45 protein-coding genes and 1 pseudogene (2 of these 46 only partly in view) are annotated in these 57,671 nt (G+C 60.3%); 16 read left to right on the forward strand and 30 right to left on the reverse strand.

Annotated elements, in window-relative coordinates:
* The 7 genes from clpX to BREU_RS12580 form a co-directional block, all read right to left on the reverse strand.
* Window positions 1-1,053, reverse strand: partial view of an ATP-dependent Clp protease ATP-binding subunit ClpX gene (gene clpX, locus BREU_RS03885; protein WP_044088422.1) — the 5' portion only. Its footprint begins 300 nt before the window's first position; the window shows 1,053 of its 1,353 coding nt (coding positions 1-1,053); it begins with the start codon at window positions 1,051-1,053; its stop codon lies beyond the left edge, outside the window.
* A gap of 187 nt (window positions 1,054-1,240) precedes the next feature.
* Window positions 1,241-1,960 carry an ATP-dependent Clp protease proteolytic subunit gene (locus BREU_RS03890; RefSeq protein WP_044088423.1) on the reverse strand — a complete coding sequence of 240 codons (720 nt, stop codon included), beginning with the start codon at window positions 1,958-1,960 and terminating at the stop codon, window positions 1,241-1,243.
* A gap of 5 nt (window positions 1,961-1,965) precedes the next feature.
* Window positions 1,966-2,583, reverse strand: a complete 618-nt coding sequence (locus BREU_RS03895; RefSeq protein ID WP_100494185.1) for an ATP-dependent Clp protease proteolytic subunit — start codon at window positions 2,581-2,583, stop codon at window positions 1,966-1,968.
* 207 nt (window positions 2,584-2,790) lie between these two features.
* Window positions 2,791-3,174, reverse strand: a complete 384-nt coding sequence (locus BREU_RS03900; protein WP_044088424.1) for a hypothetical protein — start codon at window positions 3,172-3,174, stop codon at window positions 2,791-2,793.
* A gap of 12 nt (window positions 3,175-3,186) precedes the next feature.
* The gene (locus BREU_RS03905) at window positions 3,187-6,618 is read right to left on the reverse strand and encodes a DEAD/DEAH box helicase family protein (protein ID WP_052382013.1); all 3,432 of its coding nucleotides are present in this window, start codon (window positions 6,616-6,618) and stop codon (window positions 3,187-3,189) included.
* Between the two features lie 74 nt (window positions 6,619-6,692).
* Window positions 6,693-6,944 (reverse strand): DUF2442 domain-containing protein, encoded by a 252-nt coding sequence (locus BREU_RS03910; protein WP_044088426.1) that lies wholly within the window; start codon window positions 6,942-6,944, stop codon window positions 6,693-6,695.
* Window positions 6,931-7,041 (reverse strand): DUF4160 domain-containing protein, encoded by a 111-nt coding sequence (locus tag BREU_RS12580; RefSeq protein ID WP_081886531.1) that lies wholly within the window; start codon window positions 7,039-7,041, stop codon window positions 6,931-6,933. The genes BREU_RS03910 and BREU_RS12580 overlap by 14 nt, the downstream gene beginning before the upstream one ends.
* Window positions 7,042-7,208: 167 nt before the next feature.
* On the opposite strand from BREU_RS12580, the gene BREU_RS11865 reads away from it, so the two are divergent.
* Window positions 7,209-7,445 (forward strand): hypothetical protein, encoded by a 237-nt coding sequence (locus tag BREU_RS11865; protein WP_152598561.1) that lies wholly within the window; start codon window positions 7,209-7,211, stop codon window positions 7,443-7,445.
* Between the two features lie 46 nt (window positions 7,446-7,491).
* Here the strand turns inward: BREU_RS11865 and BREU_RS11470 are convergent, their stop codons facing one another.
* The 15 genes from BREU_RS11470 to BREU_RS11475 form a co-directional block, all read right to left on the reverse strand.
* Window positions 7,492-8,646 (reverse strand): restriction endonuclease subunit S, encoded by a 1,155-nt coding sequence (locus BREU_RS11470; protein WP_081886532.1) that lies wholly within the window; start codon window positions 8,644-8,646, stop codon window positions 7,492-7,494.
* Window positions 8,646-10,130 (reverse strand): class I SAM-dependent DNA methyltransferase, encoded by a 1,485-nt coding sequence (locus BREU_RS03930; RefSeq protein WP_202962214.1) that lies wholly within the window; start codon window positions 10,128-10,130, stop codon window positions 8,646-8,648. The genes BREU_RS11470 and BREU_RS03930 overlap by 1 nt, the downstream gene beginning before the upstream one ends.
* A gap of 42 nt (window positions 10,131-10,172) precedes the next feature.
* On the reverse strand, window positions 10,173-11,720 hold the full coding sequence (locus tag BREU_RS03935; RefSeq protein WP_044088430.1) for a chloride channel protein: 1,548 nt from the start codon (window positions 11,718-11,720) through the stop codon (window positions 10,173-10,175).
* Between the two features lie 406 nt (window positions 11,721-12,126).
* Window positions 12,127-13,512: a trigger factor gene (gene tig / locus BREU_RS03940; RefSeq protein WP_044088431.1), complete on the reverse strand. Its 1,386-nt coding sequence runs from the start codon at window positions 13,510-13,512 to the stop codon at window positions 12,127-12,129.
* A gap of 55 nt (window positions 13,513-13,567) precedes the next feature.
* Window positions 13,568-14,869 carry an HRDC domain-containing protein gene (locus BREU_RS03945; RefSeq protein ID WP_044088433.1) on the reverse strand — a complete coding sequence of 434 codons (1,302 nt, stop codon included), beginning with the start codon at window positions 14,867-14,869 and terminating at the stop codon, window positions 13,568-13,570.
* Window positions 14,866-15,525 (reverse strand): DUF3000 family protein, encoded by a 660-nt coding sequence (locus BREU_RS03950; protein ID WP_044095814.1) that lies wholly within the window; start codon window positions 15,523-15,525, stop codon window positions 14,866-14,868. The genes BREU_RS03945 and BREU_RS03950 overlap by 4 nt, the downstream gene beginning before the upstream one ends.
* Window positions 15,526-15,606: 81 nt before the next feature.
* Complete coding sequence (gene pflA / locus BREU_RS03955; protein WP_044088435.1) at window positions 15,607-16,488, reverse strand: pyruvate formate-lyase-activating protein; 882 nt, start codon at window positions 16,486-16,488, stop codon at window positions 15,607-15,609.
* A gap of 248 nt (window positions 16,489-16,736) precedes the next feature.
* Window positions 16,737-19,112 (reverse strand): formate C-acetyltransferase, encoded by a 2,376-nt coding sequence (gene pflB / locus BREU_RS03960; RefSeq protein WP_044088436.1) that lies wholly within the window; start codon window positions 19,110-19,112, stop codon window positions 16,737-16,739.
* A gap of 411 nt (window positions 19,113-19,523) precedes the next feature.
* Window positions 19,524-19,724 carry a hypothetical protein gene (locus BREU_RS03965; protein ID WP_044088438.1) on the reverse strand — a complete coding sequence of 67 codons (201 nt, stop codon included), beginning with the start codon at window positions 19,722-19,724 and terminating at the stop codon, window positions 19,524-19,526.
* 49 nt (window positions 19,725-19,773) lie between these two features.
* On the reverse strand, window positions 19,774-21,471 hold the full coding sequence (locus BREU_RS03970) for an NAD+ synthase (RefSeq protein WP_044088440.1): 1,698 nt from the start codon (window positions 21,469-21,471) through the stop codon (window positions 19,774-19,776).
* A gap of 32 nt (window positions 21,472-21,503) precedes the next feature.
* Window positions 21,504-22,655 (reverse strand): M20 metallopeptidase family protein, encoded by a 1,152-nt coding sequence (locus BREU_RS03975; protein ID WP_044088441.1) that lies wholly within the window; start codon window positions 22,653-22,655, stop codon window positions 21,504-21,506.
* A 288-nt stretch (window positions 22,656-22,943) separates the two neighbouring features.
* Window positions 22,944-23,630 (reverse strand): methionine ABC transporter permease, encoded by a 687-nt coding sequence (locus BREU_RS03980; RefSeq protein WP_044088442.1) that lies wholly within the window; start codon window positions 23,628-23,630, stop codon window positions 22,944-22,946.
* Window positions 23,627-24,769, reverse strand: a complete 1,143-nt coding sequence (locus tag BREU_RS03985; RefSeq protein ID WP_044088444.1) for a methionine ABC transporter ATP-binding protein — start codon at window positions 24,767-24,769, stop codon at window positions 23,627-23,629. The genes BREU_RS03980 and BREU_RS03985 overlap by 4 nt, the downstream gene beginning before the upstream one ends.
* Window positions 24,770-24,960: 191 nt before the next feature.
* The gene (locus BREU_RS03990; RefSeq protein WP_044088445.1) at window positions 24,961-25,932 is read right to left on the reverse strand and encodes a MetQ/NlpA family ABC transporter substrate-binding protein; all 972 of its coding nucleotides are present in this window, start codon (window positions 25,930-25,932) and stop codon (window positions 24,961-24,963) included.
* 567 nt (window positions 25,933-26,499) lie between these two features.
* Complete coding sequence (locus BREU_RS11475) at window positions 26,500-27,756, reverse strand: ISL3 family transposase (protein ID WP_238566995.1); 1,257 nt, start codon at window positions 27,754-27,756, stop codon at window positions 26,500-26,502.
* A 154-nt stretch (window positions 27,757-27,910) separates the two neighbouring features.
* Between BREU_RS11475 and BREU_RS04000 the strand changes: the two genes are divergently transcribed.
* The gene (locus BREU_RS04000; RefSeq protein WP_052404689.1) at window positions 27,911-29,341 is read left to right on the forward strand and encodes an ABC transporter permease; all 1,431 of its coding nucleotides are present in this window, start codon (window positions 27,911-27,913) and stop codon (window positions 29,339-29,341) included.
* A gap of 627 nt (window positions 29,342-29,968) precedes the next feature.
* Here the strand turns inward: BREU_RS04000 and BREU_RS04005 are convergent.
* Window positions 29,969-30,562, reverse strand: coding sequence for a TetR/AcrR family transcriptional regulator (locus BREU_RS04005; protein ID WP_044090060.1), 594 nt, complete (start codon window positions 30,560-30,562; stop codon window positions 29,969-29,971).
* 197 nt (window positions 30,563-30,759) lie between these two features.
* Between BREU_RS04005 and BREU_RS04010 the strand changes: the two genes are divergently transcribed.
* A complete protein-coding gene (locus BREU_RS04010) occupies window positions 30,760-32,100 on the forward strand; it encodes a YhgE/Pip domain-containing protein (protein WP_052382016.1) in 1,341 nt (446 codons plus the stop codon).
* 49 nt (window positions 32,101-32,149) lie between these two features.
* Here BREU_RS04010 and BREU_RS04015 read toward each other — a convergent pair whose 3' ends face one another.
* The 4 genes from BREU_RS04015 to BREU_RS12300 all read right to left on the reverse strand — a co-directional run bounded on the left by BREU_RS04015 (window position 32,150) and on the right by BREU_RS12300 (window position 34,692).
* On the reverse strand, window positions 32,150-32,362 hold the full coding sequence (locus tag BREU_RS04015) for a helix-turn-helix domain-containing protein (protein WP_044090058.1): 213 nt from the start codon (window positions 32,360-32,362) through the stop codon (window positions 32,150-32,152).
* Complete coding sequence (locus BREU_RS04020; RefSeq protein ID WP_052382017.1) at window positions 32,363-33,010, reverse strand: DUF2975 domain-containing protein; 648 nt, start codon at window positions 33,008-33,010, stop codon at window positions 32,363-32,365.
* A 275-nt stretch (window positions 33,011-33,285) separates the two neighbouring features.
* On the reverse strand, window positions 33,286-33,897 hold the full coding sequence (locus BREU_RS04025; protein WP_202962215.1) for a sugar O-acetyltransferase: 612 nt from the start codon (window positions 33,895-33,897) through the stop codon (window positions 33,286-33,288).
* A gap of 333 nt (window positions 33,898-34,230) precedes the next feature.
* Window positions 34,231-34,692, reverse strand: a complete 462-nt coding sequence (locus BREU_RS12300; protein ID WP_238566996.1) for a hypothetical protein — start codon at window positions 34,690-34,692, stop codon at window positions 34,231-34,233.
* A 1,410-nt stretch (window positions 34,693-36,102) separates the two neighbouring features.
* Here BREU_RS12300 and efp point away from each other — a divergent pair.
* The 6 genes and pseudogenes from efp to gmk all read left to right on the forward strand — a co-directional run bounded on the left by efp (window position 36,103) and on the right by gmk (window position 43,678).
* A complete protein-coding gene (gene efp / locus BREU_RS04035; protein ID WP_044090080.1) occupies window positions 36,103-36,666 on the forward strand; it encodes an elongation factor P in 564 nt (187 codons plus the stop codon).
* 32 nt (window positions 36,667-36,698) lie between these two features.
* A complete protein-coding gene (gene nusB, locus BREU_RS04040) occupies window positions 36,699-37,271 on the forward strand; it encodes a transcription antitermination factor NusB (protein WP_044090056.1) in 573 nt (190 codons plus the stop codon).
* A 212-nt stretch (window positions 37,272-37,483) separates the two neighbouring features.
* On the forward strand, window positions 37,484-38,704 hold the full coding sequence (gene carA / locus BREU_RS04045) for a glutamine-hydrolyzing carbamoyl-phosphate synthase small subunit (RefSeq protein ID WP_044090079.1): 1,221 nt from the start codon (window positions 37,484-37,486) through the stop codon (window positions 38,702-38,704).
* A 1-nt stretch (window position 38,705) separates the two neighbouring features.
* Entirely contained in the window at window positions 38,706-42,089 is a 3,384-nt protein-coding gene (gene carB / locus BREU_RS04050) for a carbamoyl-phosphate synthase large subunit (protein ID WP_044090055.1), read from the forward strand.
* A pseudogene (pyrF, locus tag BREU_RS12305) lies at window positions 42,089-43,006 on the forward strand (orotidine-5'-phosphate decarboxylase); the annotation flags it as partial. The gene carB and the pseudogene pyrF, both read left to right, overlap by 1 nt.
* A 9-nt stretch (window positions 43,007-43,015) precedes the next feature.
* The gene (gene gmk, locus BREU_RS12310) at window positions 43,016-43,678 is read left to right on the forward strand and encodes a guanylate kinase (protein ID WP_238567000.1); all 663 of its coding nucleotides are present in this window, start codon (window positions 43,016-43,018) and stop codon (window positions 43,676-43,678) included.
* A 193-nt stretch (window positions 43,679-43,871) separates the two neighbouring features.
* On the opposite strand, the gene BREU_RS04060 is transcribed toward gmk, so the two are convergent.
* A complete protein-coding gene (locus BREU_RS04060) occupies window positions 43,872-44,585 on the reverse strand; it encodes a 3'-5' exonuclease (protein ID WP_044090054.1) in 714 nt (237 codons plus the stop codon).
* A 220-nt stretch (window positions 44,586-44,805) separates the two neighbouring features.
* Here BREU_RS04060 and BREU_RS04065 point away from each other — a divergent pair, with 220 nt between their 5' ends.
* Together BREU_RS04065 and BREU_RS04070 are read left to right on the forward strand one after the other, a co-directional pair.
* Window positions 44,806-47,139: a S8 family serine peptidase gene (locus BREU_RS04065; RefSeq protein ID WP_052382019.1), complete on the forward strand. Its 2,334-nt coding sequence runs from the start codon at window positions 44,806-44,808 to the stop codon at window positions 47,137-47,139.
* Window positions 47,140-47,487: 348 nt separating this feature from the next.
* Window positions 47,488-49,710: an elongation factor G gene (locus BREU_RS04070; RefSeq protein WP_044090053.1), complete on the forward strand. Its 2,223-nt coding sequence runs from the start codon at window positions 47,488-47,490 to the stop codon at window positions 49,708-49,710.
* 84 nt (window positions 49,711-49,794) lie between these two features.
* Here BREU_RS04070 and BREU_RS04075 read toward each other — a convergent pair whose 3' ends face one another.
* A complete protein-coding gene (locus BREU_RS04075) occupies window positions 49,795-50,445 on the reverse strand; it encodes an alpha/beta hydrolase (protein ID WP_044090052.1) in 651 nt (216 codons plus the stop codon).
* Window positions 50,446-50,768: 323 nt separating this feature from the next.
* On the opposite strand from BREU_RS04075, the gene BREU_RS04080 reads away from it, so the two are divergent.
* The 5 genes from BREU_RS04080 (at window position 50,769) to BREU_RS04100 (ending at window position 56,984) form a co-directional block, all read left to right on the forward strand.
* Window positions 50,769-52,001 carry a trans-sulfuration enzyme family protein gene (locus BREU_RS04080; RefSeq protein WP_044090051.1) on the forward strand — a complete coding sequence of 411 codons (1,233 nt, stop codon included), beginning with the start codon at window positions 50,769-50,771 and terminating at the stop codon, window positions 51,999-52,001.
* 111 nt (window positions 52,002-52,112) lie between these two features.
* The gene (locus tag BREU_RS04085; RefSeq protein WP_044090049.1) at window positions 52,113-53,345 is read left to right on the forward strand and encodes a trans-sulfuration enzyme family protein; all 1,233 of its coding nucleotides are present in this window, start codon (window positions 52,113-52,115) and stop codon (window positions 53,343-53,345) included.
* Between the two features lie 376 nt (window positions 53,346-53,721).
* A complete protein-coding gene (locus BREU_RS04090; RefSeq protein WP_044090048.1) occupies window positions 53,722-54,783 on the forward strand; it encodes an ABC transporter substrate-binding protein in 1,062 nt (353 codons plus the stop codon).
* 222 nt (window positions 54,784-55,005) lie between these two features.
* Window positions 55,006-56,154 carry an ABC transporter permease gene (locus tag BREU_RS04095; RefSeq protein ID WP_081886536.1) on the forward strand — a complete coding sequence of 383 codons (1,149 nt, stop codon included), beginning with the start codon at window positions 55,006-55,008 and terminating at the stop codon, window positions 56,152-56,154.
* Window positions 56,151-56,984, forward strand: coding sequence for an ABC transporter ATP-binding protein (locus tag BREU_RS04100; protein WP_081886537.1), 834 nt, complete (start codon window positions 56,151-56,153; stop codon window positions 56,982-56,984). Before BREU_RS04095 ends, BREU_RS04100 begins: the two co-directional genes overlap by 4 nt.
* 299 nt (window positions 56,985-57,283) lie before the next feature.
* Here BREU_RS04100 and BREU_RS04105 read toward each other — a convergent pair whose 3' ends face one another.
* On the reverse strand, window positions 57,284-57,671 hold the 3' portion of the coding sequence (locus BREU_RS04105; RefSeq protein ID WP_044090047.1) for an O-acetylhomoserine aminocarboxypropyltransferase/cysteine synthase family protein. 935 nt of this gene lie beyond the right edge of the window; the window shows 388 of its 1,323 coding nt (coding positions 936-1,323); its start codon lies beyond the right edge, outside the window; its stop codon occupies window positions 57,284-57,286.

Here is a 57,671-nt window from a genome sequence, read left to right on the forward strand (position 1 = left end):
GGTCGTCAGCACTGCGACAAGATCGTCCGCATCCAGTTCCCGCAGCACACTGGTCACCGGAAGGCGACCGATGAATTCCGGAAGCAAACCGAATTCGGCAAGATCATCCGCATTGACCTGTTCCAGCAATTGCGCATCGTCCAGATCGGCATTATGCCAATTCGTGCCGAATCCGGTTTCACGCCGCCCCAGCCGCTTGCGAATGATGTCCGTCAGGCCGATGAACGCCCCACCGCAGATGAACAGGATGCCGCGCGTGTCCATCTGCACGGTGTCCTGTTCCTTGTGCTTGCGACTGCCTTCCAGTGGCACGGACGCTATGGTGCCCTCCAGAATCTTGAGCAGAGCTTGCTGCACGCCTTCGCCTGACACATCACGGGTGATGGATGTGTTCTCCCCCGATTTACGGGCGATCTTGTCGATCTCGTCGATATAGATGATGCCATGCTGCGCCCTGCCGACGTCTCCGTCAGCGGCCTGCAGCAGTCGCTGGAGAATGGTCTCCACGTCATCGCCGACGTATCCGGCTTCGGTCAACGTGGTGGCATCGGTGATCACGAACGGCACGTTCATCACCCTCGCCAATGATTGCGCCAGATAGGTCTTGCCCACGCCGGTGGGACCGAGCAGCAGGATGTTGGATTTCGCCACTTCGACATCCGCCAACGGATCGCGGGCATCGTTGACGCCTTTCCGCCGTACGCCCGCATGAGCGCGCTCCGAACCGTCCAGACGGAGGGCATCGTCCTCAAGTTCCATATTGACGCGTTTGTAATGGTTGTAGACAGCCACGGACAGTGTTCGTTTCGCGTCATTCTGCCCCACCACATACCTGTTCAGATATTCGAAGATCTGAGCCGGTTTGGGCAGTTGCAACGCATTGACTTCGGCGTCCTTGACACGCTCCTCCGCGATGATATCCACACACAGCGCGATGCATTCATCGCAGATGGAGGCATTCGGGCCGGCCACGAGTTTCTTGACCTGGCGCTCGGTCTTACCGCAGAACGTGCAACGCGGTACGTCGTCGTTATAGCTCACTACACGCCCCATAATGCTCCTTCGCCGTCTGTACACGCTGTTCGACGTCGTATGACCACGACGACACCGGAACCATCGCATGGCACAGGCGTCGTTCTCGCCGTTTTCTAACACAATACCCCCGGCCGACACAGGCCGAGGGTATTGCAATGCCCATATTCGAAAGGCACGAAGTGCGCCTTCTCTGGTTCACGCCCGATTACCGGCGGTGTTCCAGCACCTCGTCCACGATGCCGTATTCCTTGGCTTCCGAAGCGGTCAGGAAAGTATCCACCTCGATGTCGCGGCGAATCTTCTCCACATCCTGACCGGTGTGCTTGGCGAGGGTCTCCTCCAGCCATTCGCGCATGCGCAGCATCTCCTTGGCCTGGATCTCGATCTCCGTGGCCTTGCCGAATCCCTGATCGATGGCCGGCTGGTGGATGAGCACGCGGGCGTTCGGCAGCATCAGGCGCTTGCCCTTGGTTCCGGAGGCCAGCAGGATGGCGGCGGAGGAGGCGGCCTGACCAAGGCAGACGGTCTGCACGTCGGGCTTGATGTACTGCATCGTATCGTAGATGGCGGTCATGGCGGTCATCGAACCGCCGGGAGAATTGATGTACATCATCACATCGCGGTTCGGGTCCTGGGATTCCAGAACCAGCAGCTGGGCCATCACGTCGTCGGCGGAGGCGTCGTCCACCTGCACGCCGAGGAAGATGATGCGGTCCTCGAACAGGCGGGAGTAAGCATCCTGGGTCTTCATGCCGTACGGGGTCTTCTCCACGAACTGCGGCATGATGTAACGGTTCGACGGCATCTGGGCGGGCGCGGCGGCAAAAGCCTGGGCGCGGACGGCAGCGGGCATGAAACCGGCCACACCGGAGCGCCCGGCCAGACGGTCGGCACGGGCCGCGAACTTCGCTTCTTCACTTGCCATGAGTCTCACTCCCCCTTGTTTCCGATGGTGTCCGGCGTGGTCACGAGCTTGTCCACGAAACCGTATTCGAGGGCTTCCTGCGCGGTGAACCAGTGATCGTACTCGTTGTCTCGGTAGATCTCCTCGACGGTGTGGCCGGTCTGCTCGGCCGTCAGCTCGCTCATGGTCTTCTTCATGTCCATGATGAGTTCGGCGTTGATGCGCACATCGGTGGCGGTGCCGCCGATGCCGCCGGAAGGCTGGTGCATGAGCACGCGGGCGTGCGAGGTCAGGTAACGCTTGCCCTTGGTGCCGGAGCTCAGCAGGAACTGGCCCATGGAGGCGCACATGCCGAGGCCCACGGTCGCCACATCCGGCTCGATGAGCTGCATGGTGTCATAGATGGCCATGCCGGCGGTGATGGATCCGCCCGGAGAGTTGATGTACAGCCAGATGTCCTTCTTCGGATCCTCCGCCGCCAGCATCAGCAGCTGGGCGCAGATGCGGTTGGCCATATCGTCCTTGACCTCTTCGCCCATCCAGATGATGCGGTCCTTGAGCAGACGGTTGAAAATCGGGTCGACGGGGCCGGCCGGGACGTCCTCGCCCGCCATGACCGGCAAGGTCGCAAAGGTATTGCTCACCTTGGTACTCCTTCTAATAACTCGAACATTGTTCAGACTACCGCCTTGAAGCGACTGCCGACGGAATTTCGCCTGCATTTCGGCGGCAAGCGTAGGCGCAGGGGCACTCGATTCCGCAATCCTCGCGTCGGCAATCCGATTCCGTGCCCTCAGTCGCCCCGGCATCCGTGCATCGCGTCGTCCGCGAGGGAGCTGCCTTGCGATCGGCTATTCCAACGTGTCGAGCACATCGTCGATGAGGAGCCGCTCCTGCGTTCGGGCGCCATCGTCTTTCAGTCTCGGGAACCGGCGTTCCGCGTTTGCCGGGCTCGCCCCCGCCGCCCGCGCCACGTTCGACTTGCTCGCCCCACGCGCCACGGCCTTCTCGGCGAGCCGATCGACCAGCGAGTCCGACACCTGCCGCATCTGTTCGGCTACCCATAGCTGGGCCATGTCCTGGCTGAGGCCGTAGTCCTCGACCAGTTCGCTGGACGCCTCCTGGATGGCCGCCCACAGCACCATGAACGGCTTGCGGTAGTAGCCGATCCGCTCGGCGAGCGGCTCGCCGGCAAGCTCCTCCAACGCCCTGCGGTCCTCCGTGTTCGCGGACATGCGCCCCCTCCCCTACATCCGCATGGTATCGGCGTCGCCCGGCAGCATGGCGTTCTGCTTGACCTTGCGGATGCACAACACGAGATCGCCCATTTGCTTGGCATCGAACAGTTTCATCATCGGCCGTGGCCTGTCGAACGGCGGCTTGGTCAGTTGCTCGGGTTCGAGATAGCCGTTGCGCTCGACGTAATCCACCACCGTGTGCAGGAAATTGATCTGCGCCTGATTCAACGTATGGGTGTTGATGAAGTCGGCGAACGCATCCATCGCCGCCTGATGGTCGAGCTTGGCGATGCGCCGCACCAGCAGGCCGAACGGCATCGAGCCGTATGAGGTCTCGTATTCAATTCGCGAACCGAGTTGGCGGACCAGTATGCGCTCGAGCTCGCTGTAATCGTCGACATCCAGCGGCTCGTTATGCCGCAGCTTGCGGATTACGCCATCTTCCCTGTGCTCGTTGACATATCGATTGACCTTGAGCTTGTAATCCTCAAAATGCTCGGTGATGTCGAACGGCAGGTTTTCCGTGCGCTCGATGAGCGGATCGGTCAGGTCGGTGACGATGATTCTGCGCGCGCCGGAATCCGCGATAAAGCGGACGAGGCCACGCAACTGAAGTCGCACCTGTTCCAGTTCGGCCACGGACATTCCAGACAGGTGCTCTTCATCGTGAGCGAGCGAGGCGATCAGCTCCTTATGACTGTTCACCTGCGGTATGGTCATTCGATCATAGAGACGTGCGGCGAGCGCCCTGACTTTCGTCGCGTATGTCGCACTGGCCGCACCCGTTGCACGGGCCACCATGAACCCGTACATGAGCGCATCGAATCGCAGCGCGTATATGTCGTCTTCGTCATAATGGGCCAGCGGGGCAAGTTCCGTGGCGAGTTCTCGCACGTTGAGATCGTCCAATGACGTGAACACGTCGCGGTTGCGGTACCGTTCGACGTATTCGCGCTTGAGTCGTACCGCGACCTTGTTCACATCCCAGCCGTTGATTTGGCCGCACACATCGTCTACCAGCGTTTCGCGCCACTGGGCTATCTGCTGGTCGTCAAGGTATGTGCCTGATTGGAAGGCGTGGATGAGTTCGGCTTTACGCGCGAAGATGCGCTCGCTCACCGAGGCGGCCGGCTTGTCTTCTACGACGTTTGTCTGTTCGCGGAAGAACGCGAAGTTGCCGCAGTAGTCGAAGATCTTGAAATATCGTTTGCCGAAGTGTTCCTCGCCACCGTCCACGCAGTCGAGTTCCGGGCACAGTCTGGTGCCTCGGCCGATCATCTGCCAGAACTTGATCTTGGACCGCACCTTCTTGAAGAACACGAGATTGACGACTTCGGGCACGTCGACGCCGGTGTCCATCATGTCGACGGATACGGTGATGACCGGATTCGGTTTGTGTTTGAATTCGGCGATGATGCTGTGCGCATAGTCCTCACTGTGCAGCACGGCTTTGATGAATCCGTTGGATGATTCCTTCGGATAGAGCCGTGCATACCGTTCGACGATAAAGCGGGCATGCAGTTGGTTTGCCGCGAAGATGATGGTTTTGCCGAGCCGCTCGCCGCCGTCGGTTCGGATGCCGTGATCGTGCAGGTCCTGCAATACGATATCGACGGTCTTCGGATTCATCACATACTTGTTGAGCGCGTCCGCATCGATATGATCGGGAATATCGGCCTTGCCGTCGTCTTCGTCCGCGCTGTCGCCGAAGTCCTCCTCGTAACGGACCCTGTCTTCTTCGGACAGCTCGTCGTAGGTGATGCCTTCGTCCATGAACTTCGTTTTGGCTTCGATGTTCTGATACGGCACAAGCACATGGTCTTTGAGCGCGGTCGCGTATTCGTACACGTACGTAGGCACGCCATGTTCGACGTGGAAGAAATCGTAGGTATTGCGATCCACTTCGTTGCGCGGCGTGGCGGTGAGCCCGACCATGATCGCGTCGAAATGCTCGAAAATCACCCGGTATTTCTTGAAGATCGAACGGTGGGCCTCATCCACGATGATCAGGTCGAAATGTCCGGCCGAGAACGCAGGTTTGCCGTCCGCTCCGGCTTCCGTGTCTATGGCGTTGATCATGGTCTGGTAGGTGGAGAAGACCACGCGCGCGTCCGCATCATGTTTGTTGTCGCATAGATTGCACAGCGACCAGTCGGGATAGTATTCGCCATATGCGCTATTCGCCTGCGAGACGAGTTCGACGCGGTCGGCGAGGAACAGTACGTTCTTGACGAGTCCGGCGCGCATGAGTACGTCGGCGAGCGCTGCGGAGACTCGCGTCTTGCCGGTGCCGGTGGCCATGACGAGCAGGCTGCGGCGTTGCCTTTGGTTGAGGTTCTCGCACACGGCTTGGATGGCTTCGAGCTGATAGTAGCGGCCGTCACCGCCCGCGACAGAACGGTTGACGGGGACGGTGGACGGGTCGATGGCGTTGCGGCGCCGGTCGATGATGCGTTGCAGGTCGTCCTGGGCGAACACTTCGCCGACTTCACGGTATGAGCCGTTGTCGTCGTCCACAAAATACGTGCGGTAGCCGTTGGAGATGAAGATAAGCGGACGGTAGCCGAATTGTCGTTCGAGACAATTGGCATAGAGGCGTGCTTGTTGCAATCCTTTTGCCGGCTCGTATGAGGTGCGTTTGGCTTCGATGATGGCGAGTGGTTTGCCGTCGCGTCCATTGAGCAGGTAATCGATGCGACCTTGTTGTCCCGGATTTCCTTCCATACCGGTGACCGGATACTCTTCTATGACGTCGCGCTGCATGTTCCAGCCGACCAATTGCAGGTCAAGGTCGATGAACCGTTTGCGCGTCTCGTATTCGCTGTACTCGTCGGCGGGAAGCTTCGGCATGGCCGGCTGTTCGGCCTTGCGGGCGGCAAGCTGGTCGCTTAACGCGCGAATCCGCTCTTCGAGTTGTGCGATGCGCACAGTCTGCTCACCAAGCTGCGCCTCGTATTCCTTACGCGCGGCGTCTTCCTGGGCTTTGCGTTGCTTGGCCGCGAGTGCATGGCTGACTGCCGGAACCTGTTTGGGATCGAAGACACGTTTGGTATAACGGCTACCGTAGCTGTAGTCGATCCATTGGATGAACAGGAAGAGAATCTTCAGGGAAAACAACGCATCTTCGGGCTTGAGCTGCGCATTGCGATGGGCGGCCATATTGCCGGCCGTGATGATGTATTGCAAGGATTCCCACAGGCGGTTGTCTGCGAGAGCGTCGCGGAAGGTGGGTTCGTGGACGAGAGACTGCAGGTTGTCTTTGTATGGTGGTTTAACGGTCTCGTCGGCGGCATACACCCATTTGACGGCGAGCTCGAACGCGCGGCGAGCCGCCAATGCGCTGATGGTGGGCGACAGCGACATCGCCCGTTCCGCCTCCAGACACGCATCGGCGAACATCTCATAATTGCTCTGCCCGATGAGGAACGAGAAGTTTGCCATCACCTGACTCCTTTGCCTGTGTAATCCGTGGCACATTGTTTTCCCGCACGATGATGCAGATCGAAAAGATTGTTCTAGGCGACCGTCATATCCGAGCGAATCCGTTCGGGAGCTATGTCCATGCCGTTTGACCAGGTCGGAGCACCGGCGACAAGCCGCACGCTGCGGAACATGCTAGGATCTCGCAATGCTTGGAACGCACCTTGATCAAGGTATTTCGTCATATCGAAGATTCCTGAAGCACCATCCGAACATGTCACATGGAGCTTGTAGCCATCCAATGGCCGCACTTCAGTTACCTCACACAGATAATCAAGAAATGACATGACTCCGCCCTTGGAATTCCACATGCATGTGTGGCGGATTGTGATCATCGGCATACATACGCACGACGATGCCGAAGAACATGCTTACAATCGGCATGTCACCCTCCTCTTGGCTTGATGCGAGACTCCCTTGTACTAGATCATCATATTATCGGATTCGTACGGGCAAGTACGAAAGGATAGACAAGGTACAGCCTCAACCAATATTGGAAAGATCTTTCCGATGCACTGCTCGAAGACGTAAACGGGTATATATCGTTCCTTATGAATAGCTGCACCAGTCAGGAGTTGGTTCTGCTGAGTGAAGTCAATGACGAGCTTATCGACGCAACACAAAATGAGCTCTTGATACATGCTCTGAAAACAGCACAGTCGCGTTTCCCCGAGGCCACTCGGAAATATCAACTTGATGCAGATCTGGACTATACCATTTCGCGTCATATCAGCGACAAAGACAAAGCCAAACAGCTGCTTGCATGGAAGCCATCAGCACTCGGATGATGATTCCTGGGGCGACAATCATCATCGGCCGTCGCCCCAGGAATTGTTATTCGGCGAAGTAGCTTTGGGCAAGGCTGTCGTAGAGGGTGTTGAGACGGTCAAGCTGCTGGCGGATGCAGGCCTTAAGGGATTCGACCTGCGTGACGAACTCGGCGAACTCGTTTTGGAGGGCGAGGGGCACCAACACAACTGGCAATTGCATCAAATTCGGTTTGGTGATGTTGGCCATGCTGCTATTCGCACCAGTCGCCATCGCGCTAATCCGACGATGCACAGAACGATTCACAAGCAACTGCCAAAGGAAGATAGGATTACACGTAGTCTCATCGAGATTGGCTTTCCATAGCAAATCTGATAGATACATATTCTTCGGATATTGCCACACGTATCCAGTAGATCCCACCAATTGAACTGTGTTCTTTCGATTGATGATCACATCACCATGTTTGATCTCATGGTCAGGATTCGGAACATAATCGAAAGGCAAATATTTGATCTGCGTTTCATCGAAAGTATTCGATGCCACGGCACTGGTTTTCAAGACAAGATTGATGCAACGCTCTTTACTTGCGAGACTTTTCCCAGATGAAAAACTCTTCACGTAATGCGACACTGTTGTTCGCTCTTGAATATCGCCAAACATTTCGACGAAGCGGGATTGGATGAGTTCGTCGGCTTTGTCGAGCATCTGCTTGGCGACATCAGTTAATCTCGATGCTGCTTCCAGTGTAGAAACAATCTCATGCTGCACATCCAAAGAAGGAACAGGAATCATCATGTCCGAAAGAGTCTTCTTAGATAACTCTTTAAACGTTGCACCATGACCCATATGTTGCAATCGCTTGTTCTGCGATTTCAAGAAACAATACAAGTATTCATTGAATATAGCATCAGAACAAATAAGATTCTTAAATCCCTGATTACAGTACATATCGCGTCCAGCGATCGCTACTTTGCCAATGGGAGCACGGGAGGAAAGTAAAACAGTACCTTTTGGTAATAGTGGCAACTTCTTGCTTAATACCCCAGCCTCAGTCAGAGTTCTTTGCGTATCCGTAATTATGTGGCTGTCATTAGATATTTCCGCAGGAGTTACCCACGGCAACCCACCATCCCAGTATTCCGGTTTAGTACTATTTGGAGTAGTACCAGAAACGATGTGGCAAACGTCTCCAAGTCGTACAACAGTTCTCTCCCCCATCACTCACCATCCTTGGCGAGCATGGCGTCGAGGGCGCTGAGACCGCTCACGAACTTGGCATTGAGTTCGCGTAGTTCGGCCATGAGCTGGCTGGTTGGCGGGTATTCCTTCTTCTCGTATTCGACTTTCACATACTTGTTGAAGCTGAAGTCATAATCCTGCTCGACGATGTCGTCGCGGGTCACGAAGAAGCTCTGCTCGGTGCGTTCGCGCGCGTCCTCGGCATCCAAGTGCGCCCAACGTTCGAGAATATCCGGAATATCGTTATGGCTCACGTCCTCGTCGCGCTTGTCGTCCAGCGTGAAGCCGTCATGCTCCATGTTGTACAGCCACACCTTGTCGGTGCTGTTCGGCGCGTCGGTTTTCGTGAACACGAGAATCGCGGTGCTCACGCCCGAATACGGCTTGAACACGCCGGAAGGCATGTAGATGATAGCCTCCAGACGCTGATGGTCCACCAGTTCACGGCGCAGTTCACGGTACGCCTTCGCATTGGAGCGGAACAGCACGCCATTCGGTACGATGCACGCGCACCGGCCGCCGAGCTTCAGCATGCGCAGGAACAGGGCCACGAACAGGAGCTCCGTCTGCTTGGTCTGGACGATCGACTTCAGCGAATCGTCAATGTCCTCCACGTCCAGAGAACCGGTGAACGGCGGATTCGCGAGGATTACATCAAACCGGCTGCGAATCGTGTTGAGTCTCGACAGACTGTCCTGATTGCGCACATCCGGATTCTCCACGCCGTGCAGCAGTAAGTTCATCGCGGAAATGCGCACCATCGTCTGATCGGTGTCGAATCCGGTGAACTGTTCGCCCTCGAACAGGTTCCAATCCTCAGCGCTCATCGCATCGCCGTGATGGGCGCGAATCCATTCGGCGGCGGAGATCAGGAATCCTGCCGTGCCACAGGCCGGGTCTCCTATGAGCTGACCGGGTTTCGGATCGAGCAGGCCGACCATCAGGTCACGAATGTGCTTGGGTGTACGGAACTGGCCGTTCGCGCCGGCAGTGTTGAGCTTGCTCAGCATGTATTCATACAGGTCGCCGAGATCATCCTGGTCCCTGACCACGTTCGTCAGCAGATCATCGATGCCGGAGACCGCACGCTCCAATGTCTTCGGCTTATTGAATCCGAATGACGCATCCTCCATGCTTTCGGCGAATGCGTTGCCGGTGTGCAGGGTCTTCAGGGGAACGGAACACCTGCTGGGAGACCACGGCGAACATCTGCTCTGCCGGCAGGTTCTTGAACCGGCTCCAGCGCAATGCCTGACCTCCGGGGTCTGCGGGAAGGTGAGTTTGGTGGCCGGTACGCCGGTCAACTGCGCCATCTGCTCGGCTTCCAGCTCCTTGTCGTCCAGCGACTTCATGAACATGAGATACGTGAGCTGGCTGATCACCTCAAGCGGATTGGTGATGCCGCCCTCCCACATGCGTTGCCAGATGTCATCGACCTTGCTTTTCGTGGCCCCGGTGATCATGAGCACCTTTCCATTCGTTCCGTCACAATTGAATATTCCTCATTACTGTACCGGATGTCCGGCGGTCTCCCGGCGTTTCATGCCATCCAGCACCCACTTGGAGACCAACGCGGAGGCGGCTACTGCCAATCCGACCGGCACGAAGAACGTGATCGGCGCTTCGGTCAGCTCCATTACGAGGCACATGGCCATGAGCGGGGCCTGCTGGGATGCGGCCAACAACGCAGCCGCGCCGATCAGCGCGCAAGCGGTGACCGAATCGGCGGGGAAGGCGAACATCCAGACAAGTCCCAGCATCGCGCCGAGCGTGGAACCCAACGCGATGCCCGGCTGGAGCACGCCGCCGGACGCGCCGGAGCGTATGGTCATCAGCGTGATCAGCGCCTTGGCAGCGAACGTCAAGGCCAGCACGCCCAGAATCATCCCGACGTGGGAGAGCGTCAGCACCGTGCCGGCGTTGGGCGCAACGCCGGAGCCGAAATCGAGCCACGAATCGGCGACTGAGCCAGTGACGGATGCACCCGAAGACGCAACGGTACCGGACGCACCGGCGGATGATCCAGTACCATCGACCGCGCCACCGACGACGCCGCTCCCTCCGCTCAGCAGCGTCCACGGCGACGCAGCAGCGGAATCCGACGACTGAGCGGCACCGGAAGGTCCGGCGACCTCGGGAATGAACGTGCTGAAGCCAAGCTGTGCGGCGGCACGGCCGTTGCCCATCACCTGCGGCACGAACACCGCCACCAGACCGGTCACCAGACCAGCAAGCGGCATCTGCCACAGGATAGCGCGTCCGGCCGGCTGATGCGCCTGTGCCCATGAGGATCCTTTGCGGAACCAAGCTCCTACCACGCCGCATGCCGCGCCGCACAACAGAGCGAACAGCATCAGTGTCGGCGTGGAAGTGGGCTGCATGGCGGTAATGTCGTAGAACGTGTGATGGCCCTTGATGGCGGCCGCCACGAACGCAGCCACCGCAGACATGCCCAGACCGAATGCCACCTTCTCGAGCGTCACGTCCACCAGCAGAATCTCCACGGCGAAGAACATGCCGGCCAACGGCGCGTTGTAGACGCCACCCAGACCAGCGCCGGCCGCCACTGCCACTACCATGCGGCGGTCGATGCCACTATCGCCCTCGATATGCAGCAAATCGCAGAACCGCTGGGCGAGCATCGCACCAAGTTCGCGCGGTGCGACCTCCCGGCCGATCGACGCGCCGGAACCAACAATGAAGATCTGCAGCACGACATGCAGCACGGTCTGCCAGACCGGCATCCGCTCCCCCGCCACAGCCTTCTTGACCGACGGCACTTTCGTGGTCTTGTGCCTCAGCAAATACCAGACCACACCGGCGACCGTCATGCCGAGCGTCACCGAAATCAGCCGGCGCATCGCAGGCACACCGAACGGACCGGGCAGTCCCGAGCCCTCGATGTAGCCGAGCATCACATGTTCGACACCGTAGAGCAACAGTGTCAACAGTCCTGCGCCCGCACCAATGACCGAGCCAAGCGTGAGTACGGCGAGGATGATCCAGCCGAGGCGTTTTCCATCGAGTTGTGCGTTCGTCTGCGTGTGTGTCATTGCGCCAACTCCTCATGTTCTGTCTTGTTTGTCGTCCGCCTCTGTGGCTCTCGTTCCGGAAGCGACCCGTGAAGGGTAGGAGCGTACAGGGGCTTCCGCGGAAACGGAATCGTCATGTGCTCCATCGCAAGACTACCCCTCAGTCGCTCCGCCGACAGCTCTCATGATAAGGGAGCCGAGAAATGGGGGCGAACACTGCCAACAGCTCGCATGACAAGAGAACCGAGATGTGGCCGACCATCGCCGACAGCTCTTGTGGCAGGGGAACCGGTTGCGTACCGCATTGGGGCAACTCACACCTACCAACCCGATGCGGGGAGCCAAATATAACAGAGCCCGGAACCGTATGGGTTCCGGGCTCGAACAGTCACGCTCCAGCGATCACGCTATTGCGAGACGGTCATGCTCACTCGGCGTCGGCAGCCTTGTCCTCGTCGGACTTGGACAGCTCGTCGGCCACGGCAGCGGCTGCGGAAGCGGCCTCGACGGACTCGGCTTCCTCATCCTCGGCAGCTTCGCCCAGGAAGCCGGAGAGGTCGACGACCTCGCCGTCGGCGGTGAACTTGACGGCGCGCATACCGGCGAGCAGGCCCTTGGAGCGGCCGACTTCCTGCACGGCGGAGCCAAGCTGGCCATTCTTGATGATGGCCTGGATGAAGGCGTTCGGATCCATGCCGTACTGCTGGGCAATGGAGGCGAGGAAGTTGAACACGTCGGCCTGGGAGACCTTGACGTCCAGCTTCTGGGCCAGAGCGTCGAGAACCATCTGGTCGCGCAGATCCTTCTCCACGTTCTTCTCAGCCTCGGCCTTCTGCTCGTCGGTGGCCTTCTCCGGATCCGGGGTCATGCCCTTGAGCTGCTCTTCAACCATCTTGGCCTTGACGCCCTTCGGCACCGGGATCTCGAGGCCTTCCTGCAGCTTGGCGATGAAGGCGTCGCGGGCCTCAGTGGCCTGACGGCCTTCGGCGTCCTGACCGGCAGCCTTGCGAATGTCGGCCTTGAGCTCGTCCAGAGTATCGAACTCGGAAGCCTCGGAAGCGAACTCGTCGTTCAGCTCCGGCAGCTCCTCGGCCTTGACGGAGTTGACCTTGACCTTGACCTGAGCCTTCTGGCCTTCGTGCTCGCCGGCTTCCAGCGTGCCTTCGAAGGTGGTCTCTTCGCCGGCGGACAGGCCGTCCAGAGCCTCATCCAGACCGTCGAGCATGGTGTTGGAGCCGAGCTCGTAGCTCACGCCTTCCTGGGAGTCCACGACCTCGCCGTCGATCTCGGCGCTCAGGTCGATGTTGGCGAAATCACCCTTGCCGGCCGGACGGTCCACGCCGACCAGGGTGCCGAAGCGCTGGCGCAGGGCCTCAAGACGCTTGTCGACGTCCTCATCCTTGACTTCCGGCTTGGAGATGGCGATCTCCATGCCCTCGACCTCAGGCAGCTCGATGTCGGGGCGACGTTCCACGGTGGCGGTGAACTTCAGCTTGGTCTCATCCTTGGCGGACTGCGGAACATCCTGCACATCGAACTCCGGCTGATCCATCGGGTGGATCTGCTTCTCCTCGAGAGCCTTGGAGTACAGCTCCGGCACGGCGTCGTTCACGGCCTCGCCGGCGACGGCGGCGAAACCGATGCGCTGGTCGATGATCTTGCCGGGCACGTGGCCCTTACGGAAGCCGGGAACGTTCACCTGCTTGGCGATTTCCTTGCGAGCCTTGTCCAGGAACGGGTCAAGCTCTTCCGGGTCGACGGTGATGGTGAGCTTCACCTTGGTGGGCTCGAGGTTACGAACGCTGATCTTCACGCTAATGACTCCTCAAAAGTCGTTGAATCTTATACATCTGCCGTTAAGGCAACCTCTACATGATAGCGCCACTTACGGACGGTGCAATAAGACGAACCTGCCAGTCCCGTGCGCCCTGTTCGCGCAGGAATGCTTCGACATCCAAATTCGCAGCATCCTCCGCCCAGCATAGGTTGCGCACGATCTGAGGTTTGATGACGATCTCAGCCGGGGTACGTGTATCCACTGCGATCTGATTGATGACCTTGCGCACCCGCTGCAACCGTTCATAACGATCAGGATGCCGTTGCTTCCACAGGCGCATGGATCGTGGCGCATTGATCAGGCCACTCTCATCCTGATCCGGCACGGGCATCTGCGGCCATTGACCGGGTTTGAGCGCCAAGGCCCTGTCAATGGCGGTCTTCCATGTCTTGGGTTTGACGGCACGCTGGATCGGGGCGTACCGTTCGAACATTTTGTCCTGTTCGGTCCCGGTGTGAATACGTACACGCTCGTTGAGCGAGCGAATCATACGGAATTGCGCAGCGTTATGCGGTTTTTTCTGTGCGGCCTCGATGATGGACGAATCGGCCAGCAGAAGGCTGGGGGCGATGTCATAGTGCCGCGCGAGCCGGTCACGCTCCTCCCATAGCGATTTCGCTATGGCCAGGGCCTGCCGGTCACGGCTCAGCTCCGTTATGCGGGAGATGCGCATCCACGGCACGGGGTGCGGTTTCTTGGGCTCCATGCCCTTGCGCAACGCGTAATCGAATTCCTCGTTCGCCCATTCCTCTTTGCCTGATGCCTTGAGGTCACGGCGCATGAGGGTTTCCAATTCGATGAGCACTTCGACGTCGAGCGCCGCATAGTTGCGCCAATCACGGGGCAACGGACGGTATGACCAATCAGCGGCGGAATGCTCCTTGGCCAACGTGATGCCCAGATACCGTTCGGTGACCGCGGCCAGGCCGAAGCGATGCATGCCCAGCAACCGTGCGGCGATCTCCGTGTCGAACAATCCTTGGGGCTTGAGACCGATATCGGCGAATCCCGGCAGGTCCATCAGGGAGTCGTGCAGAATCCATGTCGATTGTCCGACAGCCTGATTGAATGCGGCCCAATCCGCCCCGGCCTGGGTCAGGGCGATAGGGTCAAGCAGGATGATGCCCGCGCCTTCGCGCTTGAACTGGATCAGCCAATCCTCATGGCCATAGCGGAATCCGGAGGCGCGTTCGGCGTCGGCTGCCAACGAGCCGGAGGCATTGGCCAATGACTCGCAGGCCTGGTGGTATTGATCAAGTGTCGCAATGACATCGGGCACTCCCCCACGGGGTTCTTTCAATAGCCGTGGCTGAGTGTCGTAGACGTCGCTCACCTGTCGTCATCCTCCTCGCTCCGAACAACGGATGCCATGAATGCGGCCCACGCATTCACTTGTGCGCCGGCGTCCATAGTACCGTCAGCACCGACGACGTCAAGCGGCGTCCATGAAACCCGTATCTCGCATCCGGCGCTGGCACGGGCGGCAATGCCTCCGAACGAGGTGTTCTGGTTGACGGTCACCGTGCCGGAGAGGGGAATCAGGTCCATGTTCACCAGATGATCGCACATGCCGTCCCAATACATTTCGGGAGCCAGCGAATCGTTCTCGGCAGGGGCGAGCGGAAGCCGTGCGAAGGCCACACACCTCCACCGCGAGCCCCATTCCGCACGGGGCTCATGGCAGTAGAGCACCATCACCCATCCGGTGCCCGCGTCCTGCGGGAAGCCGGACATGTCGTCGGCTGCATGGGCAGCAGCAGCATCGGCAGCAGCACCGCCGAAACGGGCATGCCCTGCTTCCAGCTCCACGCCGATGCCGTAGTCGGCCAACGTGGAAGGCACAGGAATCTCCCGATATCGGACGCCGGGAAGATGAGGCATGGCGTTCACCGATTCGACCGCCGCCCACAGCTCATCAGGCACACCTTGAGGCCGAAGGAGCCGCCCATCATTGGGCGAGCCCGCAGGAAACACGTAGATGCTGGCCATACCTACCAGACTACGGTTGATTCGCCGGGAATTCGGTATTGAAGCACATTTCCCTCGGCCATGTCGCCGGCATCGGCGTCGTCAGTAGACGGTGAAGCCGTGGTCCTTGAACTGGTTGGCCACACGTTCACGAGTCGCTGCATTCGGGCCCTTCTGATTCTCCAGCGGATATGGAATGCGCAGCTCGTGCCACTTCGGACGGCCGAGCTGATGGAAGCCGAGCACGTCGATGTGTTCCACGGCGTCGCCGAAGGTCTCGCAGATCCGGGCCACTTTCTCGACGTTCTCCTCGGAGTCGGTCAGACCTGGAACCAGCACAAACCGCACCCAGATCTTCTTGCCCGCCTTGGCGAGTCGCTGGCCGAAGTCGATGGTGGGTTGCAATGTACCGCCGGTGACCTTGTGATAGGTCTCCTCATCGCCGGATTTCACGTCGAGCAGGCACAGGTCGATGTCTTCGAGCATCTCATCGGTGTAGTTGGTGTTCAGGAACCCGGAGGTGTCAAGACAGGTGTGCACGCCCATCTCCTTGGCTGCATGGAAGACGCGCGAGACGAACGCCGGCTGCATCATCGACTCGCCACCGGAGAAGGTGATGCCGCCATGGGTCGCTTTGAACAGGTCCTTGTACCGATCCACTTTTTTGATCATGGCATCCAGATAGACAGGCTTGCCGTCACGCATCTTCCAAGTATCCGGGTTCTGGCAGTACTGACAGCGCAGTGGGCAGCCGGACATGAACACGGTCATGCGGGTTCCCGGTCCATCCACGGAGGTGTTGATGTCCCACGAATGAACGAAACCGATATCCCCTGATTTAAGCGCCTTGATACGGTCACGCCGGTCGAGTCCGATCGGTGATTCAAAGCCGGATAGGCCTCCCATCAGCGTCTGGGAGGCATAGGTCTTGGATTCACGCAGCATGTGGCGCGTGGTGGTGCGGAACTGGTCTCCGGGCATCATTGTCCTCCTGTTCCTTGAAAAAGATGCGAGAGTCTATTGCGAGAGCCTATTGAGTTCTTACAGGTTGGGGGTTCTTGTTCATCGAGTTGGCATCGGGAAACCCCATCCGCATGCCGACGTTTCTTCCCTTCACTGTTGTCGTGACGCCCTCGCCCCTGAGGGAAGTGCAGGGGCGGGCCATAAAGAAGGGGTGGGACTTCGCCCACCCCTTCATTGCTCTACCGTGTTACCGGTGGTGTCACCTCGAATCAGTCGGTGACGGCACCCTGGTGGAAGGTGCGGGAGATCACGTCGAGCTGCTGCTCCTTGGTGAGCTTGACGAAGTTCACCGCGTAGCCGGAGACGCGCACGGTCAGGTGCGGGTACTTCTCCGGGTGCTCGACGGCGTCCTCCATGGTCTCCTTGCGCAGCACGTTGATGTTGGCGTGGTAGAGACCGTGGCCGTTGCCGGCGTCGAGGATGCCGACCAGGTTGCCGATGCGCTCGTCCTCGTCGCGGCCGAGGCCATCGGGGGTGATGGTGTTGGTCAGCGAGATGCCGTCAAGGGCGTCGTTGTAGTCGATCTTGCCGACGGAGAACATGGACGGCAGCATGCCGTGGGAGTCCATGCCGTTCTCCGGGTTGGCGCCCGGAGCGTACGGGGTGCCCTTCTTGTGGCCGGACGGGAAGGAACCGGTGTTCTTGCCGTACTCCACGTTGGAGGTGATGGTCAGAATGGACTGGGTCGGGACGGCGCCACGGTAGACGGGCAGGCGCTTGACCTGGCCCATCACAGTGGAGACGACCCACTTGGCGATGTCATCGGCGCGATCATCGTCGTTGCCGTAGATCGGGAACTCGCCGTCGGTGCGGTAGCCCACGACCAGATCGTCATCGGCGCCTTCGACGTACTCGTACTCGTGGCCTTCGAGGTTCTTGGCCTCGGCGTTGGTGATCGGGTAGACCTTGGCGTACTTGATGGCGGCCAGGGAGTCGGCGGCGATGGACAGACCGGACATGCCGCAACCGAGGGTGCGGTACACCTCCTTGTCGTGCAGGGCCATCTCGATGGACTCGTAGGCGTACTTATCGTGCATGTAGTGGATGATGTTCAGCGCCATGACGTAGGTCTCGGACAGCCATTCGAGGGCCTTCTCGTAGTTGTTCTTGACCTTCTCGTAATCCAAGGAGCCGTCGGCCTCGGGCTTGATCGGGTCGATGACGCCCTTGTCGATGACCTGCATGCCTGTCATCTCGTCGCGGCCGCCGTTGATGGCGTACAGCAGGGCCTTGGCGGAGTTCACGCGGGCGGCGAAGAACTGCATCTGCTTGCCCACACGCATCGGGGAGACGCAGCATGCGATGGCGGCGTCGTCGCCCCAGTGGGAGCGAATCTCCTTGTCGGACTCGTACTGGATGGCCGAGGTGTCGATGGAGATCTTGGCACAGAAGCGCTTGTAGCCTTCCGGCAGCTTCGGATCCCAGAAGATGGTGATGTTCGGCTCCGGGCCAGGTCCAAGGTGCTCGAGGGTCAGGGTGTTGAGCAGACGGAAGGACGTCTTGGTGACCAGTGGGCGTCCGTCATCGCCGAAACCGGCATCGGACCAGGTCGCCCAGTACGGGTCACCGGAGAAGATGTTGTCGTAGTCCTTGGTACGCAGGAAGCGCACGATGCGCAGCTTCATGACGATGTTGTCGATGAGCTCCTGGGCGTCGGTCTCGGTGATCTTGCCGGCCTTGAGGTCGCGCTCGATGAAGCAGTCGAGGAAGGCGGAGTTGCGGCCGAAGGACATGGCGGCGCCATCCTGGGACTTGATGGAGGCCAGGTAGCCCATGTAGGTCCACTGCACGGCTTCCTGAGCGTTCTGAGCCGGACGGGACAGGTCGAGGCCGTACTCGTTGCCGAGGTTGATGAGCTTCTTCAGGGCCTTGATCTGCTCGTCGTGCTCCTCGCGGAAGCGGATCCAGTGCTCGATCTCCGGCTCGGTGAAGTCGTTGCGGTACGGCACGGAGTCCTTGTCACGCTTCTTGAAGGCGATCAGCTTGTTGACGCCGTACAGGGCCACACGACGGTAGTCGCCGATGATGCGGCCACGGCCGTAGGCATCCGGCAGGCCGGTGAGGATCTTGTTGTGGCGGGCGACCTTGATCTGCTTGGTGTAGACGCCGAAGACGCCGTCGTTGTGGGTCTTGCGGTACTTGGTGAAGATCTTCTTGATCTCCGGGTCCGGCTCCTTGCCGGCTTCCTTGATGGCCTGCTCGACCATGCGCCAACCGCCGTTCGGCATCATGGCGCGCTTGCACGGGACGTCGGTCTGCAGACCGACGATCACATTGTCGATCTCCGGGGACTCGATGTAGCCGGCCGGGAAGGCGTCGATGTCGGCCGGGGTGTGGGTATCCACGTCGTAGACGCGCTGCTTGCGCTCCACGGCCAGATAGTTGTCATCAAGGTACTTCCACAGATGCTTGGTCTTCTCGGTGGCGGGGGCCAGGAACGATTCGTCGCCCTCGTACGGGGTGTAGTTCTTCTGGATGAAGTCGCGGACGTCAATGTCCTTCTGCCAATTGCCTTCGGCGAAGCCATCCCACGCCTTGGCCTCGAGCTCCTCCTGGAAGACAGCGGCATTCTCTACTGCGGTCATGTCACTCCTTTAATGGGGTTGCGGTTTCGCATCTTCACGGAACCATTAATGCTCAGTGTAGTTTGCACATTCTTATGAAAGGCTGAATTCATGCGTGAGCTATCTCACATTCACTTGTGAGCGTTATCATTCCAACGCCTTTGGGCCGGTCCAACATGTCCGCGAGATGCCAACACCTACGAAAAACGCTCATGGCGGTATGTATCCATGAGCGTTTATTCACTATGCGGACATGTTGCGGCCACTGGCGTCCTATGCTGATAGTTCGTGGATGAAACACCTAGCCCATCATCCTGCTCTGCTGGAAAACTCGTCCTGCAATTGCCACATAAATGCGCCGGAGCAGCCACAGGCGGACCGAATCCGCCCCAGCCCCTCCGGCGCCTCTCACAGCCTCGCGCCCCCGTGGAATCAGCGATGATATCCTTCACCGCGCCAACGGCGATCCTGTTCCTCCCACTTGGCATTGCGGTCGGTCACGATATCCCAGGCGTGCTCGGCATCCTCCTTGGTCTTGTACGGGCCCATGCGCTGCTCGATCGGCGATATGGGACCGAGCTCGGCCTTGCCTTTGACCATGTTGAAATACCATTGCTTGTCGTTGTCACTCATGGCGTCCCCTTTCTACCCGCATATCGAAATACCGCATATCCACGGTACATCACTCGCGGAAGGCGTTGGTGACAGGCAGACGCCGGTCGCGTCCGAAGGCGAGAGCGGTGACCTTGGGACCAAGCGGATACTGACGCCGCTTCCATTCGGCGCGGTCCACCAGACGCATCACGGTGTCGACCGTGGTCTCATCGAACCCGTCCGCCAGCAGGTCGGCACGGCCATGCGCATGTTCGATGTACGCGGCGAGCACCTTGTCGAGCAGAGCGTATTCGGGCAGGGAATCGGAATCCTTCTGGCCGGGGCGCAACTCGGCCGATGGGGCCTTCTCGATGGACGCGACCGGAATCATCACGCCGTTCTTCAGCGGCACTCCCGCGTTGCCCTCCTCGTTGCCCACGATCTTCAGCCCGCCGATGCCCACGCCGGCCGCCGCGGCGCGATTGCGCCAACGGCTGACTTCCCAGACACGCGTCTTCAGCAGATCCTTGATGGGCGCATAGCCGCCCACGGCGTCGCCATAGATGGTCGAGTACCCGCAGGCGAGCTCCGACTTGTTGCCAGTCGCCACTGCGAGCAGTCCACGTGAATTGGAACTGGCCATCACAATGACACCGCGGATGCGAGCCTGGAGGTTCTCGGCGGACACGCCATCGAGATGCAATTGCTGCTGGTATGCGTTGAACAATGGCTCGATGGGCTGCACCTCATAATGGGCGCCGATGTTCTTCGCCAGTTCGGCGGCGTCGTCCTTGGATCCGTCTGAGGAGTACATCGATGGCATGGAGATGCCCCACACGTTCTCCCCGCCGCAGGCGTCGGCGGCCATCGCGGCCACCAGCGCGGAATCGATGCCGCCGGACAGGCCCAGCGTGACGCCGGTGAAATGGTTCTTGGCCATGTAGTCCTTGAGACCGAGCACACAAGCGGTGTAGATCTCCTCGTCCGGATCGGGAAGGTCGGCGATGGACGCCTTCGTCTGATGGCTCGCTTGCGAGTCGAAATCCCAGAAGGTCAGATTCTCCATGAACATCGGGCTGCGCTCGATCAGGGTGCCGTCGGCATCCACCACAAAGCTGCCGCCGTCGAACACGAGGTCGTCCTGACCGCCGACCTGGTTGAGGTAGATGACCGGCGCCTTGACCTCCGCGGCACGACGCTGCGCGAGTTCGAGACGGGTGTGGGTTTTGCCCTCCTCATACGGCGAGCCATTGATGGTGAGCAGCAGATCGATACCCTTGCCTGCCAGATCGGCCACCGGTCCGCCATCCTGCCAGATGTCCTCGCAGATGGCCACGCCGATGGTGGCGCCGTTCACGTCCAGAGTGAGGGAGCGATCGCCCGACGAGAAGATGCGGAATTCGTCGAAGACGCCGTAGTTGGGCAGGAAATGCTTGTCATAGCCGGCCCAGACCACGCCCTCATGCAGTACGACCAGTCGATTGCGCGGCTTGCTCGTGGCATGGTCAGTGCCGACGGTGCCCACGACCACGAACAGGCCGCCCAGACCTTCCTGGGCGAGCTGTTCGGCAAGTTCATTGGCCTTGACCCATGCGGCCTGTCGGAACGTGCGGCGCAGTGCCAAGTCCTCAATCGGGTAGCCGGTAAGAGTCATCTCCGGGAATACGACCACTTGGGCGTCGCCTGCGGCGGCCTTACGGGAGTAGTCGAGCACCTTGGCGGCATTGGCGTCAAGCGCGCCGACGCAGGTGTCAATCTGGGCGAGTGCAAAACGAAGCTGTGTCATGGTTCTCCAGTGTAGCGCCGGCACCGCTCAGCTCAGCGCAGCTTTTCGATCACGCGCAAGGCGGCGTTGACGTAGAAGTTCACAAAGGTCGGGATCGCTTCATCCAAGCCGATGAAGTGCGGGCTGTGCCAGTCGGCGCAGCCTTCCTGACCATTCGAACCCACGAACGCGAACACCAGACGGGTGACTTTGCCGAATTCGCAGAAGTCCTCCCCCGCCATGGATTGACGAATCGGCTCAAGCTGGGCGTACTCGTGCACATCGGCTGCCACGGCCTTGGCCAGGTCGGGGTCGGAGACGAGCGGATCCTGGAAATCGTCCCAATCCACATCGGCTTTGATATCGTACGCCTCGGCGGTGTGATGGACGATCTCCTTGAATCGACGTCCCACCAGCTCGCCATCCTCCTTGTGGAAGTACCGGACCGTGCCTTGGAACCCGGCCTCGGCAGGCACCACGTTCCACACATCGCCTCCGTGCACTGCGGTCACCGAAAGCACCAGCGGATGGAATGGCGTCACATTGCGGCTCACGATGGTCTGCAGGCTCAGGATCATGCTGGCCAATGCCTCGAGCGGACCGGTGCCCTTGTATGGGTATCCGGCGTGGGTGCCCTGTGCGTGCAGATTCACATGGAACTTCACGCAACCGGCCATCATGGGCTCGGTGCCGATGGCCAGCTGGCCGGGCGCATAGTTCGGATTGTTATGCGTGCCGATGATGGCGTCCACATCATCCACGAGACCGGCATCGATCACCGCGCGGGCTCCCCGACCGGTCTCCTCGCTGGGCTGGAAGACGATCTTGATCGAACCGGCGAACCGGTCGCGATGCTCGGCGAGCCAGAAGGCTGCGCCGAGCAGGCCGGTCATATGCAGATCATGGCCGCACGCATGCATCACGCCTGCATTGACCGAGGCGAAGTCCAGTCCTGAGGCTTCGGCGACCGGCAATCCGTCGATGTCGGCCCTCAGCGCGATACGCGGTCCCGGACCGGCTTCACCTTGGATTAGTCCCACGACACCGGTCTCCATCGGATTCTCGAGGACCTCGATGCCATGGCTCTTGAGCTGATCAGCCAGATAGATGGAAGTGTCGTATTCCTTGAATCCGAGCTCGGGATGGGCGTGCAGATAGTGACGGATGGTGACGAGTTCGGGATCGATCTCAATGTGTTCACTCATAGTTGCCGATTCTAGTGGTCCGTCTCACACAATTAATTGAGGGATTCAGCTTGTTCTCTCCCCCAGTCAGCTTCGCTGACAGCCCCCTCGTCAGAGGGGGCCAACACCACTCAACCAATTACGAGACGGACCACTAATGATGTCATATGTTCTGTAATGTCTCATAGTTGTTGGTGAAACAGCGGGCGAATCGTCAATCAAACGCCCGCCGTCTCACAACAGCGCGCCGCGGGTTATCCGCCCACAGCATTGCTGCACGCCGTTTCAGCCGAAATTCGCCGACTACGGTCATTGCTGGCGCTTGAGCAGTCGCTTGGCGATGGCGTTGGCGATGCCCTGCACCACCTGAACCAGCACGATCATGATGACCACGGCGGTCCAGGTCACGGTCTGATCGAACTTCTGGTAGCCATAGGCGATGGCGAAGTTACCCAGACCGCCGCCGCCGATGTATCCGGCCATCGCGGACATGTCGAGGACGCCGATGAACAGGAAGGCGTAGGCCAGGATGAGCGGGGCCAAAGCCTCGGGAATGAGCACCGTGCGGATGATGGTGAGCTTGCTGGCACCCATCGAACGCGCGGCTTCGATCATGCCCGGATCGACCGGCACCAGGTTCTGCTCCACCAGACGCGAGGTGGCGAAAGTGCACATCACCACCATCGGGAAGATGGCCGCCACGGTGCCTATCGACGTGCCGACCACCACGATGGTGAGCGGCTGCATGGCCGCGAGGAAGATGATGAACGGAATGGGACGCACGATGTTGACGATGACGTCCAGGATGCGGTAGACCACAGCGTTCTCGAACAGGTTGCCGGGGCGGGTGCCGTAGAGCACCACGCCGAGGATGAGTCCGAGGAATCCGCCCACCACCAGGGTGATGAGCACCATGGTGAGCGTCTGGCCGATGGACTGGAACAGCAGTGGCTTGAGAACGTTCCAGTCGCTGTTGGAATTGGCGAGGGTGATCATGCCTGTGCTCCTTCCGATGATTCGGGCGCGTATCCGGCTACGGCATCGGCGTAAGCCACGGGCCGGGCCGCGGTGCCAAAATCGATGACGTCGCTGTTGAGGGCGAGTTCGGCGAGGAAGTCTCCCACCTCACGCTCCCCTCCCTTGAATTCGTAGGTGATGGCGCCGATGGCGGAGCCACGCACGGTGTCGATGCCACCGTAGAGCAGGCTCGACTCGATGCCGTGCTTGGCGATGAGTCCGGAGATGTTCTGTCCAGAGGCTGCGATCGTACGGCCGCTGCCCTCGTCGGACACGTCCTTCTGGCGGATGAGCACGGTGACGATGCGGCCGGACCATTCGGCATGCAGCCGCTCCACACGGCTCTCCTCAGGCAACCCGGACAGTGCAGTTGCGATGAATCGCTTGGTGACCGGTTGCTGGGGCGCGGCGAACACGTCGTAGACATCTCCGGATTCGACCACGCGTCCCGAGCTCATCACCGCAACGCGGTCCGCGATCTGCTGGACCACGTTCATCTGGTGTGTGATGAGCACGATGGTGATGCCGAACTCCGCATTCACGCGCTTCAGCAAAGCGAGCACCTCGGTGGTGGTTTCCGGGTCGAGCGCGCTGGTGGCCTCGTCGGCGAGCAGGATCTCCGGATTGGTGGCGAGTGCACGGGCGATGCCGACACGTTGTTTCTGGCCGCCGGAAAGCTGCGAAGGATATTTGTCGGCATGCTCGGACAGTCCGACGAATTCCAGCAATTCCGCCACACGGCGATCCTGGTAATCCTTACGCCAATGGTCAAGCTGGAGCGGATACGCGATGTTCTGCGCCACGGTTTTCGTGGAGAACAGGTTGAACTGCTGGAAGATCATACCGATTTTCTGGCGGATGGGCCGCAGCTTCGATTCGCTCATCCCCGTGATATCCGTACCGAGCACGGTCACCGTGCCGCTGGTGGGCCGTTCGAGCGCGTTGATCAGACGGACCAGCGTGGATTTGCCTGCGCCGGAATAGCCGATGATGCCGAAGATGTCGCCCCGGTTGATGGTCAAACTCACATCATCAACCGCGCGGGCCACGCCGGCATTGCGCCCGCGGACCTTGAATTCCTTGACCACGTGATCGAACGTGATGATGGGGTCGCTCATGGTGCTCCCTGGTTGTTGTATCAATTGCAAATGCCGTATGGCATGATGACGGGCGGGCGGGATCCATGTTCCGTCCCGCCCGTGGAATCTGCCGCCGGTAACGGCAAACCATCGTACCCGGACGGCGGATAATCGCAATGGATGACGCACAAGTTCGATCACCCATGACGCCACCGCCCGTGTAGCGGCGCTTACTTGGCCTTGGCGTCCTTCTCGATGTCGGCGAGGAAGCCCTGAAGCTCCTGAGCGCTGAACTTATCGGCGAAGACCGCGGTGCCACCGGACTTCTCCTGCAGCGCGTCAAGCACGTCCTGCTCGTGGAAGATGTCGACGAGCTTCTTGTAGGTCTCGTTGTTCACGTCAGCCTTGCGGGCGACCCACACGTTGATGTACGGACGGGCCTCCTCGGATTCGGCGTCATCCTGGTAGATGGCATCCTTCGGGTCGAGGCCCGCATCAGCGACGTAGTCGTTGTTGATCACACCGGCTGCGATGGTCGGGTCCTTCAGCGTGGTGGCCACCTGTTCGGCCTTGAGCGGGGTCACCTTGACCTTGCTCTTGGCCTCGTCGATGTCGGCCGGCGTGGAGAACGCGGTCCAGTCGCCCTTGAGGGTCACGAGGCCGGCGGCCTTGAGCACGCCGATGGCGCGGGCCTGGTTGGTCTCATCGTTTGGGATGGTGACGGTGGCGCCCTGCTGGATGTCCTTGATGTCCTTGACCTTGGTGGAGTAGACGCCCAGCGGGTAGATGGCGGTGCCGCCGATGGGCTGGAGGTCCTTGTTGTTGCTCACGTTGTAGTTGGCCAGGTAGAGCAGGTGCTGGAACTCGTTCAGGTCAAGTTCGCCGGAATCGAGCGCCGGGTTCTCGGAGGTGTAATCCTGGAAGTCCACGATGTCCACGTAGATGCCGGCCTTCTCGGCCTTCTGCTTGAAGAGGACCCATTCGGGATCGGTGGCGCCGACCACGCCGATCTTGACCGGGTTGTCCTTGCTGCCCTTGGCTGCGGACTCGTTGGCACCGGCGAAGGCGCGGTAGCCGAAGAACGCGGCCACCGCGATGATGGCCACGACCACGATGGTGATGATGATGTTGCGGGCGGTGTGGTTCACACGCACCGGTTCGTTGTTGTTGGCCGGGGTTGCCGGCTGGGTTGCTGCTGTCATTGTTTCCCTCTCTTGTCTTCGTGTGTCCCGGGATATTCATGCATTTCCCCGGAGGAGCTTGCCGCTCAAGTGCGGTCAGCTGCGATGACGATTCATAACAATAACGTGTCGGAATACGAAAAATGGCGGAATACAGCCAATTACCGTATAGACGTTAGTTATGACAGGCATGCAAGCGCCGTCAGCACAGGTCTTGATAACGGGTCATAACGGTTCAGCCATATGGTTTTCAAGCACTTTTGTCCACAATGCGAACGGAATTATGGGACACACTCGGCTCATCTATGGGCATCGGAAGCCTGTCTAATGAAACCTCGACGTGGAACCTCCCCAGCCTTCTTCTCCCCAAACGTACGCTGAGCGACGGTCAGTGTACGCTTGCTGAGAAAGAAAGGCGTGAAGCCTCACCAAACGTACGCTGAGCGGGATCTCGCGAGATAGGCTGGGCATGACACCCGAACTCACCGCCAACACGACAACGATACGCGAGGATTAGGAACCAATGTTTCGACAATGAAACAAAAGACGGAGAATGGCTTTATTAGAGGCTTCTGCTGTTTTCGTGGGTTAGTTGGTGGGTTGGGGTAGTCGGATGTCGAGGCCGCCGCATCGGAGCATGATCAGGCTGATGAGGTTGTCGACGTGGTGGAAGCCGTAGGCCATGCGGATGGTGACCTTGATCCTGTTGTTGAACGCCTCGAGCCTGGCGTTGGAGTAGCCGAGTTCGATGGTGCGCAGGATGTCGGGGCGGCGTCTCCTGATCTTTTTGGAGAGTTCGACGATTTCGGGGATGCGGCTGTGGGACGCCCAGAACACCCAGCGTTTGAGTTCCGCGGTGGCCTGTCCGATGGGGTGTTTGAGCAGGTTGCGCAGGAGCTCCTTGAGCTGCCAGGCGCGGTAGAGCTGTCCCTTGGGATCCGTGTTTCCCAATGCGGTGAGGGATTCGTCCTGACGGTCGGTCAATTGGTCGGGGTTCTTCAGGACCGCGTATTTGACGCCGCGCATGCGCTTGACGCCCTCCTGGTCGCCGCCGCGCCTCGCGTCGTTCCACAGGCGCTTCCTCACCTTGTCGAGCGCGTCGGTCATCCAGCTGACGATGTGGAACCCGTCGAGCACGCGCTCGGCGTTCGGGCACCACTGGCTAACGCATGAGTCGATCCACTTCGCGCCGTCGCCGGTGACGACCCGGATGGAGGCGCGCTGCTCGTCGGTGAGCTGTTGGAAGAACAGGTCGAACACGTCCCTGCCGTACCCGTCGTGCGCCCAGATCACGCGCCCGCGCTCGTGGTCGACGACGACGGTCAGATACGTGTGGCCCTTCCTGTAGCTGGTCTCGTCCACGCCGATCGACGTGAGATGGTCGAACGGCGAGGGCATCGCGGCCTTCAGCCGGCCTGCGACCCTATGGGCGATGTCTCCGGCGGTCCTCCATGCGACGTGCAGGAACCCGCTCACGGTCTTCTGATTCGCGACCGTCATCAGCCACGCGCACTCCGCCTCGAAATCACGCGTGAACCGGCTTCCCGGCTCCGCCCACGGCACCTGGGCGACGACCACGCCGCACTCCGGGCACTCCACGCGCGGCATGTCGGCGACCAGCTCCACCCGCCAGCAGCCGAAATCCTGATGACGCCACCGGCGCACCCCGCCGCCACGGTCATAGCCCGGGCGCTTCCGCCCGCATCTCGAGCATCTGAGCTTGCCCGCGCGCGGGCGCACCCGCACCTCGAGCACGGGTTCGGGGCGCATGGGCCCGTCGACGATGCGGACGTTCTCGACGACCATGCCTTTGACGTTGAGGAGCTGTTTGAATATGCTGTTCATCAGGCGCTTTTCGGTTGTGTTTTTCTTGGTCGATGAACATCCTAACCAAAAAGCGCTCTTCTCTTACCGGTTCAACGCCTCACCGGCAAACAACCACCCACGAAAACAGCAATAGCGCCTCATTTACTCGTCTGCGGCGGTGCTCGCGGGAGGTGTGGTCGGCGACCTCATCGGCCTGGCCGGTCTGCCGTTCGTGTTCACCAAGCGCATGCTGCACATCCTTTATGTGATCCCGACATATCCGCTCATCATCGACTGGCGTATCGGCATCGGTGGCATCCTGCTGTTCCTCGTGCTCATCACCGGCAGTGCGATGGCCGTGTGCGCGGGCTCGCTGCGCTTGCAGCCGGCAGAACTGCTGCGCCCGAAGGCGCCGAAGGCCGGCAAGACCATCGTGCTGCAGCGCATCGGATTCATCTGGAACCATCTGAGCTTCCTCGGCAAGGTGACCGCGCGCAACCTGTTCCGCTACAAGTCCCGTGCGCTCATGGTCATCGTCGGCGTACTCGGATGCACTGCGCTGATGACCGCCGGTTTCGGCATGGCGTCCTCCGCGATGACGATGATGCCCCGACAGTTCGGTGAAATCGCCACCTATGACGTGATGGCCGTGACCAAGCCAGCCGACCACGAGAAGGCGCAGAAGGCGCTGGACGGCGACAATGCGGTGGAGTCATCGGTCCCGTTGCATCTGGAGAGCGCGACGCTGTCCGCGGGCGGTGCCGAGGACGGCAAGCTGACCGTGCAGCTCATGGTCATCCCGGACGGCGAGTCGCTCGACGGCTACCTTGACCTGCATACGACGGACGGCCAGGCCATCGCGCTGGACGAGGGGAGCGAGGCGGCTGCGGTCATCACGGCCAACGCCGCGAAGACCTTCGGTCTTGACGCCGGCGGCACGGTCGAAATCGCCGATGCGATGATGGACACCGCCCAAGTGAAGGTCACTGGCGTGGCCCAGTACTACACCGGCAACATCGTGGTCATGTCCGAAGCCGCCTACCGGGCCGCGTTCGACGTGGACGATGATGCGGACCTCGCGCTCAACGCCGACCTCATCAAGGTGAAGGGCGACGACGACGCGCAGATCGCGTTCGCCGACGACCTGGCCGAGCAGGACGAATACCTGACGGTGGTGAGCACCGCGAAGCAGACGCGCGACTTCACCAAGAGCTTCCTCATCTTCTTCGTGATGATCGGCTTCATCGTGGTCATGGCGGCGATCCTCGCGGTGGTGGTGCTCTACACGCTCGCCTCCACGAACATCTCCGAGCGCGAACGTGAGCTCGCCACCATCAAGGTGCTCGGCTTCCGCAAGAAGGAGGTGCATGGCTACGTCAACAAGGAGATGCTGTTGCTGGCCGTCATCGGTATCGCCATTGGCCTGCCATGTGGTCGCGGTCTGCTTGGATTCCTGCTGGGCCAGCTCGACCTGCCCGGCATGAATATCGTGCCGCATGTGGCCTGGTACTGCTACGCGCTCGCCGCGCTGCTGGCGTTCGGTTTCACGGTGATCGTGGAGAAGGCCACGAACAAGTCGCTCGACCGCATCGACATGGTCGGCGCCCTGAAAAGCCCCGAGTGATGTTGTTGCGGTGAGATGCTGCATGGCTGTAAGCGCTGGGCAGCTCGGCTGCGCGGTCGTGTGACTGTGTGTGACTGGCGGCTGCTCTAATAAGCGGTTGCTTGGATGAGCAGCGCATCTGGAGGCTCTCCTGTGATGGACCGCATCTGGCAATTGGCTGAACTGAAGTACTTCAGGTTCGCAATTGTCAGGTGCGGTTTCATGTTTGCTTGTGTGCAGTACCGCTGTTCGTGATGTTGTGATGAGTCCGTCTCGAGTGCGATGTTGCCGCCTCGGATGCGGCGCGGTGGCTTGAATTGAGGTCCGGCGGCTTGCGGAGTGGTTTTGGCGGGTGTTGTGTGGTCCGGTGTGGAACATGCGCAGTGGAACATGCGTGGGACGATGCGCGCAATAGGGCGTTTTTGCAGTTCCGTCCCACTCGGTTCCGAAAGGGTGGATTATAGGGGTAGGTAAAAACGGCCTGTTCTGTGGTTTTTATGGTTGCCGTTGTGAGATAAGTATCCTCGCAGGTTCCGCATGGTCAAGGGGTGGGTGAACGAGGCTAACGTTCTGTCATGGTAACAGTCGAATGCTCGCTGCACGCCGATGCCCCTATCCGTGCGCTCTGCATCTCGTCCCTGCCGTTCCTTACTGCTCCTTCAGCGAGTGCACGAGCTGGGAGACGGTCCGGGGAACAGGGGATTGACTAATCCAATCGGGGTCAAAGGTCTTGGATTCAAGCATCCCCTGCACCGAACTGAGCATACCCAGGATGCCGCTGGCGGCGAATTCCGCTGTGATGCGTTGCACGGGGCTCAGCGATTCCGGCGGGACGCCGATCGAGGATAGCCAGATGTCTATGACGAAACTCTTGAGCTGCCGTACCAGCCCGGCCGAACCATGTGGCCCGGCGATCAGTATGAGCTTGTGAATGCAGTCGAGATACTCGGGGTCGGTGAGGCGCTTGCCATAGTCGCTGATGGCATCCACATCATCCGGTTGGCGAATGAGATGGACGATGAATGCGGCGACGTTCGATTTCGCATACAGTGCGGCGATGGCGTCGTCGGCCAGCTCCGGGATTGACGTGTAATGGTAGTAGAAGGCGCTGCGATTCAGTCCGCTCTCTCGAGTGATGTCGCTGACGGTGATCTGTGCATATGATTTCACCTCCATCAATCGCCAGAACGTCTGCTGCATCTTCTCGGGCGCGCCTTGCTCGTCCGCTTTCGGTCGTCCCATATTCAATCTCCTCGTCTTATTCATCGATGGACGCCACCTTCGCCGGCCATAATCGGCGCTGTGTCGCCGTCATCAATGACCTGTCCTCTATAACCCAACATCATATCGAGTTATGGGGATTTATATTCCACAGCGTGTTGGGTATTCTCGTCGTTCGGTTGGGTTCGTTGTGAATCCGCGAACGAGAGGAACCTATGATGGAATCGTTGCAAAAGCGAGCGAAATACGGTCTGCCGCTGATAGTGATCATCGCCGTCTCCTGCCTGATGGCGCTGATGTTCTACCCGATGATGAACGCGCAGATCAGGGAGCTGCCGGTCGCCATCCTGTCGCTGGACGAAGGTGCGACCACCGCCCAAGGGGAGGTCAATGTGGGCGATGCGATGGTCAAGAAGCTGACCGGAGCCTCGGATGGTGCCTCATCGTCCGACAGTGCCGACGAACAGCCGATGGTCTGGACCGAGGTCGATTCTCAGGGCGATCTCGACAAGGCCTTCGCCGATCATGACTACTACGCCGCAATCGTGATTCCGAAGGACTTCACTGCCAAGCAGATGGCCGTAAAGCAGGCGGCGGCCAAGGCTCAGATCGAGTCCGCCACGGCGCTTGCGCAGACCATGACCAAGGCGCAGGCCGAAGCGGCGGGGCAGGGGCTGACCGGAGCCGCCGCACAGCAGTATGTGCAGGCGGCGATGCAGAAGGCCATCGCCGCTCAGTCCGGCGATACGGCCGGTGCCGCCGGTTCCGCGTCCGCCGGTACCACCGCTTCCAATGCATCCGGCACATCCGCTTCGGCCGACGACGAGAACGCCCCGTCCGTCACCCTTACCATCGACAACTCGAAGAGCCCGCTCGTCGCCAGCCTGCTCAAGCAGAGCGTGCCGGCTATGCTTTCCCAGAGCGGCGCGAAGGTGGAGGTCAAGACGATCAACGCCGGCGACGTCAAGTCCAACAGCAGTCTGCCCACCGCGGCGATGATGGGGCAGAACGTGCTCATCATGCCCACGTATATGATGTCGCTGATCGTCGCCGTGCTCACCGTGATGCAGCTCGGCCGCAAGCGTTATGATTCCAAGCCGCAACGTTGGGTGTCCTTCGGCGTGCAGTTGTGCGCCGCGCTCGTCTGGTCGCTGTGCATCGCGCTTGGTGCGTGCTGCATCTTCGCCATGTTGGGCTCCGGTTGGCCGCCGGCCTCGATGATTGGGTTCCTGTGGCTCGCCAGCTTCGCCGTCATGTCGGTGATGCTCGCGCTGATGAACATCGCGATACCGCTCGGCGTGCTCTGCGGCGTCCTTGGTCTCGGCCTCGGCATGACCAGCGGTCTGTTCCCATACGAGCTGCTGCCCGGTTTCTGGCATGACTGGGTCTACGGCTGGGTACCGCAGCGCTATATCGGCGACGGTGTGCGCGCGGTGCTCTACAGTGGCGACGGCTGGTGGAACGCCGCATCCGAACCGCTGATGGTCGTGGTGTGCGTCGGTCTGGTGGTGTTCATCGTTGCCGGACTGCTGCCGCTCGGCAAGCGCGGGCGCGACTGATGCGGGGCGCTCCCTGTCCGTGGCGTGCCGTGTGTCGGTTACTCGTTGGCTATCGTCCTTCATCCACGAACTCGAGGATGTCGCCGGGCTGGCAATCCAGCACCTTGCAGATCTGATCGAGCGTGGAGAACCGAATCGCCTTGGCGCGGCCGTTCTTCAGAATCGATACGTTGGCCGGCGTGATATTGATGCGGTCGGCCAGCTCACCCACGCCCATCTTGCGCTTGGCCAGCATCACGTCGAGATTGATGCGGATCGCCATTCAGATCACCGCCTCAAGCTCGCTGCGCTGTGCGATGGCGGCGCTGAGCAGCGAGCGCATCACCAGCATCAGCAGGATGAACGCGGCGATGAGCAGCAGCGCCACCAGACATGCCAGGCCGACCGCCGGCATGGTCATCGAGGCGTTGAAGCAGTCGCCGCTGGTTGGGTCGCAGTACTGGAAGTCGGCGAACAGGCCGAACAGCAGCACGAACAGCACGAGGGCTCCTTCGGCCGCCGCGCAGACGATGGTCGCATTCGTCCACCATACCGCCTTGCCGGAGAACACGTCGCGGCGCTTGACCAGATCCAGGAGCCTCCATAGGGGGATCAATGCCACTTCGAAGCATGCGACCCCTAGGATTCCGGCGATGGTGTACGGCCAGCGGGCCGGCGCGGTCTCGGGATACAGCGCGACCACGTCGCCGGCCATCATATAGATGACGTACTGCCCCCACAGGCATATCAGCTCGAAGAGCACGATGAACCCCTTGAGCACCGCGATCGCCGTGGGGTGGTACTCCTGCCACATCGCGGCGTCCTCGGGGGTGTTCTCGACGTCGTCGCCCGGGACTGCCGGGGTCCCGGGCGGCGACCCGGTTGGATGGTCCGAATTGTTGGGATGGTTGGGATGACTCAGCGCGCCCATGATGACCGCCCTTTCCTGATGGCGTTTGTGTTGCCGTGTTTCTTGGCTGTGCCCGTGCCGCCGTGCGTGTGTTGCCGTGCTTTTCCTGCCGAACCGACCCATCCGTGGGTTCGATTGTATTTCAATACTATTATATCGAAATTCGATATGTCAAGCAGGGTTTGAGTAGTTCGGGCGGAATCATGAAAGGGTTGCGGTGCTGGCGTGGATCTGATACGCGGATCTGATGCGCAGGCGTGGCGTGGCGGGCTTTTGCCGTGGCCTGTCTCGCCGGATCACTCCCAAACGTCAAGCTTGCGGCGCTTGAAGTAGTATTCACGGTCCTGTTCGCCGATGGGGCGTACCACCTGGCAGGGCGCGCCGTAGGCGACCGAGTCCGCGGGGATGTCGTGGGTGACGACCGAGCCGGCGCCAATCACGGTGTTGTCGCCGATGGTGACGCCTGGCAGGATGGTCACATTCGCGCCGACCCATACGTTGCGCCCGATGACGACGGGAATCGCATACACGTAATGATGTTCGCGCAGGATGGGCAGTACCGGGTGACCTGCGGTGGCGATGACCACGTTCGGGCCGAACATGCACCAGTCGCCGATGGTGATGTCGGCGTCGTCCACGCAGGTGAAGTTCACGTTACAGTAGACGCCCTTGCCCATGTGCACATGATGGAATCCCCAGTTGGCGTGTGCCGGAGTCTCTACGTGGCAGCCCTCGCCGATTTCAGCGAACATCTCCTTGAGCAGCCGTTGCTTGCCGGCCTGATCGGTGGGATGGGTCTGGTTGAACTCCCAGAGCTTCTCCTGATACTCGAGCTGACCGCCCATAATGCTGGGGTCGTCATAGTGGTAGGGGAGCTGTTCGCTGCGGCGTGCTGCATTGTCCATCATGATCACGGTCCTTTGCTTGGTCCCATGCGCTTCCAATAATGGTTGCGTTATCATCCTAGCTGCTGCAGAAGCTTGCTGCGATACCTGGTCCTTATCCGGGCGCAACGGGCTGCATGTTCGCGTCTCGACGTGAGCGCCGCGCACATACGGTTTGTTGAGAGGCGCGGAATGGCTGTATGTTCGCGTCTTGACGAGTGCGCCGCGCACATACAGCCTGTTGGAAGGCCGGAAAAGACCGTAAGTTCGCGACTATGCCGTCGAGACGCGAACATACAGCCTCTGCCGGTCGGGTGCAGGCTCGAAGCCCCGTTGCTCGAGGCGCATTGCAGGCCGCTACAGTTCGCGTCCGGTCACATCGGTTGCGTGCTCATACCGCGCATTCATGCCGACCGTGGGGACTCGTGCATCGATGAGCTTGCGTATGAGCGGAGCCCGTTGGGCCGCTTCCTGATAATTCGTGCGGATGATCGCAGTCACTCCGGCTCGTCTCAGCGCATCCTCGCGATCTCGTTCTGCCTGGACCACGGTATGCACGTTGTTGCCGTTGGTCATTGCCGGATCGGTGTATTTTGCCGCGCCATCGTATTCCAGCACGATGATGCGCCCATCCTCCGTGTGCCATATGAAATCCACACGGTACTTCATCCAGGAGGAATCGGTGTCGGTGAATACATGCTGGAGTTGCGGCGTAGCGAATCCCTCTTCGATGATCACCGCCCTGCAGAATGATTCGCCGCCGTTTTCGCTCAGCGGATTCGCATAATGGAGCAGTCGCATGACGCTGCCGCAATCCATGCGCATTCCGTCGCAGATGTCTAATACCTCCTGCGCTGTGACCAGATGGTTGCGCATCGCCGAGTCGAACATCGGGAGGGTTTGGACAAAAGGATATCGGGTTGCGCAATCGACCAAGGTCCTCGCTGGTGAGGTTATGCGGACCATGTCGGTGATGTCGTGTTGTCTGACACCGGGTATTGCGGTCTGCGTCATCCCCGTGGATGCTGGGTCTTGCGTCCCGCATGATTCCAAGGTTAATGAGCCTTGCATCAATTTGCTTCCAAGGCCCTTGTTATGCCGATATTGCAGCACCGTCGAAACGGGCGGGTTGGTCATGCTGATTCGCTGTAGCTTCCGATATGTTCGCTTGGGGCTGCCGGTGGATGACACAATGAATATGGATCCCGTGTTATGCAGGTTCCAGCCGTATTCGAGATGCAGCATCGATGCCGCACTGAGCCCGGCGAAAACACGGTTCGGGAATTGCCGGGATAGTGTACGGATGATATGCCGCGAGCGTTCAGCGGGATTCAAATTGCCCCAATATGAGGAGCGGGCGTAGACGTTTCGATACGGGCGCACCAGATAACCATTGCGGAGTCGGACGTATGTGGCTTGTCGCAAGGCGTTGGACGTGGGGTAGAAGCAGCGCTGGTTGCGTTCGGCGTCGTCGCAGAGCGCATCAAGTTCGATATGTGTTCTCATACAGCCATGGTTGCTCGAACGCATGTGCCAAGGCAAGCGGATTCAGGGTATGTGGTTCCAGCTTCAGTTTCAGACAGGATAATGTGGATAACTCATCCGCTGTTGTGCGGCTTTGCGCATGGTTGTGCAGTTTTGTGTGGTCGGAGCGTATGACGCTCAGCATGGCGCTCGTGTCAAGCTGCTGGCATCGGCTGTTTTTCGGTTTAGGCGGGCGTTCTGAGGTGTACGACAGGTGTGCGCCGGGGTGCTCGACGCCCAACAGGCTGTATGTGCGCGTCTTGACGAGTGCGCCGCGCACATACAGCCTGTTGAGAGGCGCGGAATGGCTGTATGTTCGCGTCTTGACGAGACCGCCGCGCACATACAGCCTGTTGAGAGGCTAGAAAGGACCGTAAGTTCGCGACTATGCCGTCGAGACGCGAACATACGGTCTTCTGCAGTCCGTTGGAGGACAATCCGGAGGACGACCTGGAGGGCAATCGGGAAGGGGGATCTGGAGGATGGTCCGGAGGGCAATCGGGAAGGACGACCTGGAGGACGATTCAGAGGGTGACCTGGAGGGCAATCCGGAGGGCGATGTCTCAGGGCGCCATCCGTGATCCCGGGCACTGTTGGCACGCGGTGAACGCGACGGTTCTTGCGCTGTATACCGGTTGTGGCATAATTGCCAAGGCAATTTTGGGCATTGCCCTAGAAGTTTGAATTTGAAAACAGGTGAATAACGTGGCACAGACTACCAACGACATCAAGAACGGTTCTGTTCTGAACCTGGACGGCCAGCTGTGGACTGTCATGAAGTTCCAGCACGTCAAGCCGGGCAAGGGCCCCGCTTTCGTGCGCACCACCATCAAGAACGTGCTCTCCGGCAAGATCGTGGACAAGACCTTCAACGCCGGCATGAAGATCGAATTCGAGACCGTGGACAACCGTACGCTCCAGTACTCCTACGAGGACGGCGACAACTTCGTGTTCATGGACATGGACACTTACGACCAGATCTATGTGCCGCAGGCTCTGGTGGGCGACAAGGCCAAGTTCCTGCTCGAAGGCACCGACTGCATCGTCTCCTTCCACGATGGCACCCCGCTGAACGTCGAACTGCCGGGTTCCGTGGTCCTGACCGTCACTCACACCGAGCCGGGCCTGCAGGGCAACCGCTCCAACGCCGGCACGAAGCCGGCCACCGTCGAGACCGGCGCCGAAATCCAGGTGCCGCTGTTCATCAACGAGGGCGACCGCGTCAAGATCAACACCGAAGACGGCTCCTACACCGGCCGCGAGAACTGATTCTTCCCCGATACTGGAGGATTGACAGCAGTATGGCACGTTCCACCGCGCGCAAGAGGGCGTTGAACACCCTGTATGAGGCAGATGAAAAGAGCCAGGACATCCTATCTCTGCTCGATGAGCGCATCGCCCAGCCAGGCGCCCAGACCCCGCTTCCCGATTACGCCATCGAAATCGTTCGTGGTGTGGCCGAGCACCGTCGTGAAATCGACCGGACCCTGAACGAATGCTCGACGGGTTGGACGGTCAGGCGCATGGGCGTGGTGGATCGCAATATCCTGCGCATCGCCACGTGGGAGATTCTGTTCAACGACGAGGTGCCTGACAAGGTGGCCATCGACGAGGCTTTGGCATTGGCCAAGACCCTGTGCGATGATGACGCCCCGGCCTTCATCCACGGACTGCTCTCGGCGGTGTGCACAGCTAGGGACAACGCCGAAATAGCCGCGAACGCGGAAGAAGAGGTCGCCGAGATGGACGATCAGTCGGAAGACGGCACGTCCCCGGAGTCCGTCGAAACACTGGACTCCGGTGATTCCTCCAGTCCTTCCGATGCCGTCGACGCCGCGACGCCGTCCGCTGAACCTCAGCAGACGGTGGAATAGTCATTGTGTTACAGCCTCCCCATTGGGGGAGGCTTTTTTATGGGCGGTCCCGATTCCCCGCCAGCAGGAACAGGACCGAATGCAGCAACTCACGCCGTTGCGAGAATGCGGCGTGTGAGTCTTCGCTGGCCTATAACCTTGGTACGAATACCCGAAAGAAGCATAAGGGGGTTTTGGTGAGCCAGAATGAGTCCGGAACCGTCGATATTCCCATGTATGACAAGGACGATGCTGTTCTTGTTTTGGAAGACGGACAGGTATATGTGGGGGAGCCTTACGGCGCCTTGGGCAAGACGACCGGTGAGATCGTCTTCGCCACCGGCATGACCGGATACCAGGAGACGCTCACCGATCCCAGCTACGATCGACAGATCGTCGTTCAGACCTTCCCGCACATCGGGGACACCGGCGTCAATGACGAGGACCCCGAGTCCTCGCGCATCTGGGTCGCCGGCTATGTGGTGCGCGACCCCTCGCCGAATGTGAGCAACTGGCGCGCCGAAGGCAGCCTGGACGATGACCTCAAGAGGAACGACATCGTTTCGCTGAGCCACATCGACACCCGCAAGCTGGTGCGTCACCTGCGTTCGGCAGGTGTGATGCGCGCCGGCATCTTCTCCGGTGAGGCGCTGGTCGATGGCGGCACAGGCCGGCTTCGCGATGTGGCCAGTCTGCTCGAAGACGTCAAAGCCACTCCTCAGATGCAAGGCCTGAGCCTGTACGACGAGGTCTCCACCAAGGAGATGTACACCATCGAGCCGTGTGGCGAATACGAAGGCAAGGAACCGCTGTACACCGTCGCCGCAGTGGATCTCGGCATCAAGGGCATGACCCCGCACCGTATGGCCGAACGCGGCTGCCGCGTGCATGTGGTCCCCTCCACCACCACCTTCGAACAGATCGAGGCACTGAACCCCGATGGCGTGTTCTTCTCCAACGGCCCGGGTGACCCGGAGCAGGCCGGCCCCGAGATTGAGTTGCTCCGCAAGGTGCTGGACGCCGGATACCCGTTCTTCGGCATCTGCTTCGGTAACCAGCTGCTGGGACGGGCGCTCGGATTCGGTACCTACAAGCTCAAGTTCGGTCACCGTGGCATCAACCAGCCGGTCAAGGACGTGACCACCGGCAAGGTCGAGGTCACCGCCCACAACCATGGCTTCGCAGTCGATGCCCCAATCGGCAAGACGGTGGACGCGCCGTTCGAGGATGGCAAATACGGCAAGGTGTTCGTCAGCCACATCGATTTGAACGACGACGTGGTCGAGGGCCTGCAGTGCGTGGACATCCCCGCGTTCTCCGTCCAGTACCACCCGGAGGCGGCAGCAGGTCCGCACGACGCGGCATACCTGTTCGATCGTTTCTGCGATCTTATGAAGAACAACCCGCGCGACGCTCGCGCTAATGTCAACAACGATTCCAAGGAAGGTAAGTGATATGCCGAAGCGCACCGACATCAAATCCGTGATGGTCATCGGCTCCGGCCCGATCGTGATCGGTCAGGCCGCGGAGTTCGATTACTCGGGCACCCAGGCATGCCGCGTCCTGCGTGAGGAAGGCATCCGTGTCATCCTCGTCAACTCAAACCCGGCCACCATCATGACCGATCCTGAGATGGCCGACGCCACCTATATCGAACCGATCGCCACCCCCATTCTCGAGCAGATCATCGCCAAGGAACGCCCTGACGCATTGCTGCCGACCCTGGGCGGCCAGACCGCGCTCAACGCCGCCATGGCCCTAGGCGAGGCGGGTGTGCTCAAGAAGTACAACGTCGAGCTGATCGGTGCCTCCCTCGAGGCTATCGATCGAGGCGAGGACCGAGAGCTCTTCAAGAAGGTCGTTGATGAGGCGGGCGCCGAATCCGCGCGCTCCCGCATCGCTCACAGCCTTGAGGAATGCGACCGCATCGCCGAGGAGCTCGGCTACCCGCTGGTCGTGCGCCCGAGCTTCACGATGGGCGGCCTCGGCTCCGGCATCGCGCACGACGAGGAGGAGCTGCACCGCATCGCCGGCGCGGGCATCCACTATTCGCCGACTGACGAAGTACTCATCGAGGAAGGCATCGAAGGCTGGAAGGAATTCGAGCTCGAGCTCATGCGCGACCGCAACGACAACGTAGTGGTCGTCTGCCCTATTGAGAACGTCGACCCGGTCGGCGTGCACACCGGTGACTCCATCACCGTGGCGCCATGCTTCACCCTGACCGATCGCGAATACCAGAAGCTGCGCGACATCGGCATCGCCATCATCCGCGGTGTGGGCGTGGACACCGGCGGCTGCAACATCCAGTTCGCCGTACATCCCAAGACCGGCCGCATCATCGTCATCGAGATGAATCCGCGCGTCTCCCGCTCCTCCGCGCTGGCGTCCAAGGCCACCGGCTTCCCGATTGCCAAGATTGCCACCAAGCTGGCCCTCGGATACACGCTCGACGAGATCCGCAACGACATTACGCAGTCCACGCCGGCCTCCTTCGAGCCGACCATCGACTACGTCGTCACCAAGGTGCCGCGCTTCGCCTTCGAGAAGTTCCCGGGCGCCGACCCGACCCTGACCACTTCGATGAAGTCCGTAGGCGAGGCGATGGCACTGGCCGGCAACTTCCAGGAGTCCCTGGGCAAGGCCATGCGCTCCATCGACAAGCGTCACATGGGCTTCAACTGGGACGGTGAGCAACCGTCCGCCGAGGAGGTCGCTGAGCTGCTCGAACAGGTCAAGGTGCCTACTGAGCACCGCTATCTGCAGCTTATGCGCGCCATCTGGGGCGGCGCCACCATCGAGCAGCTGTATGCGGCCACCAAGATCGACCCGTGGTTCCTGAAGCAGATCATGCTGATCAACGACATGGCCATGACCGTCCGCGAGGCCGAGACCCTGACCCCGAAGCTCCTGAAGAAGGCCAAGCTCGCCGGCCTGTCCGATGTGCAGATCGCACATCTGCGCGGCCTTGGCGACGGGGGAGAGAACACCGTCCGCGAGCTGCGCTGGAACTACGGCATCCGTCCGGTCTACAAGACCGTGGACACCTGCGCTGCCGAATTCGATGCGGCCACGCCGTACTACTACTCCTGCTACGCAGACGAGACCGAGTTGCGTCCGCGCGAACGCGAGGCCGTGATCATCCTCGGCTCCGGCCCGAACCGCATCGGCCAGGGCATCGAGTTCGACTACACCTGCGTGCACGCGGTGCAGGAGCTCGGCAAGGACTATGACACGATCATGGTCAACTGCAACCCGGAGACCGTGTCCACCGACTACGACATGTCCGACCGCCTGTATTTCGAGCCGCTCACCTTCGAAGACGTGCTCGAGATCTACGAGGCCGAAAAGAAGATGGGCCCGGTCAAGGGCGTCATCGTGCAGCTCGGCGGTCAGACCCCGCTCTCCCTGGCGGCGCGTCTGAAGGCCGCCGGTGTGCCGATTCTCGGCACCACGCCGGAATCCATCGACTTGGCCGAAAACCGTGAACTTTTCGGCGAGGTCCTGAAGAAGGCGGAGATGAACGCCCCGCGTTACGGCACCGCCCTGAGCCTCGAAGAGGCCATGGACGCCGCCCACCGCATCGGCTACCCGGTGCTCGTGCGCCCGAGCTACGTACTCGGCGGACGCGGTATGGAAATCGTCTACGACGACAAGCAGCTCACCAAGTACGTGGATCGCGCGCTGGCCGAAGCCAAGGCCGACACCGTCGTATCCGGCCGTCTGCCATCCCCGCTGTTGATCGACAAGTTCCTGCAGGACGCCATCGAAATCGATGTCGATGCGCTGTTCGACGGCGAGGAACTGTACATCGGCGGCATCATGGAGCACGTCGAGGAAGCCGGCGTGCACTCCGGCGACGCCGCATGCACGCTGCCCCCGTCCACCCTGTCCGACGACCAGATCCGCCGCCTGCGTGAGGGCACATATGCCATCGCCAAGGGCTGCCATGTGCAGGGCCTGATCAACGTCCAGTATGCGTTCATGGCCAATACGCTGTATGTCATCGAAGCCAACCCGCGCGCATCCCGCACGGTGCCGTTCGCTTCCAAGGCGACCGGTGTGGCGCTGGCCAAGGCCGCTGCGCGCATCATGGCCGGCGAGACCATCGCCGACCAGCGCAAGAACGGTCTGTTGCTGCCCAAGGGCGACGGCGGCGTGATGCACCGCGGCCAGCAGGTGGCGGTCAAGGAATCCGTGATGCCGTTCAAGCGATTCCGCACCCCGGTCGGCAAGACCGTGGACATCCTGCTCGGACCTGAGATGCGCTCCACCGGCGAGGTCATGGGCTTCGACCGCGACTTCCCGCACGCGTTCGCCAAGAGCCAGCTTGCGGCATATGACGGTGGCCTGCCGACCCACGGCAACGTGTTCATCTCCGTGAACGACACCGACAAGCGTCAGCTGCCGCTGATCGCCGTGCGCCTTGAAGAACTCGGCTTCAAGATCTGGGCCACCGAGGGCACCGCATCCGTGCTGCGCCGCTACGGCATCGATTCCAATGTCGTGGACAAGATCAGCACCCGTGTGGACTCAGATCCGGATGCGCCGGTGGTCGTCCACCATGCCGAGGGTTCCGTGGGCAAGAATGTGGTGCAGCTCATCGAGGACGGCAAGATCGACATGATCCTCAACACGCCGAACTCCCGAGGCTCCCGTTCCGACGGCTACTCCATCCGCGCGGCAGCAATTGCAGCGGATTTGCCCCAGTTCACCACCGTCACTGAATTCCAGGCTGCCCTCCTCGCCATCGAGGCCGTGAAGCATAATGATTATCAGATCATGAGCATCCAGGATCATTCGAAGCAGCTGTTCGAATTAGAGAGACAGGAGTTCTGATGGTTACACCCAGCAGCGAGGAGTTGAACGCGCAGCGTTCCGATTTCGGTTTGCGTCTGAGCAACTCTATGGCAAAATATGGGCCGTTATGTGTGGGCATCGATCCGCACCGGAAGCTTCTCGCCGACTGGGGGTATAACGTCGACGCCGAAGGCGCGGAACTGTTTTCCATGCGTATGTTGCAGGCAGCCAGCGGCTGCGCCGCGGCGGTCAAATTCCAGACGCCTATGTTCGAGCGCTACGGCTCCAAGGGGTTCGAAGCGCTCGAGCGTGTGCTCTATGCGGCACGCCAGATGGGCGTCATCACCATCGTGGACTGCCTGCACGGCGGTCTGCCCACCACCATCTCCGCCATCGCGGACGCGTATTTCAAGCCGAACTCCCCGATGCTGGCGGATGCCATCACGCTGCTGCCATACTATGGCGCACGTTCGCTCAATGGCCTTATCTCCGAGGCTCTGGACAATGGTCGCGGCGTGTTCGTCGCATCGCTGACCTCCAATCCTGAAGGCATGAGCCTGCAGACGGCCATCCGCCAGTCCGGCGACTACCAGGGCCACACGGTCGCCTATGGCATCGCCGCGACCGCCCAGAAGCACAACGTGGACATCGAGGGCATGGGATCCGTCGGATTGATCATCGGCGCGACCATCGGCCAGTGGATTCAGGATTCCGGTGTGGATCCTTCCCAGTTCACCGGTCCTATCCTCTCCCCGGGCTATGGCTGGCAAGGCGCTGAGGCCAAGGACCTCAAGACGGTATTCAAGGGTACCCGCGGCAACGTACTGGTCACCGTATCGCGCTTCATCGCTTCTCATGGTCCGGATATCAGCGCTCTGAAGCAAGCCACCGAATCCATCGCCCTTGACGTGCGTCAGGCATTGTACGAGGCCATGAACGAAGGCGAAAACAAGGAAAAGGACGGTATGGGAACCAATACCGCGAACGAGAACGCTAGCGCCAACAGCGAGACGGCGGCAGTCGATTCGGCGAATGTCGCCCAGGGCGACAAGCCCAAGGGACGCTTGGTGGTGCTTACCGGACCCGCAGGCGTCGGCAAGGGCACTGTGGAGAACGCGATGCGCAAGAAGCATCCGGGAGTGTGGCTGTCTGTGTCCGCCACTACCCGCAAGCCGAGGCCGGGCGAAGTCAATGGTGTCAACTACTGGTTCCTGACTGACCAGGAGTTCTCCGCCAAGGAGAACAAGGGCGAGTTCCTGGAAACCGCTCTGGTGCATGGCCTCGCACGCTACGGCACCCCGTTGAAGCCGGTGCAGGAGCATCTGGCCGAAGGCGTCCCCACCTTGCTGGAAATCGATTTGCAAGGTGCCCGCCGTATCAAGGAGCGTGCCGCGGAGCTTGGCGTGGATGTGGTGTATGTGTTCATCGCGCCGCCGAGCTTCGATGAGCTGGTACGCCGTCTCAAGGGTCGTGGCACCGAGTCCGAGGCGGAAGTGAACAAACGCCTCGAGACCGCCAAGGTGGAACTCGCCGCCGAAAACGAGTTCGACGTGACCATCGTCAACGACAATGTCGATCGCGCCGCAGACGAGCTGTGGTCGGTCATCGCCAGGGAATACGGTCTGTGACCCGGTGATTTAGTGGTTTGTCTCGCAATTGTCTAAGCGGTATTGGCCCCCTCTGACGAGGGGGCTGGCGGCGAAGCCGACTGGGGGAGAGATAGGAATCTGAAATACTCGTTTCATAAGTGAGCTGGACCTCTAGCGATTGCGGATTCGCGGTCGTTTTGTGGCTCCCCTTTGTGGGGAGCCACAATCATGTTCAGCGCAGCACGAGTTGCCGATGCCTGATATCGGCGCTGGTCTTGGCGGGAACCATACGCCACCCGAAATGCTCCAGATTGTGTTGCTGGATGTACCGGCGCATCCATTCGAAGCATTCCTGTGTCTGGATCGCATCGCTCAGCGCGCGATGCTCCTCATTGTCGGCAATGCCGAACCGTACGATAAGATCGGCCAGACGATGATGCCGGTGTTCGGGGAACAGGACGCGGCTGATCTGCATGGTGTCGTAATCGGTGCACATGAACGACGAACCTGCGATATGGCGGGCATTGTAATCGAGAAAACGTAGATCGAAACTGACGTTATGCCCCACAATCGGCTCTATGCCGATTCGCTCCGGTGAAGACAGAGCAGGAGCGTCGTCCAGCCAATCGATGAATCGGGGAAGCACTTCATCAATCGGATCGCAATCGGCCACCATGACGTCACTGATGCCGGTCAGAGCGGTGATTTGCGCGGGAATGGGGCGCAACGGATTGATCAATTCTTGGAATTGGTCGATGACTCGCCCGTTCCGTACGCGGACCGCACCGATTTCGGTGATGGCGCAACGGTTCGGATAAAAACCGGTGGTTTCCAGATCAAGTGTCACATAATCGCGTGGGAATCCGGATTTATCGGTATTGAACGATGCCGTGGCGGACGGGGAAGGGGAAGGCCGGCCGAAAACGTTGATGTCGGAATACGTCACGCATGCTCCTCAGGGTGTGCTGTTTCGAGTGCCCATTGTAGCGGAAGCCGGGCAAGTCCGTCGTGTCATCGCCGGTGGCGGTCTTGAGCGTCCATGCGGGTTTCACTGAATGAATATGCAACGCAATCGTAACGTTACCTGGATGTATTCTGCCAGCTATCGACGGGTTCGTGTGAAGGGAATTGTGCGAATCATGTCGATGTGACAGAGGAGGAAGTCCATGCAGCAATCTGCATTCACCAAGAAAATGATATCCGGCTTCGCCGCGATCGCCATGGCAGCGTCGTGCGTAGCCGTTGGCGCGGTCGGATCCGTGGCGTACGCGGCTGATGCCACACCCGTCTATTCGCCGGTCGAACCGTCCGACAACCCGCGCAACTATGCGGTGAACCTGCCGGAAGGCGCCACTGAGGCGCAACTCAAGGCTGCCGTTGATGAAGCCGTGAAGCTGGGCGGTGTGGCGCTGTCCCAGTACCCGCAGTTCGGCACGTTCTTCGTACAGGCGAAGTCGAAGAGCTTCGCCAAGGATTACGCCGAGGCTGCCACTGAGGCCGGCATCAAGGTCGACTCCGTCGGTGCAACGCGTCAGGCCTATGTGACCGGTGACGAGGATGTGATCGACAAGGATGGGGCCAGCACGTTCTCGCTGAACACACCAAGCAACGCCGGCCAGTTCGACAAGGAGAAGTCGTTGGCCTCCGACCCGTACACCACGGCGGACATGGCTTGGGGCGTGCTCGCCCTCGGTGCCGACAAGGCCAAGGAAGTAACTGACAAGGATGTGCCGCTTGCGCCGGTCACCGTCGGCGTCATCGACTCCGGTGTCGACTACCGCCATGAGGACTTCAAGAACACGGACGGCACCAGCCAGATCGATTTCGACAAGTCCGTTGATTGCTCGGTCAATGGCATCCCCTCTCAGGAGAAGGTGAATGTCGACGGCCAGGAGGTGTACCCGTGGCGTCCCACCGCAAGCTCCCACGGTACGCATGTCGCCGGAACCATCGCCGCCGCATCGAACGGCAAAGGAGTGGACGGCGTGGCCCCCAGCGTGAAGATCGCCGCCATCAAGGCGATGAACGACGGCGGTTTCCTGTACCCCGAATACGTCACTTGCGGTTTCGTCTGGTCCGCCGAGCATGGCATCGACGTGACCAACAACAGCTATTACTCCGATCCGTGGGAGTACTGGGTGCCGTCTGATCCGACGCAGACCGCCGGTTATGAGGCAGTCCGCCGCGCCGTCGCCTACGCCACGGCAAAGGGCGTGACCAGTGTCGCCGCCGCAGGCAACTCCGATCAGAACATGGACGATCCCGCTCCCGATTCGGGAAGCCCGGACGATGTGGCCGACGCGAACAGCGGTGAGCCGTATGCCAACGGCGATGGCAAGTCCATCATCAAGAACCGTGACGTCAAGGACGGCATCGACATCCCCGCAAGTCTGCCCGGTGTCGTGACCGTCTCCGCAGTAGGCGAGACCGAACGGGGCAAGCTCGGCAGCTACGAGCGCGCCAGCTTCTCCAACTACGGCACCGAGTCGATTGATGTCGCCGCACCCGGCGTCAACATCGCCTCCACTGTCGATCCTGATATCGATGGCGGTGACTACGCCTACTACAGCGGCACGTCGATGGCCTCCCCGCACGCGGCGGGCGTCGCGGCACTTATCAAGGCCATCCACCCCGACTTCACTCCTGCGCAGGTGCTTGACCTTATGAAGAAGCAGGCCGCCGTCAATTACGCTCAGCTGGCCGACCCCGCCAAGAGCGACAACAAGGAATATCGCGGTGCCGGTCTGGTGAACGCGTTCACCGCCGTCACTAAGGATCAGCCCAAGCCGACTGTCGCCGATGCCGAATACTCCACTGACGGCGGTGCGACCTGGAAGCCGCTCAAGGATGCGACCGTCACCGGCAAGGCCACGGTTCGTGTGAAGGCCACCGGTTCTGTCAGTGTGCTCTCGCTGACCGTGGCCGGCAAGACCGACACCGTGAAGGCCGAGCAGAAGACGCATGACAACGCGCTGACCGCCAGCGTGGACGTCGACTTCACCGCCGATGGCGACCAGAGCGCCGAAATTACCGCGAACGGTCTGAACGACTACAAGGATGCTGACGATGACGTGACCTCCACCGTCACGTTCAAGTCGGTTGCCGACCCGGCGAACCTGCCGGCGACCGCTGACAGTATCGCCTCGCTGAAGAAGGATACGGCCGATGCATCCGCCAAGAAGCAGTCCGACTATACGGCCGACTCGTGGACGCGCTTCGCCGCCGCCAAGCAGGCTGCGGCTGACGTGCTCGCCAAGGGTGACAAGGCTACTCAGGGCGAGGTGGACAAGGCTGCAGCCGAGCTGAAGGCCGCCAGCGACGCGCTGGTCAAGGCCGAAGCCGGCAAGCCGACTGAAACCAAGCCGACGCAGCCAGGCAAGCCGACTCAGTCCAAGCAGCTGACTGAGACCGGCTCCTCAGTGGCCGTAGTGGCGGCCGCCGTGCTTCTGCTCGCAGTGGCCGGCGTGAGCCTGATAGTGTGGCGTCGCCGTCGCGCCTGAAACGGTGGGCGGTCTGAGCGGATTCTCCGATTGACGGCCCGCCCCTGAGGTGCAGAAGAGCGCCCGTCCCCATCTTGGGCCGGGCGCTCTTGGTATGTGGGACGAGCTCACGCTGAATGCACGTCCCTCGTGAATGGTTGGCGGCGTGGCCGATGTGTCACGTTGCTGTGGCCGTTGCCTCATTGCCGGCTCTGAAGAGGAACCATGAAACGGCCGGGAATCACGGCGTTCGGTTCGCGGCGCAGATCGATTTCATGCTGCATGGATATATTGGTGGGGCGAACAACGCGTTGCCGGGATGGTCGATGGGACTGTCGTCACGCTGGCACCGAACGGAAATGGGGATGAATGAAGCGAATCGTGGCGGGCATTGTGGCCCATGTGGATGCCGGCAAGACCACGTTGTCCGAGGCGTTGCTGTACCGCACCGGCGAGATTCGCAAGCTGGGCCGCGTGGATCATGGTGACGCCTTCCTCGATACCAATACGTTGGAGAAGGCCCGAGGCATCACGATTTTCGCGCATCAGGCGCTGGTGGAGCATGGACAGCTGGCGCTCACCTTGCTGGATACGCCGGGCCATGTGGATTTCGCCGCGGAGACTGAACGCGTGCTCACGGTGCTGGACTATGCGATTCTCGTCGTTTCCGGCACGGACGGGGTGCAAGGCCATACCGAGACGCTGTGGCGTCTGCTGGCACGCTATCATGTCCCCACGTTCATCTTCGTCAACAAATGCGACGCCGCCGGTTTCGACCGTGACGCCGTGCTCCGGCAGTTGCGCAAACGGTTGAGCGATGCCGTGGTTCCGCTGCCCTCCATGGACGTACGGCAGCATGATGGGAAATCGGCATCAGCCGCCACGGTGGAGTTCGGCGATATGGTCGAGGACATCGCCACACTGGACGAGCAGGCGATGGACGAATATCTGGATATGGGTTCCGTGACCTTGGGGCGAGTGCGTCAGATGATAGCCGACAGGGAATTGTTCCCCGTGTACTTCGGATCGGCACTGAAACTCGATGGTGTGGATGACCTGCTGGATGGTATGGAAACCTATACGCAGGAGCCGCGTTGGGCTGAGGATTTCCGAGCCAAGGTGTTCAAGATCGCCCATGACGGTCAGCACAATCGACTGACCTGGCTGCGGGTGACCGGCGGATGTCTCAAAGCCAAGGAGATCGTCAGCGGCAACGACCCCGATGGGACGGCGATGCAGCATGCGGCCGACGAGACGCAGTGGCATGAGAAGATCGATCAGGTGCGCGTCTACAATGGCGCCAGATTCGAAACGGTGACCGAGCTGCCGGCTGGTGCGGTATGCGCGGTGACCGGTCTGACTCGTACGTTTCCCGGTGCAGGGCTCGGCTCGGAGCTGGATGCCGGAGCGCCGGCATTGCAGCCGGTGCTGACCTATACGGTCCTGCCTGCCGGCGCGGGCGCGACGGAAGCGAAGGAATCGGCATCTCCAGTGAACAACGGCGGCTCTGCGAGCGACGGTGACCGGTCGAGCGGCTCCGGTGCCGATGACGGCGAGGATGATGTGCCTCAGGTTCCGGCCGTACGCCCGACATTCGACGATCTGACACTGCACAAAGTGCTGACGGCATTGAGGGAACTCGAGGACGAGGATCCGCTGCTGCATGTGGTGTGGGTGTCCCGTCTTGAGGAGATTCACATACAGCTGATGGGTGCCGTGCAATTGGAGATCATCCAGCAGACGCTCGCCGAGCGGTTCGGCCTCCATGTGGATTTCGGCGCCGGATCGATCCTCTACCGTGAGACGATCACCGCTCCGATTGAAGGCGTCGGCCATTTCGAGCCGCTTAGGCATTATGCCGAGGCTCATATCCTGCTGGAGCCGGGGGAACCGGGCAGTGGCGTAACCGTATCGTCGGCGGTCAGCGAGAATGACCTGGACCGCAACTGGCAGCGGCTGATTCTCACCCATCTGACCGAGCGCGAGCATTTAGGCGTGCTGATCGGAGCACCATTGACCGATATCCGTATGACGTTGGTGGCCGGCAAGGCGCATCTGAAACACACGGAAGGCGGAGACTTCAGACAGGCCACATATCGCGCCATCCGCCAGGGATTGATGGAAGCGCACGCGGGAGTGACGGGACATCCTTCGACTCCGGTGGAGGAACGGCCTGATACCAGCAAGCCTGGCAACTGCCGTGTTCTGGAACCGTGGTATCGCTTTACGCTCGAAGTGCCCAGCGCCATGATTGGCCGGGCGATGAGCGACATCCAACGCATGTCGGGCACGTTCGACACGCCTGCCGATGATGGCGAGTACGCCACGGTGACCGGCAGCGCTCCCGTCTCCGAGATGCGTGACTATGCGATGGAAGTCAGCCAATACACTCACGGACACGGGCGCTTCTCCGCCACATTCGGGGGATACCGTCCATGCCATGACGAGAATCTGGTGATTCGTGACGCACATTACGATCCGGAATCGGACCTGGACAACACCCCGGATTCCGTATTCTGCGCGCACGGTGCCGGCTACCCGGTGAAATGGTACAAAGTGCCTGAATTCGCGCACGTCGATTACGCGCAATGAGGCATACGCCGCCCGTGAAGCACCAGATGATTGTTTCACCGGATGTTTCACGGGCAGCGGCCGGTGCATGGAGCAGAGGGGCTGCTACCAGATCTGCGGACGGATGAAACCGTTGGATTCGAGGAAGCGCTGAATGTCGCGCATCTCCGGCATGTTCATCGAATGCGCCATGCCGGGATAGATTTGTTCAGTAAGCTGGCTGTGCTCGCGCCAGAACATGCTCATCGCAGCCACATCGGATGCCGGGAAGATGTCGTCGATGGCGCCATGACCATAGAACACCGGACGATCGAGCGTCTTCAACTCGACATCGCCTGCGACCGGACCGGGTGCCAGCCATCCGGAACAAGAGACGGCTGCGGCATAGCGCTCGGGGTTGAATCGCAGCATATGGCAGGCGAGCAGACCGCCCTGCGAGAACCCCATGGTGATCACGGGTCGTTCTGCAGGGATGTTCGCGGCGACCCAGTCGTCGATGGCCTGTGCGGCGGAGTGTGCCTGTTCATCGAGAGAAGCGCCCTCGGGAACGCCTTCATGCGACCAGGAGCCGAACCACGTGTATCCCATGCCATAGGCGATAGGAGCCTGCAGACTGGCGTAGTCAGCGGAACCGGCTCCACAGTAGTTGAGCAGATCAGGCAGATCGTATTCATTGGAACCCCAGCCATGCAGCAACAGGAACACCGGATCGGTCTGCGAACCCTTCAGACGGGTCAAAGCCTTGGTAACCTTCATGCTTCCACAGTCTAGTCGAGCCGGGTCGTAAGTTCGTTGAATATTGGAGGCTCCCCTTGTCAGGGGAGCTGGCCCGCGAAGCGGGACTTAGGGGTAGTCAATTGATCAACGAACTTACGGCGCAGCATACTAGTCAGGCCTGCCGAAGCATCCCATAGCATCCCATAGCATCCCATAGCATCCCATAACCAACACGTATAACCAAGGCCTGCCAAGACCGGTGTTTTTGCGTTATCGTCGAAGACGTGCCAAGCGAGGAGGGGCCTCGACCATAACAGGCACGGCGACAACATCGCAACGAGACACCGTAGGGGAGGTGCGCAATGACCAGGTTCAACACTCAGCTCGTCCACGGACTGCCGGTTGATGACAACAACACCGGAGCCGTGAACCCGCCGATCTACAACTCAACGACATATGCCTTCGAGAGGGTCGACGCGATGCCCCGCTACGACTACGCGCGAAGCGGCAATCCTACCCGCGACTTCCTGGAGCGTCAGATTGCCCAGCTCGAACAGGGCACGCGAGGCTTCGCATTCGCATCCGGCTTGGCGGCGATCCACGCCGTGCTCTCCATCTTCAAGCCGGGCGACCGCATTGTGGTGGGCGACAATATCTACGGCGGCACCTACTCGCAGCTCAACGAATTCTTCACCCGCTGGGGTCTCAAGGTCGAGTCCATCGACACGCAGGACCTGGAAGCCCTGACGGCAGCCGTCCAGGGCGACCCCGCGAACGGCATCGCGCCAGCACAAGCCGTCTACTTCGAAACCATCACCAACCCGCTGCTCAAGGTCAACGACGTGCGCGGCATCTCCGCAGTGGCCCACCGGTATGGTGCGTTGTCCATCGTGGACAACACGTTCGTGACCCCATACCTGCAACAGCCGCTTGCACTTGGCGCGGATATCGTGATTCACTCCTCCACTAAGTATCTTGCAGGCCATTCCGACGTGAACGCCGGTCTGGTGGTCGTCTCCGGCGAGGAACTCGCCAATCGTATCTATTTCGCTCAGAACCGTCTGGGCGGCGTGCTGGCGCCGGCCGAATGCGATGCGGTGCGTCGTGGCATCCAGACGTTGGCGCTGCGTATGGACCGCCAGCAGGAGAACGCGCTCGCGGTGGGCCGATACCTGCTGGCCCATCCGCTGGTCAAATCCGTCCATTATCCGGGACTGCCCGGAGCAGGCGACCAGCGTCTTGCCTCCAAGGGCTTGAAGGGCGCAGGCGGTGTGCTGAGCTTCGAAGTGGTGCCCGGTGTCGACCCGGCCGATGTGCTCAACAACCTGCATGTCTTCCGTCTGGCGGTCTCGCTTGGCGCCGTCGAGTCCCTGGCCGAGCTGCCGTGTCGCATGACGCATTTCGAACTGCCGCGCGAGGAACGTCTCAAGGTCGGCATCACCGACGAACTGGTGCGTCTGTCCTTGGGCATCGAGGACGCCGCCGACCTCATTGAGGATCTGGGCCAGGCGTTCGAGATCGCCTACGAGGAGTACATCAAGCGCCATGCCGAAGCCGATGTATTCAGCCAACTGACTTCGGGCGCATTCGCCTGAGGATGCATGCGGCCATCTTCCAGAACACGGCCGCATGCCGCATGACTATCCGATTCGCGTCGATTTCGATTCATCCGACCACTGCACATAACACGAAAGGGAATACCACTGATGACAAGGTTCAACACGCAGCTCGTACATGGTCTGCCGGTTCATGACAACGATACGGGAGCGGTGAACCCGCCGATCTACAATTCCTCGACGTACACGTTCCCCTTCGTGGGCGCGACCCCGCGCTACGACTACGCGCGAAGCGGCAATCCGACACGTGATTTTCTGGAGCGTCAGATCGCGCAGCTGGAGCATGGCACGCGAGGGTTCGCGTTCGCATCCGGTCTGGCCGCGATTCACGCGGTGCTCTCCATCTTCCAGCCGGGCGATCGCATCGTCGCTGGCGACAACGTGTACGGCGGCAGCTACTCGCAGTTGAACGACCATTTCACCCGCTGGGGTCTTCGCCTGACTACGGTGAACACCTCCGACGATTTCGAGCGGCTGGAACGCGCCATCAGCGGCAACGGTGATACCGCGCCGGCCAAGGCCGTGTATTTCGAGACCATCACCAATCCGCTCCTGCAGGTCAACGATGTGAACCGCATCGCCGCCATCGCCCACCGGTACGGTGCCCTGGTGATCGTGGACAACACGTTCGTGACCCCGTATCTGCAGCAGCCGCTCGATCTCGGTGCCGATGTGGTAATTCATTCCGCCACCAAGTATCTTGCCGGCCATTCCGATGTGATCGCCGGACTGGTGGTCACCTCCAGCGAAGATCTGGCGAACCGCATCTACTTCGCGCAGAACCGATTGGGCGGCATTCTGCCTCCGGCGGAATGCGATGCCGTGCGTCGTGGCATCCAGACGCTGGCCCTGAGAATGGACCGCCAGCAGAGGAACGCCGCAGCCATCGCGCAATATCTGCTGAAGCATCCGCTGGTCAAGAAGGTCAACTATCCGGGATTGGGCAAGGACGGCGACCGTGAGCTTCAAGCCAAGGGCCTCAAGGGCGCCGGCGGCGTGCTGAGTTTCGAGGTGAAGGATGGCGTGGACCCCGCAGTGGTGCTGAACAACCTGCACGTGTTCCGTCTGGCGGTCTCGCTCGGTGCTGTGGAGTCCTTGGCCGAACTGCCCGCCCGTATGACCCATTTCGAACTGCCGCGCGAGGAACGTCTTAAGGTCGGCATCACCGACGAGTTGATTCGCCTGTCTGTGGGCATCGAGGATGTGAACGACCTTATCGAGGATCTGGGCCAGGCTCTGGAGAAGGCCTATGAAAGCCTTGACGATGATCGGCGTGAGTCCACCGAAGGTATCGACCAGCAGATTGACAGTCTGCTGTCCTGAAACGCCACAGAGATGGATTGGGGCGAGCGTCATGGAAGAGTAAAGCCAACGCGGCGCCGGTAATCCATTTCATGAATATGCGCGATGCTCCTCATGGTGCATCGCGCATATTCATATCTTGTATATAAGCGAATCATATACCCCGCTATCCAATATACGGAACTCAAAAACGTTGAAATCATGCGGTTGCCGCAATCCTACGCGGTACCATGAAAGTACTTCGCACGGCACGTGGAAAGGTTGGAATCAGAAGCCACGGGATCGTCGGGGGACGGAAGCGATCTGCTTCCGCGTATCTACCACATTGAGAACCATCAGGAAGTTATGTCTTGGCATGCGGCCAAGCAAAGGATGGCTCAGAGAGGGGTTGGGGATCATGCTGAACAAGCATCGTCTCATCATGGAAGGCACCGCCATTTTCGGTGTCCTGCTGACAGTATTGACATTCGGCGGTTGTGGCGTGAGCACCTCCGCTCCGTCCAGCAACACGGCAAGTTCCGACAGCTCGAACTCCCAGACCGCCGACTACAAATACGGCACTGTCGAATTCCCGAAGTCCAGCTCGCTGTGCAGCTCGCCTATCGGCATCGCCCTGGCAAAGGGCTTCTTCAAGGAGGAGGGCATCAACGCCAAGCTGGTGACCGCCGACACCGAGACCCGCAAGGTCGGTCTGGACACCGGCCGCTTCGCGGTGACCAACGGCGACTTCCAGTTCTTCCCGTCCATCGAGAACGGCGTGAAGACCAAGGTCGTCGGCGCACTGAACAAGGGCTGCATCAAGATCGCCGTCAAGAAGGGCTCTCCGATCAAGACCGCCCAGGATCTCAAGGGCAAGACCATCGGTGTCGATGAGATCGGCGGCACGCCGTACGAGGCCGCGAACCTGTGGCTCGGCGATGCCGGTCTGAACGTCGACCAGAAGAACGGCGATGTGAAGTACCTGCCGTTCGATGATGCGAACCTCGAGTTTGAGGCACTGCAGAACGGCCAGATCGCCGCCGCCGCCCTGTGGGATCCGCTGCCCACCATGCAGGAGGAAAAGGGCACCGTCGACATCATCTTCGATCTCGGCACGAATCCGCAGTTCGCTAAGCGCTTCTGCTGCTTCCTCTACGGTTCCAAGAAGATCATCGACGAGAAGCCCGATGAGATGGCCGCCATCATCCGTGCGCTCAACAAGGCCCGCGACTACATCGCCCAGCATCCTGAAGAGTCCGCCGATCTGGTGATGCAGAACAAGTACTCCACCATCAACGACAAGGCGCTGATCGTCAAACTGTTCAAGAGCTATGACTACGGCGTGAAGGACAACGAGCAGGCCCAGATCCAGGACGACGTGAAGTTCTTCTCCGAAGGTCTGAAGTCCATCGGATTCCTGAAGACCGACAACCCGGATGCGTTCGCCGATCAGGTCTACCAGAAGATCGACCTGAGCTGACGCCCAACGCCAACGTCATCAACATCATGACGGTTCGCTCCGAATATGCGGTTCGCATTCGCATGCAATGGTTATGACATAAGCATGCGTGAGCCGATGTTCGGGGCGTTCCGCCCTGATATTGCAGAACAGACACCGGAATCGGTGCCGGAGCGGGACGCTCACGACAATCAGTGGAGTATTCACAACAATCAAACGTCATTGGAAGGAAACCCGGGAACAATGAGCAGTATCACAGCTGAAGCGGTCGGCCAGCCGATCTCGGCCTCAAGGCTTGACGCGCGCGATGCGCAGCAGGGGACGGCTCAGTCGGAATCAACAGCTCTGAAGAGCGGCAGCGTCGGTGCTTCGGCGACTCCTTATGAGGCAGGTTCCGCGAAAGTGGCGCGCACTGTACCATATCCGATCGTCGTGGCGTTCTCCGTGGTGGGATTCGTCATCGCAGCCATCGTCAACGTGGTCTTCCCGCAAATCGCACCTGTGCAATTCAAGCAAGGCCAGATCTGGATTTTCCTGCTCAACGGTCAGGAAGCCTACCTGTTCCTTCTTGCGGCGCTGGTCGTGCTGTATGTCATCATCGGCGCGGTCGATGCGCGTGACCCGGTGTCCGCCGGACGGTATCGGTATCGCGCGCAGTTCCGTTTCGCCATGGGACTGCTGTTGGCGCTGTGGGATGTCACCGGCACCAAACTCCAGGTGCTGCCGCAGCCGTTCTTCCCCGGTCCCGCCCAGGTGCTGGAACCGTTTGTGACCGATGGCAACTACATCGCCTTGAACACGTTCTATTCGGTACGTCTGTTCGCGGCCGGTTTTGTATCCGGCGTGGTACTGGGTGTGGTGACCGGCGTGCTCATCGGATGGTTCGCCCGCGCCTACTACTGGGTGTTCCCGTTGCTGAAGATCACAGGTGTGATTCCTGCGGTCGCGTGGATGCCGTTCGCCTTGACCCTGATGCCCACCCCGTTCATCGCGGCCGTCTTCCTGCTGCTGATCTGCTCCTGGTTCCCGGTGGCGTTCCTGACCGCTCAAGGCATCCAGAGCACGCCGAAGATGCTGGTCGAAGCGTCGCGCACATTGGGCGCCCATACGCCGTACATCCTGTTCCATGTGGCCATTCCGAACGCCATGCCCAGCATCTTCACCGGCATCGGCATGGCCAACAGCCTTTCCTTCCTGACCTTGGTCATTTCCGAGATGATGGGTCAGCCCGGTGGCCTTGGCTACTACATCGATCAGGCCAAGGAATGGTCGGCATACAACGAGATTCTCGCGGCGATCGTGGTGATGGCCATACTGTTCTCCTTGATCATGAAACTTGTTGAACTCATCCGCGGCCGTGTGCTGCGTTGGCAGAAGGGACTGGTGAAATGAGCGCTGCAACGGCGACCGAAACTCAGGGGCTCTCCGGGGCTCCAGTGGATACGACGAACGGCAACGCGCCGCTGATCTCCATCTCGCATGTCGAACGTGATTTCGTCGGCGATGACGGCAGCGTCACGACGGCGCTGTCCGACGTGAACCTCGATATCCGCAAAGGCGAGCTGATCTCCATCATCGGCCCTTCCGGCTGCGGCAAGACCACGCTGCTGCGTTTGATTTCTGGATTGGACAAGCCGCAGCGTGGCGAAGTGTCGTTCAAAGGCCGTCGGATCGAGGGGCCGAACCCCGAGCGTGGCTATGTCTTCCAGCAGGGCAGTCTGTTTCCTTGGCTCACCGTGGAGGAGAACATCGCGTTCGGACTCAAGGCTCAGGGCAAGTACAAAGAGCACAAGGACGAGGTCGCCGAATACATCGCCAAGGTCGGCCTGCAAGGATTCGAGAAATCGTATCCGCACCAGATTTCCGGCGGCATGGCGCAGCGCGTGGCCATCGCACGCGCTCTGATCGACCATCCCGAAGTGCTGCTGCTCGACGAGCCGATGGGCGCGTTGGACTCGTTCACCCGTGCCGACCTGCAGGATCGGCTCCTCGATTTGTGGGAGAAGTACCACATGACGATGATTCTGGTGACGCACGATGTGGATGAGGCCATATACCTTGGCAATCGTGTGGTCATCATGACGCCGCGGCCGGGTCGCATCAAGGAGATTGTGCCGATCGAGCTGGCCCAGCGCGACCGTGTATCCGACGATTTCACCGCATACCGCAAGCAGTTGCTCACCAAACTGCACTTCAATGTGCACGCCGCCCACAACGACTGATTCCCATTCGGCACTTACTTCGGCTCCCCTCCATTATCGATATGGAGGGGAGCCGAAGCCGTATCGGAACAAAGTCCGTAAGCATATGGAAAAGGCGACCCATGCAGGTCGCCTTTTCCATATCGCCTGGTATGCCGCGTCAGCAATTCGTCATATTATGCCCTTGTCAGGGGAGCTGTCGGCAAAGCCGACTGAGGGGTAGTCGAACATACGTTACAGCTGTCTGAACAAAGCTGGTGACTACCCCTCAGTCCCTACGGGGCCAGCTCCCCTGAGGGGAGCCGAAACAAGTTCAGGAATCAGGCATAGACTTTCTGGAACGCCTGCTCCAGATCGGCGATGATGTCGTCCGGATTCTCCAGACCTATCGACAGTCGGATGGTGGTGGCGTCCACTCCGTTGATGGTGCGCGCCTCCTGCGTGAATTCGCGGTGCGTGGTGTTCACCGGATCGACGATCAGCGAGCGGGCGTCGCCGATGTTCGCCAGATAGCTGAACAGTTTCACGCTGTTGATGAATGCGGCGGTCTGCACGGCACCGCCTTCGAGTTCGAAGGACAGCACCGACCCGATGCCCAACGGATAATGCTCGGCGACCAGATCCGCCTGTGCGCTTCCGGGCAGTCCGGAATAGTTGACTTTGGTGACATGCGGCTGCTGCGACAGGTATTTCGCCACGGCGGTGGCG

This window comes from Bifidobacterium reuteri DSM 23975 (assembly GCF_000741695.1).
Taxonomy (GTDB): domain Bacteria; phylum Actinomycetota; class Actinomycetes; order Actinomycetales; family Bifidobacteriaceae; genus Bifidobacterium; species Bifidobacterium reuteri.

Coding starts and splice junctions, on each gene's coding strand:
- BREU_RS03900 (WP_044088424.1), bottom strand. CDS start 3,174: ATGTCCGCGAACACGGAGGACCGCAGGGCGTTGGAGGAGCTTGCCGGC.
- BREU_RS11865 (WP_152598561.1), top strand. CDS start 7,209: ATGAATAGCTGCACCAGTCAGGAGTTGGTTCTGCTGAGTGAAGTCAAT.
- BREU_RS03935 (WP_044088430.1), bottom strand. CDS start 11,720: ATGACACACACGCAGACGAACGCACAACTCGATGGAAAACGCCTCGGC.
- BREU_RS04075 (WP_044090052.1), bottom strand. CDS start 50,445: ATGAAGGTTACCAAGGCTTTGACCCGTCTGAAGGGTTCGCAGACCGAT.
- BREU_RS03965 (WP_044088438.1), bottom strand. CDS start 19,724: ATGAGTGACAACGACAAGCAATGGTATTTCAACATGGTCAAAGGCAAG.
- BREU_RS04025 (WP_202962215.1), bottom strand. CDS start 33,897: ATGATGGACAATGCAGCACGCCGCAGCGAACAGCTCCCCTACCACTAT.
- BREU_RS04080 (WP_044090051.1), top strand. CDS start 50,769: ATGACCAGGTTCAACACTCAGCTCGTCCACGGACTGCCGGTTGATGAC.
- BREU_RS03950 (WP_044095814.1), bottom strand. CDS start 15,525: ATGGCCAGCATCTACGTGTTTCCTGCGGGCTCGCCCAATGATGGGCGG.
- BREU_RS04010 (WP_052382016.1), top strand. CDS start 30,760: ATGGAATCGTTGCAAAAGCGAGCGAAATACGGTCTGCCGCTGATAGTG.
- BREU_RS03980 (WP_044088442.1), bottom strand. CDS start 23,630: ATGATCACCCTCGCCAATTCCAACAGCGACTGGAACGTTCTCAAGCCA.
- pflA (WP_044088435.1), bottom strand. CDS start 16,488: ATGATGCCCGGAGACCAGTTCCGCACCACCACGCGCCACATGCTGCGT.
- BREU_RS12580 (WP_081886531.1), bottom strand. CDS start 7,041: ATGCCGATTGTAAGCATGTTCTTCGGCATCGTCGTGCGTATGTATGCC.
- BREU_RS04065 (WP_052382019.1), top strand. CDS start 44,806: ATGCAGCAATCTGCATTCACCAAGAAAATGATATCCGGCTTCGCCGCG.
- BREU_RS03970 (WP_044088440.1), bottom strand. CDS start 21,471: ATGACACAGCTTCGTTTTGCACTCGCCCAGATTGACACCTGCGTCGGC.
- BREU_RS04085 (WP_044090049.1), top strand. CDS start 52,113: ATGACAAGGTTCAACACGCAGCTCGTACATGGTCTGCCGGTTCATGAC.
- BREU_RS03910 (WP_044088426.1), bottom strand. CDS start 6,944: ATGTCATTTCTTGATTATCTGTGTGAGGTAACTGAAGTGCGGCCATTG.
- nusB (WP_044090056.1), top strand. CDS start 36,699: ATGGCACGTTCCACCGCGCGCAAGAGGGCGTTGAACACCCTGTATGAG.
- BREU_RS11470 (WP_081886532.1), bottom strand. CDS start 8,646: ATGGGGGAGAGAACTGTTGTACGACTTGGAGACGTTTGCCACATCGTT.
- BREU_RS04020 (WP_052382017.1), bottom strand. CDS start 33,010: ATGGGCGCGCTGAGTCATCCCAACCATCCCAACAATTCGGACCATCCA.
- BREU_RS03930 (WP_202962214.1), bottom strand. CDS start 10,130: ATGATCACCGGGGCCACGAAAAGCAAGGTCGATGACATCTGGCAACGC.
- carB (WP_044090055.1), top strand. CDS start 38,706: ATGCCGAAGCGCACCGACATCAAATCCGTGATGGTCATCGGCTCCGGC.
- BREU_RS04070 (WP_044090053.1), top strand. CDS start 47,488: ATGAAGCGAATCGTGGCGGGCATTGTGGCCCATGTGGATGCCGGCAAG.
- BREU_RS04005 (WP_044090060.1), bottom strand. CDS start 30,562: ATGGGACGACCGAAAGCGGACGAGCAAGGCGCGCCCGAGAAGATGCAG.
- BREU_RS03890 (WP_044088423.1), bottom strand. CDS start 1,960: ATGGCAAGTGAAGAAGCGAAGTTCGCGGCCCGTGCCGACCGTCTGGCC.
- BREU_RS03975 (WP_044088441.1), bottom strand. CDS start 22,655: ATGAGTGAACACATTGAGATCGATCCCGAACTCGTCACCATCCGTCAC.
- BREU_RS03985 (WP_044088444.1), bottom strand. CDS start 24,769: ATGAGCGACCCCATCATCACGTTCGATCACGTGGTCAAGGAATTCAAG.
- BREU_RS11475 (WP_238566995.1), bottom strand. CDS start 27,756: ATGAACAGCATATTCAAACAGCTCCTCAACGTCAAAGGCATGGTCGTC.
- pflB (WP_044088436.1), bottom strand. CDS start 19,112: ATGACCGCAGTAGAGAATGCCGCTGTCTTCCAGGAGGAGCTCGAGGCC.
- BREU_RS04090 (WP_044090048.1), top strand. CDS start 53,722: ATGCTGAACAAGCATCGTCTCATCATGGAAGGCACCGCCATTTTCGGT.
- gmk (WP_238567000.1), top strand. CDS start 43,016: ATGGGAACCAATACCGCGAACGAGAACGCTAGCGCCAACAGCGAGACG.
- carA (WP_044090079.1), top strand. CDS start 37,484: ATGTATGACAAGGACGATGCTGTTCTTGTTTTGGAAGACGGACAGGTA.
- BREU_RS03990 (WP_044088445.1), bottom strand. CDS start 25,932: ATGACAGCAGCAACCCAGCCGGCAACCCCGGCCAACAACAACGAACCG.
- BREU_RS04015 (WP_044090058.1), bottom strand. CDS start 32,362: ATGGCGATCCGCATCAATCTCGACGTGATGCTGGCCAAGCGCAAGATG.
- BREU_RS12300 (WP_238566996.1), bottom strand. CDS start 34,692: ATGGATTGCGGCAGCGTCATGCGACTGCTCCATTATGCGAATCCGCTG.
- BREU_RS04100 (WP_081886537.1), top strand. CDS start 56,151: ATGAGCGCTGCAACGGCGACCGAAACTCAGGGGCTCTCCGGGGCTCCA.
- BREU_RS04095 (WP_081886536.1), top strand. CDS start 55,006: ATGAGCAGTATCACAGCTGAAGCGGTCGGCCAGCCGATCTCGGCCTCA.
- BREU_RS03905 (WP_052382013.1), bottom strand. CDS start 6,618: ATGGCAAACTTCTCGTTCCTCATCGGGCAGAGCAATTATGAGATGTTC.